Genomic DNA, 57,671 nt, shown 5'->3' on the forward strand with positions numbered 1-57,671 from the left:
TGCTCTGTTAATTCGGTTCCTGTAAGAATATCCATTAAGAATAATGTCCCAAGAAAGACCAAAGCAGCTGAATATATAGATTTTGTAGTATTCGATGGAGCTACTTTAACTTCTGTCACTCCGGTGCGTAATTCTCCCAATCCACCTACCGTAATTCCGGATACAGGTGGTACCGTTTACCGATTCCCTATGAAGGCTGGTATTCTTGTTAAGGATTCAATGGTGTTTATTGCTAACATGACCCTGAATCCATTGCTTGCTTGCGATGTATTTGAGGTTCCATTAGAAGTTTCGGTAAATCAAAATTTCAATGCAGTATGTATTGATAATGGTCAGGTTTGCCTAATAGCTAATATATTAGGCAGCGATGAAGATGCTATCTATATCAATCGCCCAATTATTGATCTGTTGGATATTACAGCTACCGCGCAGTCCAATGCCCCAACGGGTGAAAAGTTGCATGTAATTATCAATATGCAAAATACAGGAACATTGCCATTTTCAACATCTTCTCCTTTCAACATTAATTTCTATAACGATGCTGATTTATCAGGCTCAGTTACTTTAGGTGATGTTTTCTTCTCAACGGTTTCAGTGGCAGCAAATATTGGTGCTAATGGAGGATTATATACACTTGATACGATGTTAAATGTTCCGGCAGGTTTGGCTTGTCCATTACTTGCTGTAATAGAAGAAGCACCATGCCTTTGCTCACCTGCATTAGTTGGTACTTCTGATGTTCCACTATTGCCATCTATTCTTGATCCTACGGTAACCTGTCCTGGAGTTACCACAGTGCCGCTTGGCGAACCTGCTATTAATGGATATACCTACCAATGGACAGCAGTTACACCGGGAGCTCTTGCATTCTTAAGCGCTACCAATATTGCAAATCCAACATTCTTAAAAACTAATAACTCATCTGGTTCTGTCGAGACCTATGTTTATAACGTAGTAGTTACACGTTCACCAGGTGGTTGCACTGCAGAGCAAACTGTAACTGTAAATCTTAATCCAAATACCTTATGTCTACTTGGCTCTTTAGGAAATTACGTTTGGTATGATGACAATGCAAATGGCAATCAGGATGAACCTGCAGCTAACGGTATTAATGGAGTAACGGTTTATTTATACTCTTCTACCGACAATATTGTTGGTAATGGGGATGATGTATTAATCGACTCTACTGTTACTGCTAACAATGGTGCACAACCAGGATATTATTTATTCGATCAATTAACATCAGGAAACTATTTTGTTGTATTCCCAACAACTGTTCCTAATTCAACAGGCTTAACCGGAGTTGTTAATCAGGCACCACAAGTTGATGGAAATAATGATGCTAATGCTTCTGGTCAGAGTGGTATGGTTACTATCAATGTAAACAATCCAGGTCTTGATAAAGATAACCCAACCATCGATGCAGGCTATGTTCCTGTTGCAGATGTGTTTGATTTAGCTTTACGCAAAACAACATCGCAAACAAGTCCTGTTAATATTGGCGACAATGTACAGTTCCGTATTGCTGTGTTTAATCAAGGTAATGTAGAAGCATACAATGTGCAGATATCAGATTATATTCCTGCAGGATTTACATTTAATCAAGGTGCAAGCACCGGATGGACACCTGTTAATGCGAGTTTGGCAACCTTTAATATTTTAGGACCAATTTTGCCTGGCGATAGTCAAGTTGTTTTAATTACGTTAACAGTTAATGCAACTGCAGCTGCAGGTGGTAGTCTTACCAACCGTGCTGAAATTAGTGCTGCCGACAACGATTTGAATAATGGCAACACCCCTCCAACGGATGTTGACTCGCAGCCTGATCAAACCCCAGGTAACGATACCGAAGTGGATAATGAAATTAATAATGGCGGTGGTGATGAAGACGATGCAGATCCGGCCTCTGTTACATTCAACTTTGTTTATGATTTAGCACTTACTAAAGTTGTTAATGGTGGCCCTTTTGCTCCGGGAGAGAATGCAACGTTTACTATAACAGTTTACAATCAAGGTAATGTTACAGGTACCAATATTAATTTGGTTGACTACGTTCCAGCCGGTCTTACATTAAATGATCCCGATTGGAGTATGAGTGGCGCTAATGCTGTTCTTAATACACCAATAGCAAGCCTTGCAGGAGGTAGCAGTACTTCACGCGATATTACATTTACAATTGATTCAAATTATGCTACCCTTCAAATTGTAAATTATGCTGAAATTAGCTCTTCAACTAACTCAATGAGTTTGCCTGATATTGATTCTCCGGAAGATACTATTCAAGGCAATGATGCCGGTGGTTTACCTGACGGTGCTTCCGATAATTCAACTAATGGAGATGGTAGTGGCAATCCTTTAGATGACAATGCTGCTACTGACGAAGATAATCAAGACCCTGCAGTAATTGAGGTTGATCAAATATTTGACCTTGCATTAACTAAGAAATTAGTAGGTGGCCCACTGTTCAATGCAGGAAGCAACGTTACTTTTAATATCATGGTTTATAATCAAGGTATTGTAAATGCAACAAATATTCAGATAAGTGATTACATCCCTAATGGATTGACCTTAGATGATGCCAACTGGACCAATAATGGTGGCATTGCTACTTTAAATTCACCAATTGCTTCGTTACTAAAAGGTGATAGCACGCAAGTTTCAATTTCATTTAAAATAAACGTAAGTTATACCGGCACTCAAATAATAAACGTTGCCGAAATTTCTTCTAGCGATAATGCGCTTGGATTAGATGATATTGACTCGCCTGAAGATAATAATAACGCCAACGATGCAGGTGGTCAACCTAATTCACCAGCCGATAATGAAACTGGTGGTGACGGCACGGGTGCGCCTGGTGACGGAAATGCCGCAACTGACGAAGATAACAGCGACCCGGCACTTATTCTTGTTTTACCTTGTGACCTTTCCGCTAGCATTTCATCTTCAACCAACATAGCTTGCAATGGTGGAAGTGAAGGCTCAGCAACAGCAGTTCCAGCCAACGGTACTTCTCCATATTCATATGTTTGGAGCAATGGCAACACCACCGACATGATAACAGGTCTTGTAGCTGGTATTTATACCATTACCATTACCGATTTCTATGGCTGTACTGCAACGGCTACAGTTCAAATCACTCAGCCCGCTCCTGTGGTAGTTTCATGCGCAGGTAGCGATCCAACGGCTGTAAACGTAACTGATGGTTATGCAATGGTTAATGCAACGGGCGGCACTCCTCCATACACTTACTTATGGAGCAATGGGTCTACTGATACTATTGCAACCGGATTAGGAAGCGGAGTGTATACGGTTACAGTTACAGATGCAAACGGATGCTTTGATACTTGTCATGTAACATTAAACGAAGCACAGTCATTTGACCTGGCATTGAAAAAAGAAATTTCTAGTGCTGGACCATTCGGCCGTGGTAGCAATGTAACTTTTGCTATAACAGTTTACAATCAAGGAAATGTAGAAGGTACTAATATTCAAGTATCTGATTACATCCCTGCCGGCATGACGCTTAACGATGCCAACTGGACAGAGTCAGGTGGAATAGCAACGTTGAATTCAACAATTGCTTCTCTTATGCCTGCAACTTCAACAGTTGTAAATATCACGTTACAAATTGATGCCAATTTTAATGGATCACAACTGGTTAATTATGCCGAAATTAGTTCATCTGATAATATTTATTCATTGGATGATATTGATTCTCCGGAAGATCAGGATAATACGAATGATGCTGGTGGTCAGCCCGACTCAGGTGCTGATAACTATGTGGATGGTAATGGAACAGGAACTCCAGGTGATGGCGTTGACTCTACGGATGAAGATAATCATGATCCTGCATTAGTAAACGTAGATAACTTTGACTTGGCCTTAACTAAAGTTGTTTCTTCTTCCGCACCTTATATACCTGGTAGCGATGTAACGTTTACAATTACCGTTACAAATCAGGGTACACTTGAAGGAACCAATATTCAAATTACAGATTATATACCTACAGGCATGTCATTGAATGATGCTGATTGGACAGTGGCAGGAAGTATTGCTACCTTGAATACTCCAATTGCCTCACTTGCTTCAGGCTCAAGCACCACTGTAGATATTACCCTTGCAATTGATGCAAACTATACCGGTACTACACTGGTTAATTATGCAGAAATTTCAGGTAGCGATAATGTATTGAATCTTGACGATTTTGATTCTCCCGAAGATCAGGATAATACAAACGATGCCGGTGGCTCACCTGGAACTGCTGCTGATAACTATGTTGATGGAGATGGTTCTGGTACACCTGGCGATGGCGTGGATGCAACAGATGAAGACAATCATGACCCGGCCTTAATAAACATTACTCCGGCAGGTACTTTTGATCTTGCACTTACTAAAATTGTAAGTTCTCCTGCACCTTATTTCCCGGGTAATGCTGTAACGTTTACTATTACCGTATACAATCAGGGTACTGTTGATGCATCAAATGTTTATGTTACTGATTATTTCCCATCAGACATGTATGTAAATGATGCTAACTGGACAGATAACGGCAATAGCACAGCAACATTAGCAAGTCCAATTGCTTCTTTGCTTGCAGGCGATTCAGCCGTGCTTACAATTGATTTGGTTATTGATCCATTATTCTTTGGTACTTCACTTGTGAACTATGCTGAAATTAGTGCAGCTACAAGTGCTAATGGTCAACCTGATATCGATTCTGATCCTGATCAGGATAATACAAACGATGCTGGTGGTCAACCTAATTCGCCTGCTGATAACACAACAGGTGGTGATGGTACTGGTACCCCCGGTGATGGAAATGCCACAACAGACGAAGATGATCATGATCCAGCGTTGATACCTGTTTCCGAAAAGGTATTTGACTTGGCATTACGTAAAAAGCTCTCATCTGCTGGTCCGTTCTCTCCTGGTAGTGATGTAACTTTCACAATCCAGTTATTTAACCAGGGTAATATTGAAGGAACTAATATTCAGGTTACTGACTATATCCCAACAGGTATGTCGTTAAACGATGCTAACTGGACTGCTACATTTAATAAAGCAACCCTGAATACCACTGTTGCCTCTTTAATGCCAGGTGATTCTACAGAAGTTACTATCACCTTGCAGATAAACGCAAACTTTACAGGAACGCAACTCGTGAATTATGCTGAAATTAGTTCAGCCGATAATTCTGAAGGGTTAGATGATAATGACTCACCAATGGATCAAGATAATGCTGATGCTGGTGGAGCACCGGGAACCGAAGCTGATGACTTTATTGATGGAGATGGATTTGGTTTTGTAGGCGATTCAATAGCTGCAAACGATGAAGATAATCATGACCCTGCTTTTGTAACTGTTACTCAAATAGTATTAGGATCATTAGGAAACTACTTATGGTATGATGATAATCAGAATGGATTACAAGATGAGCCAGCAAGCAATGGTATCAATGGATTAACTGTTTATCTATACGATGGCTCAGGCAATCTGTTAGATAGCACGGTAACAGCAAACGATGTAAACGGTAACCCAGGTTACTACTTATTCGATAGCTTACAGTCAGGAACATACTATGTACAGTTCCCATTGAATGCACCAAATGCAATCGGCTTAACAGGCGTAGTTGACCAGGCTCCACAAGTAGATGGCAACAACGATGCAAATGCAATAGGTCAATCAGGAATCGTAACCATCAACACAGCATTAACCGGTTTGGATGTAAACAATCCAACGATAGATGCAGGTTATGTACCACAAATATTTGACCTTGCCTTACGCAAAACAACAGCACAGGTAACTCCGGTAAATATTGGCGATGATGTAGTATTCACTATCACCGTATTTAACCAAGGCAATGTAGCAGCATATGATGTAGATGTATTAGATGCCATACCAGCAGGCTTCACGTTCAATGCAGGCGCAAGCCCACTATGGACAGCAAGCGGAGCAGACGCAGTAGCAAATATAGCAGGCCCATTAGCGGCAGGCGATAGCATAGCGTTAGACATTACATTAACAGTAGCTGCCGGAGCAAGCTCAAGCAACATGACCAATATTGCTGAGATAACAAGTGCAGATAACGATACAGACAGCACCAACACACCTCCAACTGATGTTGACTCACAACCAGATACCGATCCGAACAACGATACAACGGTAGATGATGAAATCAACAACGGTGGTGGCGATGAAGATGACAATGACCCTGCAACAGTTCCATTAGCGAACGTATTAGGATCATTAGGAAACTACTTATGGTATGATGATAATCAGAATGGATTACAAGATGAGCCAGCAAGCAATGGTATCAATGGATTAACTGTTTATCTATATGATGGCTCAGGCAATCTGTTAGATAGCACCGTAACAGCAAACGATGTAAACGGTAACCCAGGTTACTACTTATTCGATAGCTTACAGTCAGGAACATACTATGTACAGTTCCCATTGAATGCACCAAATGCAATCGGCTTAACAGGCGTAGTTGACCAGGCTCCACAAGTAGATGGCAACAACGATGCAAATGCAATAGGTCAATCAGGAATCGTAACCATCAACACAGCATTAACCGGTTTGGATGTAAACAATCCAACGATAGATGCAGGTTATGTACCACAGATATTTGACCTTGCATTACGCAAAACAACAGCACAAGTAACACCAGTAAATATTGGCGATGATGTAGTATTCACCATCACCGTATTTAACCAAGGCAATGTAGCAGCATATGATGTAGATGTATTAGATGCCATACCAGCAGGCTTCACGTTCAATGCAGGCGCAAGCCCACTATGGACAGCAAGCGGAGCAGACGCAGTAGCAAATATAGCAGGCCCATTAGCGGCAGGCGATAGCATAGCGTTAGACATTACATTAACAGTAGCTGCCGGAGCAAGCTCAAGCAACATGACCAATATTGCTGAGATAACAAGTGCAGATAACGATACAGACAGTACCAACACACCTCCAACCGATGTTGACTCACAACCAGATACCGATCCGAACAACGATACAACGGTAGATGATGAAATCAACAATGGTGGTGGCGATGAAGATGACAATGACCCTGCAACAGTTCCATTAGCGAACGTATTAGGATCATTAGGAAACTACTTATGGTATGATGATAATCAGAATGGATTACAAGATGAGCCAGCAAGCAATGGTATCAATGGATTAACTGTTTATCTATACGATGGCTCAGGCAATCTGTTAGATAGCACCGTAACAGCAAACGATGTAAACGGTAACCCAGGTTACTACATTCGATAGCTTACAGTCAGGAACATACTATGTACAGTTCCCATTGAATGCACCAAATGCAATCGGCTTAACAGGCGTAGTTGACCAGGCTCCACAAGTAGATGGCAACAACGATGCAAATGCAATAGGTCAATCAGGAATCGTAACCATCAACACAGCATTAACCGGTTTGGATGTAAACAATCCAACGATAGATGCAGGTTATGTACCACAAATATTTGACCTTGCTTTACGCAAAACAACAGCACAGGTAACTCCGGTAAATATTGGCGATGATGTAGTATTCACTATCACCGTATTTAACCAAGGCAATGTAGCAGCATATGATGTAGATGTATTAGATGCCATACCAGCAGGCTTCACGTTCAATGCAGGCGCAAGCCCACTATGGACAGCAAGCGGAGCAGACGCAGTAGCAAATATAGCAGGCCCATTAGCGGCAGGCGATAGCATAGCGTTAGACATTACATTAACAGTAGCTGCCGGAGCAAGCTCAAGCAACATGACCAATATTGCTGAGATAACAAGTGCAGATAACGATACAGACAGTACCAACACACCTCCAACCGATGTTGACTCACAACCAGATACCGATCCGAACAACGATACAACGGTAGATGATGAAATCAACAACGGTGGTGGCGATGAAGATGACAATGACCCTGCAACAGTTCCATTAGCGAAACGTATTAGGATCATTAGAAACTACTTATGGTATGATGATAATCAGAATGGCTTACAAGATGAGCCAGCAAGCAATGGTATCAATGGATTAACTGTTTATCTATACGATGGCTCAGGCAATCTGTTAGATAGCACGGTAACAGCAAACGATGTAAACGGTAACCCAGGTTACTACTTATTCGATAGCTTACAGTCAGGAACATACTATGTACAGTTCCCATTGAATGCACCAAATGCAATCGGCTTAACAGGCGTAGTTGACCAGGCTCCACAAGTAGATGGCAACAACGATGCAAATGCAATAGGTCAATCAGGAATCGTAACCATCAACACAGCATTAACCGGTTTGGATGTAAACAATCCAACGATAGATGCAGGTTATGTACCACAAATATTTGACCTTGCATTACGCAAAACAACAGCACAGGTAACTCCGGTAAATATTGGCGATGATGTAGTATTCACCATCACCGTATTTAACCAAGGCAATGTAGCAGCATGATGTAGATGTATTAGATGCCATACCAGCAGGCTTCACGTTCAATGCAGGCGCAAGCCCACTATGGACAGCAAGCGGAGCAGACGCAGTAGCAAATATAGCAGGCCCATTAGCGGCAGGCGATAGCATAGCGTTAGACATTACATTAACAGTAGCTGCCGGAGCAAGCTCAAGCAACATGACCAATATTGCTGAGATAACAAGTGCAGATAACGATACAGACAGCACCAACACACCTCCAACTGATGTTGACTCACAACCAGATACCGATCCGAACAACGATACAACGGTAGATGATGAAATCAACAACGGTGGTGGCGATGAAGATGACAATGACCCTGCAACAGTTCCATTAAGCGAACGTATTAGGATCATTAGGAAACTACTTATGGTATGATGATAATCAGAATGGATTACAAGATGAGCCAGCAAGCAATGGTATCAATGGATTAACTGTTTATCTATACGATGGCTCAGGCAATCTGTTAGATAGCACGGTAACAGCAAACGATGTAAACGGTAACCCAGGTTACTACACATTCGATAGCTTACAGTCAGGAACATACTATGTACAGTTCCCATTGAATGCACCAAATGCAATCGGCTTAACAGGCGTAGTTGACCAGGCTCCACAAGTAGATGGCAACAACGATGCAAATGCAATAGGTCAATCAGGAATCGTAACCATCAACACAGCATTAACCGGTTTGGATGTAAACAATCCAACGATAGATGCAGGTTATGTACCACAAATATTTGACCTTGCTTTACGCAAAACAACAGCACAGGTAACTCCGGTAAATATTGGCGATGATGTAGTATTCACTATCACCGTATTCAACCAGGGTAACGTAGCGGCTTATGATGTAGATGTACAGGATGCAATACCTGCAGGCTTCACGTTCAATGCAGGCGCAAGCCCACTATGGACAGCAAGCGGAGCAGACGCAGTAGCAAATATAGCAGGCCCATTAGCGGCAGGCGATAGCATAGCGTTAGACATTACATTAACAGTAGCTGCCGGAGCAAGCTCAAGCAACATGACCAATATTGCTGAGATAACAAGTGCAGATAACGATACAGACAGCACCAACACACCTCCAACTGATGTTGACTCACAACCAGATACCGATCCGAACAACGATACAACGGTAGATGATGAAATCAACAACGGTGGTGGCGATGAAGATGACAATGACCCTGCAACAGTTCCATTAGCGAACGTATTAGGATCATTAGGAAACTACTTATGGTATGATGATAATCAGAATGGATTACAAGATGAGCCAGCAAGCAATGGTATCAATGGATTAACTGTTTACTTATACGATGGCTCAGGCAATCTGTTAGACAGCACCGTAACAGCTAATGATGTAAATGGTAACCCAGGTTACTACTTATTCGATAGCTTACAATCAGGAACATACTATGTACAGTTCCCATTGAATGCACCAAATGCAATCGGCTTAACAGGCGTAGTTGACCAGGCTCCACAAGTAGATGGCAACAACGATGCAAATGCAATAGGTCAATCAGGAATCGTAACCATCAACACAGCATTAACCGGTTTGGATGTAAACAATCCAACGATAGATGCAGGTTATGTACCACAAATATTTGACCTTGCTTTACGCAAAACAACAGCACAAGTTACACCGGTAAATATTGGCGATGATGTAGTATTCACCATCACCGTATTTAACCAAGGCAATGTAGCAGCATATGATGTAGATGTATTAGATGCCATACCAGCAGGCTTCACGTTCAATGCAGGCGCAAGCCCACTATGGACAGCAAGCGGAGCAGACGCAGTAGCAAATATAGACGGCCATTAGCGGCAGGCGATAGCATAGCGTTAGACATTACATTAACAGTAGCTGCCGGAGCAAGCTCAAGCAACATGACCAATATTGCTGAGATAACAAGTGCAGATAACGATACAGACAGTACCAACACACCTCCAACCGATGTTGACTCACAACCAGATACCGATCCGAACAACGATACAACGGTAGATGATGAAATCAACAATGGTGGTGGCGATGAAGATGACAATGACCCTGCAACAGTTCCATTAGCGAACGTATTAGGATCATTAGGAAACTACTTATGGTATGATGATAATCAGAATGGATTACAAGATGAGCCAGCAAGCAATGGTATCAATGGATTAACTGTTTATCTATACGATGGCTCAGGCAATCTGTTAGATAGCACTGTAACAGCAAACGATGTAAACGGTAACCCAGGTTACTACATTCGATAGCTTACAGTCAGGAACATACTATGTACAGTTCCCATTGAATGCACCAAATGCAATCGGCTTAACAGGCGTAGTTGACCAGGCTCCCACAAGTAGATGGCAACAACGATGCAAACAACTTAGGTCAATCAGGAATCGTAACTATCAATACAGCATTAACCGGTTTGGATGTAAACAATCCAACAATAGATGCGGGTTATGTACCACAAATATTTGACCTTGCTTTACGCAAAACAACAGCACAGGTAACTCCGGTAAATATTGGCGATGATGTAGTATTCACTATCACCGTATTTAACCAAGGCAATGTAGCAGCATATGATGTAGATGTATTAGATGCCATACCAGCAGGCTTCACGTTCAATGCAGGCGCAAGCCCACTATGGACAGCAAGCGGAGCAGACGCAGTAGCAAATATAGCAGCCCATTGGCGGCAGGCGATAGCATAGCGTTAGACATTACATTAACAGTAGCTGCCGGAGCAAGCTCAAGCAACATGACCAATATTGCTGAGATAACAAGTGCAGATAACGATACAGACAGTACCAACACACCTCCAACCGATGTTGACTCACAACCAGATACCGATCCGAACAACGATACAACGGTAGATGATGAAATCAACAACGGTGGTGGCGATGAAGATGACAATGACCCTGCAACAGTTCCATTAGCGAACGTATTAGGATCATTAGGAAACTACTTATGGTATGATGATAATCAGAATGGCTTACAAGATGAGCCAGCAGCAAATGGTATCAATGGATTAACTGTTTACTTATACGATGGCTCAGGCAATCTGTTAGACAGCACGGTAACAGCAAACGATGTAAACGGTAACCCAGGTTACTACACATTCGATAGCTTACAGTCAGGAAACATACTATGTACAGTTCCCATTGAATTCCAAGTGCAATCGGCTTAACAGGCGTAGTTGACCAGGCTCCACAAGTAGATGGCAACAACGATGCAAATGCAATAGGTCAATCAGGAATCGTAACCATCAACACAGCATTAACCGGTTTGGATGTAAACAATCCAACGATAGATGCAGGTTATGTACCAATTCCAAATTGTAATGTAGTAGCAACTTGCACTCCAACAAATGTAAATTGTAATGGCGGTAGTGATGGTTCTATATCTGTATCTTTAACCGGCTCAACAGCGCCAGTGGCATACTTATGGAGCAATGGTACAACAGATGCTATTGCAACAGGCTTGGTAGCTGGTTCATACACAGTTATTGTAACAGATGCAAATGGTTGCACAGCTGAATGCACTTCAACTATAACAGAGCCAACAGCATTAACAGCAACATGCAGTGCAACCGATGCATCATGTGGCGCAGCAACAGGCACGGCTATGGTAACAGCAGCAGATGGCACAGCACCATATTCATATTCATGGAGCAACGGTTCAACGGATGCAAGTATCACCGGCTTAGCAGCAGGTGTTTACACAGCCACAGTAACCGATGCAAATGGATGTATAGCAACCTGCGAAAGCACAGTAAACAACTTGAATGGACCTTTAGCAACATGCTCAGGAACAGACGTTCTATGTAACGGAGGTTCAGACGGTTCGGCAAGTGTAACAGCAACAGACGGCACAGCACCATATACATACTTATGGAGCAATGGTTCTACTGATGCAAGTATCACAGGCTTAACAGCAGGTTCGTATACGGTAACAGTAACAGATGCAACGGGATGTATATCATCATGCACACACATAGTAGGTGAGCCAACAGCATTAACAGCAACATGCAGTGCAACCGATGCATCATGTGGCGCAGCAACAGGCACGGCTATGGTAGTAGCAGCAGATGGCACAGCACCATATTCATATTCATGGAGCAACGGTTCAACGGATGCAAGTATCACCGGCTTAGCTGCAGGTGTATACACAGCCACAGTAACCGATGCAAATGGATGTATAGCAACCTGCGAAAGCACAGTAAACAACTTGAACGGACCTTTAGCAACATGCTCAGGAACAGATGTTCTATGTAACGGAGGTTCAGACGGTTCGGCAAGTGTAACAGCAACAGACGGCACAGCACCATATACATACTTATGGAGCAATGGTTCTACTGATGCAAGTATCACAGGCTTAACAGCAGGTTCGTATACAGTAACGGTAACTGATGTAAATGGATGTACTTCTGAATGTTCGGCTACTATAAATGAACCTTCTGTATTATCAGCATCCTGCAATGCAACTGGTACTACTTGCGGAGCTAGCAATGGAACTGCGGATGTAACAGTATCAGGTGGAACAATGCCAGTTAGCTATCTATGGAGCAATGGTGAAACTATGGCTTCGATTTCAGGATTAGCTGGTGGTACATACACTGTAACAGTAACAGATGCCAATGGTTGCACAGTAACTTGTTCATCGTTGGTGGATGTTCCTGGTAACTTGATTGCCAACTGCAGTGGCTCTAACGTTAATTGTTTTGGTGGATCAAATGGCTCAGCAAGCGTAACAGTTTCTGGCGGTTCATCACCATTCAGTTATTTATGGAGCAACGGTTCAACTGATGCAAGCATCAGTGGACTAGTAGCAGGCACTTATACGGTAACAGTATCTGATGCAAATGGATGTTCTTCACTATGTACTTATGATGTTACTCAGCCTAATCCGCTTGAAGCTTTATGCAGTGCGATTGATGAAACTTGCAGTTTACAAAACGGTAGCGTAAGTGTAGCAGCCTCAGGCGGCACGGCACCATACACGTATGTATGGAGCAACGGCTCAACCGATGCCAGCGTAAACGGCTTGTCTGCAGGTATCTATACAGCAACGGTAACCGATGCTAATGGATGCACCGCAACATGCGAGAGCACAGTAAATAACAGTAATGGTCCTGCAGCAACCTGCAGCGCAACCGATGCAACATGCTATGGAGCAGCAGACGGAACAGCCAGTGTAACTGCTACAGGCGGGAGCAGGAAGCTTAACCTACCTGTGGAGTAATGGTTCAACAGATGCAAGCATCAGTGGCTTAACAGCTGGAACCTATACAGTAACGGTAACGGATGCCAATGGATGTTCATCTATGTGCAGCGCAACAGTAAGTGAGCCGAGTCAGTTGGCAGCAACCTGCAGTGCAGGCGATGCCACTTGTGGAGCATCAAACGGTAGCGTAAGCGTAGCAGCCTCAGGCGGCACGGCACCATACACGTATGTATGGAGCAACGGCTCAACCGATGCCAGCGTAAACGGCTTGTCTGCAGGTATCTATACAGCAACGGTAACCGATGCTAATGGATGCACCGCAACATGCGAGAGCACAGTAAATAACAGTAATGGTCCTGCAGCAACCTGCAGCGCAACCGATGCAACATGCTATGGAGCAGCAGACGGAACAGCCAGTGTAACTGCTACAGGCGGAGCAGGAAACTTAACCTACCTGTGGAGTAATGGTTCAACAGATGCAAGCATCAGTGGCTTAACAGCTGGAACCTATACAGTAACGGTAACGGATGCCAATGGATGTTCATCTATGTGCAGCGCAACAGTAAGTGAGCCGAGTCAGTTGGCAGCAACCTGCAGTGCAGGCGATGCCACTTGTGGAGCATCAAACGGTAGCGTAAGCGTAGCAGCCTCAGGCGGGCACGGCACCATACACGTATGTATGGAGCAACGGCTCAACCGATGCCAGCGTAAACGGCTTGGGAGCAGGTATCTATACAGCAACGGTAACCGATGCTAATGGATGCACCGCAACATGCGAGAGCACAGTAAATAACAGTAATGGTCCTGCAGCAACCTGCAGCGCAACCGATGCAACATGCTATGGAGCAGCAGACGGAACAGCCAGTGTAACCGCTACAGGCGGAGCAGGAAGCTTAACCTACCTGTGGAGTAATGGTTCAACAGATGCAAGCATCAGTGGCTTAACAGCTGGAACCTATACAGTAACGGTAACGGATGCCAATGGATGTTCATCTATGTGCAGCGCAACAGTAAGTGAGCCGAGTCAGTTGGCAGCAACCTGCAGTGCAGGCGATGCCACTTGTGGAGCATCAAACGGTAGCGTAAGCGTAGCAGCCTCAGGCGGCACGGCACCATACACGTATGTATGGAGCAACGGCTCAACCGATGCCAGTGTAAGCGGCTTGGGAGCAGGTATCTATACAGCAACGGTAACCGATGCTAATGGATGCACCGCAACATGCGAGAGCACAGTAAATAACAGTAATGGTCCTGCAGCAACCTGCAGCGCAACCGATGCAACATGCTATGGAGCAGCAGACGGAACAGCCAGTGTAACCGCTACAGGCGGAGCAGGAGCTTAACCTACCTGTGGAGTAATGGTTCAACAGATGGAAGCATCAGTGGCTTAACAGCTGGAACCTATACAGTAACGGTAACGGATGCCAATGGATGTTCATCTATGTGCAGCGCAACAGTAAGTGAGCCGAGTCAGTTGGCAGCAACCTGCAGTGCAGGCGATGCCACTTGTGGAGCATCAAACGGTAGCGTAAGCGTAGCAGCCTCAGGCGGCACGGCACCATACACGTATGTATGGAGCAACGGCTCAACCGATGCCAGCGTAAGCGGCTTGGGAGCAGGTATCTATACAGCAACGGTAACCGATGCTAATGGATGCACCGCAACATGCGAGAGCACAGTAAATAACAGTAATGGTCCTGCAGCAACATGCAGCGCAACCGATGCAACATGCTATGGAGCAGCAGACGGAACAGCCAGTGTAACCGCTACCAGGCGGAGCAGGAAGCTTAACCTACCTGTGGAGTAATGGTTCAACAGATGCAAGCATCAGTGGCTTAACAGCTGGAACCTATACAGTAACGGTAACGGATGCCAATGGATGTTCATCTATGTGCAGCGCAACAGTAAGTGAGCCGAGTCAGTTGGCAGCAACCTGCAGTGCAGGCGATGCCACTTGTGGAGCATCAAACGGTAGCGTAAGCGTAGCAGCCTCAGGCGGCACGGCACCATACACGTATGTATGGAGCAACGGCTCAACCGATGCCAGCGTAAGCGGCGGGAGCAGGTATCTATACAGCAACGGTAACCGATGCTAATGGATGCACCGCAACATGCGAGAGCACAGTAAATAACAGTAATGGTCCTGCAGCAACATGCAGCGCAACCGATGCAACATGCTATGGAGCAGCAGACGGAACAGCCAGTGTAACCGCTACAGGCGGAGCAGGAAGCTTAACCTACCTGTGGAGTAATGGTTCAACAGATGCAAGCATCAGTGGCTTAACAGCTGGAACCTATACAGTAACGGTAACGGATGCCAATGGATGTTCATCTATGTGCAGCGCAACAGTAAGTGAGCCTGTTCAAATGAGTGCAACCTGTAGCTCTACCGATGTGAATTGCTTTGGAGCTTTAGACGGCACGGCAAGTGTAATTGCTTCCGGAGGTACAGCGCCATATAGTTATCAGTGGAGCAATGGAGCAACAACTTCTAGCATTACAGGAATGGCAACTGGCATTTATACGGCAACAGTAACAGACGCAAACGGATGTACTTCAGAGTGTAGCGCAACTGTCAACCAACCGGCATCTGCAGTAATTGCAGCAGTATCATCTACTGATGCTACTTGCGGATTAGCCAATGGTACCGCTTCAGTATCTGTTACAGGTGGCACTGCACCTTATACCTACCTATGGAGCAACGGTTCAACCGATGCAAGCATAAGTGGATTAGCTGCAGGTAGTTATACAGTAACCGTAACTGATGCACATGGATGTACTACTGAAAATACTGTTGTGGTAAATTCAGGTCCATCATCTGTTTCATGCTCAGTTTCTTCAACACCGGCATTATGTGGTAAGTGCAATGGCACCGCTACTGTAACTGCAATAAATGGCACAGCACCATACACCTATGTTTGGAGCAACGGCAGCACTGATGCAACAGCCACAGGATTATGTGCTGGAACATATACGGTAGTAGTTACTGATGCAAACGGATGTTCTTCAAGTTCATGTTCTGTAGTTGTGGGCTCACAAAATCAGCAGCTATCATGCTCTATTACCAAGACTAACGTAAGTTGTTATGGAGGTAATGATGGAAGCGCTACCGTAAATGTAAATGGAAACGGTGCGCCATATACTTATGTATGGAGCAATGGTGCTACAACGCAAACAATTACCAATCTTACATTTGGCTTCTATACCGTAACTGTAACAAGCAGCGGTGGTTGTACCACGAAATGTATTATTTGTATTTTCGAACCTACTTCGTTATCATGTAACACATCATCAACAGATGCTACATGCGGCAGCTGCGATGGTACAGCTAGTGTAACAGCAACCGGTGGAAAGCCAGGCTATACCTATCTGTGGAGCAACGGACAAGTAGGAGCAAATGCTACTAACTTGTGTGCAGGATTGTATACGGTAACTGTAACAGACAAGAATGGATGTACTACCGAATGCAATGCAGTAGTAAGCGGAAGCAGTCAGAATCTGTCATGCACCATAAGCAAAACACATGTAAGTTGTTTTGGAGGCAATAATGGAAGCGCTGCAGTTAGCGTAACAGGTGGAAATGCGCCTTACACTTATCTATGGAGCAATGGAAGCACAACAGCAACAGTTAACGGTTTAGCAGCAGGTATTTATACGGTAACGGTTACTAGCGGAGCAGGATGTACAACATCATGTTCTGTGAAGATTAATCAGCCGTCTACCTCAGTAGCATGTTCTGTTGTTTCAACGGATGCTACCTGCGGAGCTTGTGATGGTACAGCAACAGCAATAGGTTCAGGTGGAATAGCTCCATACACATATGTGTGGAGTAATGGTCAAACGACCATGACTGCAACAGGATTGTGTGCTGGCAACTACGATGTAACTGTAACTGACTCAAAAGGATGTTCAAGCAACTGTACAGTGAAAGTAGATGATATCAGCCAGGCATTAACATGCAGTGTGACTAAGACCAACGTAAGTTGTCAGGGTGGCAATGATGGAAGTGCAACTGTAGTTGTTATAGGAGGCACCGCCCCATACACGTATGCATGGAGCAATGGAGCAACAACAGCAACTATAGGCGGCTTATCAGCAGGAACCTATACCGTAACCGTATGGAGTGCAGCAGGATGCAGCACCGAGTGTAGCATTAAGATAGGTCAGCCTAAGTCAGTAGTAACCTGCAATGCAACAGCAACCAATGCAACATGCGGAGGATGTAACGGCACAGCAACAGCAACAGCAACAGGTGGCAAGGCACCCTATACTTACCTGTGGAGTAATGGTCAAACGACCATGACTGCAACAGGATTGTGTGCCGGCAACTACGATGTAACAGTAACTGACTCAAAAGGATGCTCTAGCAACTGTACTGTGAAAGTAGATGATATCAGCCAGGCATTAACATGCAGTGTGACTAAGACCAACGTAAGTTGTCAGGGTGGCAATGATGGAAGTGCAACTGTAGTTGTAATAGGAGGCACCGCCCCATACACATATGCATGGAGCAATGGAGCAACAACAGCAACAATAGGCGGCTTATCAGCAGGAACCTATACCGTAAGCGTATGGAGTGCAGCAGGATGCAGCACCGAGTGCAGCATTAAGATAGGTCAGCCTAAGTCAGTAGTAACCTGCAATGCAACAGTAACCAATGCAACTTGCGGAGGATGTAACGGCACAGCAACAGCAACAGCAACAGGTGGCAAGGCACCCTATACCTACCTGTGGAGTAATGGTCAAACGACCATGACTGCAACAGGATTGTGTGCCGGTAACTACGATGTAACAGTAACTGACTCAAAAGGATGCTCTAGCAACTGTACTGTGAAAGTAGATGATATCAGCCAGGCATTAACATGCAGTGTGACTAAGACCAACGTAAGTTGTCAGGGTGGCAATGATGGAAGTGCAACTGTAGTTGTAATAGGAGGCACCGCCCCATACACGTATGCATGGAGCAATGGAGCAACGACAGCAACTATAGGCGGCTTATCAGCAGGAACCTATACCGTAACCGTATGGAGTGCAGCAGGATGCAGCACCGAGTGCAGCATTAAGATAGGTCAGCCTAAGTCAGTAGTAACCTGCAATGCAACAGCAACCAATGCAACATGCGGAGGATGTAACGGCACAGCAACAGCAACAGCAACAGGTGGCAAGGCACCCTATACTTACCTGTGGAGTAATGGTCAAACGACCATGACTGCAACAGGATTGTGTGCCGGCAACTACGATGTAACTGTAACCGACTCAAAAGGATGCTCTAGCAACTGTACAGTGAAAGTAGATGATATCAGCCAGGCATTAACATGCAGTGTGACCAAGACCAACGTAAGTTGTCAGGGTGGCAATGATGGAAGTGCAACTGTAGTTGTTATAGGAGGAACCGCCCCATACACGTATGCATGGAGCAATGGAGCAACAACAGCAACTATTGGAGGCTTATCAGCTGGAACATATACCGTAACCGTATGGAGTGCAGCAGGATGCAGCACCGAGTGCAGCATTAAGATAGGTCAGCCTAAGTCAGTAGTATCATGCAATGCAACAGCAACCAACGCAACCTGCGGAGGATGTAACGGCACTGCAACAGCAACAGCAACGGGTGGTAAAGCACCATATACTTACCTGTGGAGTAATGGTCAAACGACTATGACTGCAACAGGATTATGTGCAGGCAACTACGATGTAACTGTAACTGATTCAAAAGGATGTTCAAGCAACTGTATAGTGAAGGTAGATGATGCAGGTAGCACCATGAGTGCTTCTGCTACATCAACTAACGCATTATGTGGAGCATGCAATGGCACAGCAACTGTTAGCGTAAGTGGAGGCACCATGCCATACAGCTATGCATGGAATAACGGCCAAACGGGAGCAACAGCAACCGGATTGTGTGGTGGCAACTACAGTGTAGTGGTAACCGATGCAAATGGTTGTACAGCTGCAGCTACTGTAAAGGTTGATGATAAGAATGCCACAATTGTGATGTTCTATCGTAAGCACCATCCAACTTGTAATGGCGGTAATGATGGTGGAGCAACCATAAAGCCTAGCGGAGGCACAGCACCATATACTTACCTGTGGAGCAATGGAAGCACAACAAAGCATCAGCCAACCTTATCAGCAGGTATCTATACGGTTACCGTAACAGATGCAAATGGATGCAGCGCAAGCACGACCATAAAGATAGGCCAGCCGGCAGCTTTAGTAGCTGTAGGTAAGGGCAAAGATGCAACCTGCAAAGGTTGTGATGGAAAGGCAAAAGTATTAGTTGATGGAGGACGCGAGCCATATACCTACCTGTGGAGCAATGGAGCTACAACAGATGTAGTAGCTAACGTATGTGCAGGAACCTATGTGGTAACCGTAACCGATGCGGGTGGATGTCAGACCATGGCAACCGTAGTAATAAACGGAGGCCAGGCGAGCATTAGTGCGAGCATTAGTAAAACTCACAGCATATCATGCCGTGGTGGCAACGATGGTGAATTGACAGCAACAGCAACCGGAGGCTCAGCACCATACACTTATGCATGGAGCAATGGTCAGTCGGGAGCAATAGCAACAAATTTAACAGCCGGTATCTACACGGTAACTGCAACTGATGCAAATGGTTGCACGGGCACTGCTTCGTTCAGCTTAACTCAACCACAAAAGTTGGTTGCTATCATTGGCAACAGTACCAACGCTGCTTGCGGAATATGTAATGGAACAGCATCTGTATCAGCTTCTGGTGGAACAGCCCCATATAGTTACTTATGGAGCAATGGTAGTACCAGTGACCAGATAAGCTCATTATGTGCTGGAACCTATACGGTAACAGTTACAGATGGTAAGGGTTGCGATGTAAACACCATGGTAAGTATTACGGATGTACAGGATGAAGTGAAGGCCATTATACAAGTGGTAGCACCTGTTAGTTGCCATGGAGCAGAAGATGGATCATTGAAGGCTAAACCTACTAGCGGCACAGGTCCATTCACCTTCTTGTGGAGCAATGGAGCAACCACGCAGGTAATAGGCAATTTGAAGGCTGGTAAGTATACAGTAACCGTAACAAGTGCTTATGGATGTACTGCGCAGGTAATGTATACCTTAGTGAATCCAAAAGATCCATGTGATAAGATTAAAACTGCCATGGAAGGCGAGGCCTTGTTGTCAAAGTTCAATGTTTATCCAAATCCAACATTAGGAAGATTTGTGGTGTCATTTAACGCTAAGCAATCAGCATACTATAGCATTGATATCAAAGACATCAATGGTAAGGTAGTAGAGAACTTCGGTAAGGTATCTGACGAAGGCTTGAATGAAGTAAACTTTGATTTAAGTGCTTACCCACCAGCAGTATATACAGTTCGCTTTACTATGAACGATAATGTTCAGGTAGTGCGTGTGGTGAAGCAGTATTAAGATTTGTAATAAGTAATTTACCGAAGCCCCTGTCAAGAAATTGGCAGGGGCTTTTTGGTTATTATATAGCTTGGTAGTGAGTTATGATTTTCTTTTTGATTAACATAGATTTTCGGTTTTTATAGCATCTGATTGGTGAATAGGTTATTGATTTATTTTAATCCTGGCTGGTCATTTTAGATTCTGGCTTAAAATTATATTTGTTATTCATCAAATTTAAATTGATGAAAATGAAAATCACATTCACCAAAAAGGCTTGACAATCGAATTTGATTTTATTTGGCTATTTAAATTAATCAAGGCACTTTTGTGGCACTAAGGATATACTTTGATTAGTTTTAATCATACTTTAGTACCATGCTTTTTTTCGTTTGCTAATCACACTTGAGGATTAATTTTTTTAAGTATTTTTTTGGGATTATTTTTCAAAAATAAGAGACTGTGTTTTTTTCAATAACAATGGAATAATTGAATTTCTTTTATTTTTCCTTTTTAATTAATCAAATGGAGTGATCAAATGAAAAACTTTTTAATTGATTCTTTTTTTTGCTTTTTAATACTAATTTTTAATTTTTTTTCAGATGTTTAAATTTTTGACATTATTGTACAGGGCTGATTTTTCTAGCCCTCATCAAAACACTATTCTGCGTGAAAGATGGAATGTGTTTTCAAAAAGTATTTTGATACTTTTTATAGGAACTGGAATCAGCTATGTTAGCCATGGTCAAGCCCCATGTTGCACCACGGGCAATCAAATGCCCAACGGCAGTTTCGAAACAGAAACACCGGGAGCAACATGGAACACTACCTTTAGTGGTGCAGAAGCGATGTGGATGCCCAAGAATATAATAAATCAGCTCCAGAATCCAGCAAATGGCTGGTTTGTTGGCACCGATGTTACGGTAAACGAAGCCAATAAAATAGGCGGGTTTTATATCCGCAACAATAATGGCAATGGCGACCCGGCCGATGGTACTCACTATGTATGGGTTCGTGGTTATGATAGCACCATAAAAAATTCAGTATGTATGCAAATATACTTGAACAACATTGGCATAGCAGCACCCTGTAAGCGTTATGAATTGTGCTTTAAGGCAGCAGCTTGGAATCCTGATGGGGCGCAAGGCAATGCAGAGATAGCGGTAGAGTGGTTTTACCAAACCCCAGGTGGCGCATTTCCGATAAAGACAAATTTATTATTGGCACCGGCCAATACATCGGATAGCTTCAATGACTTAAATTGGAATACTTATACAGTGAACTTTGAAATACCTAGTAATTATAGTAATTGGTTTGGAGTAGCCATCAGCTCACATGAGAATATTGACGGTGTATGTATAGATGATGTATGCATAAAAGAAGTAGGCGTTGCACAATTGGCCTGTTTGCCACCATCACCTTTTGTATCAGCACAAAGTGCAGTAACCTGCAATGGTGGCAACAATGGTTGTGCAACTATAGATAATTTAAATGGTGGCTTTCCATGGGCATTCCTCTGGAATGATGGTAATACAAATGGCAGTCGTTGCGGATTATCGGCCGGTACTTATACAGTAACAGTTACAGATAATACCGGAGCCACAGGTACAGTAAATGTAACAATAACACAGCCGTCAGCTTTGGTTACCACCTGCAGCCATACAGATGTAACAACCAATGGAGGTAGCGATGGTACAGCAAGTGTTGTGGCAAGTGGGGGAACAGGAGCACTGACATATTTATGGAGCAATGGAAATTCAAACGCAACTATGAGTGGGCTTTCTGTCGGCACGTATACAGTAACAGTTACCGATGCTAATGGTTGTACTCAGAGTTGCTCTGCACTTGTTGTTCAACCTGCAGTTGTTCCCTGTTGTGTAACGGGCAATCAAATGCCCAATGGCAGTTTCGAAACAGAAACACCGGGAGCCCTATGGAACACCACTTTTAGTGGAGCAGAGGCGATGTGGATGCCCAAGAATGTAATAAGCCAGGCACAAAATCCAAATAATGGCTGGTTTGTAGGTACGGATGTAACCGTAAATGAAGCAGCTAAAATTGGCGGATTTTATATTCGCAATAATAATGGAAATGGCGACCCTGCTGATGGAACACATTTTACATGGGTACGTGGCCGTAATGAATCAATTAATAATAATGTGTGCATGCAGATTTATTTAAATAATATTGGCATAGCTGCAAGTTGTAAGCGCTACGAATTATGTTTTAAAGCAGCAGCATGGAATCCTGATGGCCCACAGGGCAATGCGGAAATAGGTATAGAGTGGTTTTACCAAACTCCTGGAGGAGCATTTCCGGTATTAACGCAGCTCTTGCTTGCTCCAGCCAATACCTCAGGCAGTTTTAATGATTTAAATTGGAACACATACACAACAGTATTTGAAATACCTTCAAATTATGGAAACTTTTTTGGAGTGGCTATAAGCTCACATGAGAATATTGACGGTGTATGTATAGATGATGTATGCATAAAAGAAGTAGGCCCAGCACAAACCGCGTGTTTGCCACCTTCGCCATTTGTTAGTAGTCAGAGCAATGTAACATGCAGTGGCGGCAACAATGGCTGTGCCACTATCGACAACTTAAATGGTGGTTTTCCATTCACCTACCTTTGGAGCGATGGAAATACAAACGCTAGCCGTTGTGGATTAGCAGCAGGTACGTATACAGCAACAGTAACAGATAATACAGGAGCCACAGGAACTGTAAACGTAACAATAGCCCAACCCACTTCAATCACAGCTACTTGCAGCGGAACAGATGTCACCACCCCAGGCGGAAGCAATGGTACTGCAAGTGTTACTGCAAGTGGAGGCACCGGAGCATTATCTTATTTATGGAGCAATGCAAATACAAATGCATCTATGAGCGGGCTTTCCGCAGGTACGTATACAGTAACAGTAACAGATGCCAATGGTTGCACCCAAACTTGTTCTACAACCATACTCGAACCAACTTGTAACATAACAATTGGAGCGTTGGTAAAAGATGTTATATGTAACGGTGGTGCCGATGCTACCATCGATGTAACCGTTGCAGGTGCAAATGGTGCTATATCTTATTTATGGAACGATGGCAATACCAACGAAGATAGAGCAGGGCTATCAATAGGTACTTTCACAGTCACTGTTACCGATGCCGCAAATTGTACAAATACAGCATCGTTTGCTATCAGTGAACCGATTATTCTGGGAATGAGCGCCATACCCACCAATGTTAGTACAAATGGCGGTAGCGATGGTTCAGTTAATGTAACAACCTCAGGAGGTACTTCACCTTACTCTTTCCTTTGGAACGATGGTGATACTAACGAAGACAGAACGAACTTAGCGGCCGGTACATACACAGCAACGGTAACAGACGACAATGGCTGCACAGCTATATTGTCTGTTACACTTTACGAACCGCTTTCGGTAACTTGCGCAGGAGTTGATCCTTCTTCCGTAGGAGCTAATGATGGAAGCGTTACTACAGTTGTCGTTGGGGGATTGGCAGGATACACCTATATTTGGAGTAATGGCGATACTTCCAATGACCTTGGAGCAGTTGCAGCGGGAACATACACAGTAACCGTTACTGATATTTTGGGTAATACCTCCACATGTCAAACCACTTTGGTTGACCCTTTTGGAATTCTATGTGCAGGTGTTGATGTTACAACAAACGGTGGTTCAGATGGAAGTGCAAATGTTACGGCAACAGGAGGTGTTTCGCCATTTACTTATCTATGGAGCAATGGTAGCACTGGTACAGTAATTTCAGGAATAGGAGCAGGTGTTTACACAATAACCGTTACAGATAATTCTAATTCAACACTATCATGCATTGTCACAATAAACGAACCCACCTGCAATGAAGTTGTAAGTGGCCTAGTAATAGATGTATTGTGCAATGGCGGAACTGATGCATCGATAGATGTAACGGTAACGGGAGCCAATGGCACAGTAACTTACTTATGGAACGATGGCAATACCAACGAAGACCGCACAGGTTTAGCAGCAGGTACATACACCGTAACGGCCACGGATGCAGCAGGTTGTATAGAAACAGCCACATTCACAGTAACCGAGCCGGCATTATTAGGCATGAGTGGTACCCCAACGGACGTAACAACTAACGGAGGCAACAATGGCTCTATAGATGTAACTGCAACTGGCGGTACACCGGCATACACATATTTATGGAACGATGGTGATACCAACGAAGACCGTTCAGGATTAACAGCCGGAACGTATACAGTAACAGTAACAGACGCAAACGGTTGTACAGAAGAAGCTACATTCACAATAAATGAACCCGGCTGCAACGAAGTTGTAAGTGGCGTAGTAATAGATGTATTGTGCAATGGCGGAACCGATGCATCGATAGATGTAACGGTAACGGGAGCCAATGGCACAGTAACTTACTTATGGAACGATGGCGATACCAACGAAGACCGCACAGGTTTATCAGCAGGCACATATACTGTAACAGCAACAGATGCAGCAAGCTGTACCGAAGCAGCCACATTCACAGTAACCGAGCCGGCATTATTAGGCATGAGCGGTACACCGACTGACGTAACAACTAACGGAGGCAACAATGGCTCTATAGATGTAACTGCAACTGGCGGTACACCGGCATATACATATGTATGGAACGATGGAGACACCAACGAAGACCGTACGAATTTATCAGCAGGAACGTATACAGTAACAGTAACAGACGCTAACGGTTGTACCGAAGAAGCCACATTCACAATAAACGAACCCGGCTGCAACGAAGTTGTAAGTGGCGTAGTAATAGATGTATTGTGCAATGGCGGAACCGATGCATCGATAGATGTAACGGTAACGGGAGCCAATGGCACAGTAACCTATTTGTGGAACGATGGAAATACCAACGAAGACCGTACAGGTTTAGCAGCAGGTACATACACCGTAACAGCAACAGATGCAGCAGGTTGTATAGAGACAGGCACATTCACAGTAACAGAGCCGGCCGTATTAAGCATGAACGGTACACCGACTGACGTAACAACTAACGGAGGCAACAATGGCTCTATAGATGTAACTGCAACTGGCGGTACACCGGCATATACATATTTATGGAACGATGGAGACACCAATGAAGACCGTTCAGGATTAACAGCCGGAACGTATACAGTAACAGTAACAGACGCTAACGGTTGTACAGAAGAAGCCACATTCACAATAAACGAACCCGGCTGCAACGAAGTTGTAACAGGTGTAGTAATAGATGTATTATGCAATGGCGGAACCGATGCATCGATAGATGTAACGGTAACGGGAGCCAATGGCACAGTAACCTACTTATGGAACGATGGCGATACCAACGAAGACCGCACAGGTTTATCAGCAGGTACATACACCGTAACGGCCACTGATGCAGCAGGTTGTATAGAAACAGCCACATTCACAGTAACCGAGCCGGCATTATTAGGCATGAACGGTACACCAACTGATGTTACAACTAACGGAGGCAGCGATGGCTCAATAGATGTAACTGCAACAGGCGGCACACCGGCATATACATATGTATGGAACGATGGTGACACCAATGAAGACCGTTCAGGATTAACAGCCGGAACGTATACAGTAACAGTAACAGACGCTAACGGTTGTACAGAAGAAGCCACATTCACAATAAACGAACCGGGCTGCAACGAAGTTGTAAGTGGCGTAGTAATAGATGTATTGTGCAATGGCGGAACTGATGCATCGATAGATGTAACAGTAACGGGAGCCAATGGCACAGTGACCTATTTATGGAACGATGGCGATACCAACGAAGACCGCACAGGTTTATCAGCAGGTACATACACCGTAACGGCCACTGATGCAGCAGGTTGTATAGAAACAGCCACATTCACAGTAACCGAGCCGGCATTATTGGGTATGAACGGTACACCAACTGATGTTACAACTAACGGGGGCAGCGATGGCTCAATAGATGTAACTGCAACAGGCGGCACACCGGCATACACATATTTATGGAACGATGGTGACACCAATGAAGACCGTTCAGGATTAACAGCCGGAACGTATACAGTAACAGTAACAGACGCTAACGGTTGTACAGAAGAAGCCACATTCACAATAAACGAACCGGGCTGCAACGAAGTTGTAAGTGGCTTAGTAATAGATGTATTGTGCAATGGCGGAACTGATGCATCAATAGATGTAACAGTAACAGGCAACAACGGAGCTGTAACCTACTTATGGAACGATGGCGATACCAACGAAGACCGCACAGGTTTATCAGCAGGCACATACACTGTAACAGCAACAGATGCAGCAGGTTGTATAGAAACAGCAACATTCACAGTAACCGAGCCGGCATTATTAGGCATGAGCGGTACACCAACAGATGTTACAACTAACGGAGGCAGCGATGGCTCAATAGATGTAACTGCAACAGGCGGCACACCAAACTACACATATTTATGGAGCAATGGTAGTACTGATGAAGACCAAAGCAATCTTCCAGCTGGAACGTATACAGTAACAGTAACAGACGCAAACGGTTGTACAGAAGAAGCCACATTCACAATAAACGAACCCGGCTGCAACGAAGTTGTAAGTGGCTTAGTAATAGATGTATTGTGCAATGGCGGAACTGATGCATCAATAGATGTAACAGTAACAGGCAACAACGGAGCTGTAACCTACTTATGGAACGATGGCGATACCAACGAAGACCGCACAGGTTTAGCAGCAGGTACATATACCGTAACGGCCACTGATGCAGCAGGTTGTATAGAGACAGCCACATTCACAGTAACCGAGCCGGCATTATTAGGCATGAACGGTACACCAACAGATGTAACAACTAACGGAGGCAGCGATGGCTCAATAGATGTAACTGCAACAGGCGGCACACCAAACTACACATATTTATGGAGCAATGGTAGTACTGATGAAGACCAAAGCAATCTTCCAGCTGGTACGTATACAGTAACAGTAACGGATGCTAACGGCTGTACCGAAGAAGCCACATTCACAATAAACGAACCCGGCTGCAACGAAGTTGTAAGTGGCGTAGTAATAGATGTATTGTGCAATGGCGGAACTGATGCATCGATAGATGTAACAGTAACTGGCAACAATGGCGCGTAACCTACTTATGGAACGATGGCGATACCAACGAAGACCGCACAGGTTTAGCAGCAGGTACATACACTGTAACAGCAACAGATGCAGCAGGTTGTATAGAGACAGCCACATTCACAGTAACCGAGCCGGCATTATTAGGCATGAACGGTACACCAACAGACGTAACAACTAACGGAGGCAGCGATGGCTCAATAGATGTAACTGCAACCGGAGGTACCACACCATACTCATATTTATGGAACGATGGAGATACGAACGAAGACCGCACTAACTTAACATCAGGAACGTATACAGTAACGGTAACAGACGCTAACGGTTGTACAGAAGAAGCCACATTCACAATAAACGAACCCGGCTGCAACGAAGTTGTAACAGGAGTAGTAATAGATGTGTTGTGTAATGGCGGAACCGATGCATCAATAGATGTAACTGTAACAGGTAACAATGGCACAGTAACCTACTTATGGAACGATGGAGATACCAACGAAGACCGCACAGGTTTGGCAGCAGGTACATACACCGTAACAGCAACAGATGCAGCAGGTTGTATAGAAACAGCCACATTCACAGTAACCGAGCCGGCATTATTAGGCATGAGCGGTACCCCAACGGACGTAACAACTAACGGAGGCAGCGATGGCTCTATAGATGTAACTGCAACAGGCGGTACCACACCATACACATACTTATGGAATGATGGTGATACGAACGAAGACCGCACTAACTTAACATCAGGAACGTATACAGTAATGGTAACAGACGCTAACGGTTGTACAGAAGAAGCCACATTCACAATAAACGAACCCGGCTGCAACGAAGTTGTAAGTGGAGTAGTAATAGATGTGTTGTGCAATGGCGGAACCGATGCATCAATAGATGTAACAGTAACAGGCAACAATGGCACAGTAACCTACTTATGGAACGATGGCGATACCAACGAAGACCGCACAGGTTTATCAGCAGGCACATACACTGTAACAGCAACAGATGCAGCAGGTTGTATAGAAACAGCAACATTCACAGTAACCGAGCCGGCCGTATTAGGCTTGAGTGGCACACCAACAGATGTAACAACTAACGGAGGCAGCGATGGCTCAATAGATGTAACTGCAACTGGCGGTACACCGGCATATACATATGTATGGAACGATGGAGACACCAACGAAGACCGTACAAATTTATCAGCAGGAACGTATACAGTAACAGTAACAGACGCTAACGGTTGTACAGAAGAAGCCACATTCACAATAAACGAACCTGGTTGCAACGAAGTTGTAAGTGGAGTAGTAATTGATGTATTGTGCAATGGCGGAACCGATGCATCGATTGATGTAACAGTAACAGGCAACAATGGCACAGTAACTTATTTATGGAACGATGGCGATACCAACGAAGACCGCACAGGTTTATCAGCAGGTACATACACCATAACAGTAACAGATGCAGTAGGTTGTATAGAAACAGCAACATTCACAGTAACTGAGCCGGCCGTATTAGGCATGAATGGTACACCAACAGATGTAACCACTAACGGAGGCAACAATGGCTCAATAGATGTAACTGCAACCGGAGGTACCACACCATATACATATTTATGGAATGATGGCGACACAAACGAAGACCGCACCAACCTAACATCAGGCTCGTATACAGTAACAGTAACAGACGCTAACGGTTGTACGGACGAAGCCACATTCACAGTAACAGAGCCGGTCTTATTAGGCTTGAGTGGCACACCAACAGATGTAACCACTAACGGAGGCAGCGATGGTACAATAGATGTAACAGCAACAGGAGGCACACCGGCATACACATATGTATGGAACGATGGCGATACCAACGAAGACCGCATAGGATTAAAATCAGGTACGTATACAGTAACAGTAACAGATGCTAACGGTGCTACAAAAGAAGCCACATTCACAATAAACGAACCCGGTTGCAACGAAGTTGTAAGTGGCGTAGCAATAGATGTATTGTGCAGTGGTGGAACCGATGCATCGATAGATGTAACAGTAACAGGCAACAATGGCACAGTAACTTACTTATGGAACGATGGCGATACCAACGAAGACCGCACAGGTTTAGCAGCAGGTACAACACCATAACAGTAACAGATGCAGTAGGTTGTATAGAAACAGCAACATTCACAGTAACTGAGCCGGCCGTATTAGGCATGAATGGTACACCAACAGATGTAACCACTAACGGAGGCAGCGATGGCTCTATAGATGTAACTGCAACTGGAGGCACCACACCATACACATATTTATGGAACGATGGTGACACCAACGAAGACCGCAGCAACTTAACATCAGGTACGTATACAGTAACAGTAACAGATGCTAACGGTTGTACAGAAGAAGCCATATTCACCATAAACGAACCAGGCTGCAACGAAGTTGTAAGTGGCGTAGTAATAGATGTATTGTGCAATGTTGGAACCGATGCATCGATAGATGTAACAGTTACAGGCAACAATGGCACAGTAACCTACTTATGGAACGATGGCGATACCAACGAAGACCGCACAGGTTTATCAGCAGGTACATACACTGTAACTGCAACGGATGCAGCAGGTTGTATAGAAACAGCCACATTCACAGTAACCGAGCCAGCATTATTAGGCATGAACGGTACACCAACAGATGTAACCACTAACGGAGGCAGCGATGGCTCTATAGATGTAACTGCAACCGGTGGCACACCGGCATACACTTATTTATGGAACGATGGTGACACCAACGAAGACCGCACTAACTTAACATCAGGAACGTATACAGTAACAGTAACAGACGCAAACGGTTGTACAGAAGAAGCCACATTCACAGTAAACGAACCCGGTTGCAACGAAGTTGTAAGTGGAGTAGTAATAGATGTATTGTGCAATGGCGGAACCGATGCATCGATAGATGTAACAGTAACAGGCAACAACGGAGCTGTAACCTACTTATGGAACGATGGTGATACCAACGAAGACCGCACAGGTTTAGCAGCAGGCACATACACTGTAACAGCAACTGATGCAGCAGGTTGTATAGAAACAGCCACATTCACAGTAACCGAGCCAGCATTATTAGGCATGAACGGTACACCAACAGATGTAACAACTAACGGAGGCAGCGATGGCTCAATAGATGTAACTGCAACCGGTGGCACACCGGCATACACTTATTTATGGAACGATGGTGACACCAACGAAGACCGCACTAACTTAACATCAGGAACGTATACAGTAACAGTAACAGACGCAAACGGTTGTACAGAAGAAGCCACATTCACAGTAAACGAACCCGGTTGCAACGAAGTTGTAAGTGGAGTAGTAATAGATGTGTTGTGTAATGGCGGAACCGATGCATCAATAGATGTAACTGTAACAGGCAACAATGGAGCTGTAACCTACTTATGGAACGATGGTGATACCAACGAAGACCGCACAGGTTTAGCAGCAGGCACATACACTGTAACAGCAACAGATGCAGTAGGTTGTATAGAAACAGCAACATTCACAGTAACTGAGCCAGCATTATTGGGTATGAACGGTACACCAACTGATGTTACAACTAACGGAGGCAGCGATGGCTCAATAGATGTAACTGCAACAGGCGGCACACCGGCATACGCTTATGTATGGAACGATGGCGATACGAATGAAGACCGTACAAACCTAACATCAGGAACGTATATAGTAACAGTAACAGACGCAAACGGCTGTACTGCAGAAGTAACGTTTACCATCAACGAGCCAGGCTGTAGCATGAACTTAAGTGGCTTCACAGTAGATGTAGTATGTAATGGTGGAGCCGATGCAAGCATCGACTTAACCGTGACAGGCGCTAATGGAGCAACCACGTATTTATGGAGCGATGGCGATACCAACGAAGACCGCACAGGTATAGCAGCAGGCACATACACCGTAACTGCAACAGATGCAACAGGTTGTATAGAAACAGCCACATTCACAGTAACTGAGCCTGCTATATTAGGCATGACTGGTACACCAACAGATGTAACCACTAACGGTGGCAGCGATGGCTCTATCGATGTAACGGCAACAGGAGGCACTCCATTTTATACCTACTTATGGAATGATAGTGATACGAACGAAGATCGCAGTAACCTCATTGCCGGAACATATACGGTAACGGTAACAGATGCAAACGGTTGTACTGAAGAAGTAACATTTAGCATCAACGAACCAGTCTGTAGCATGAGCTTAAGCGGTATCACAGTTGATATAGTATGTAATGGCGGAGCCAATGCAAGCATCGACCTAACCGTAACAGGCGCTAGTGGAGCAACCACTTATTTATGGAGCGATGGCGATACCAACGAAGACCGCACAGGATTAATGGCCGGTACCTATACCGTAACTGTATCTGATGCAGCAAATTGTGTAGAGACCACAACCTTCACGATAACCGAGCCTACAGTATTAGGCATGAACGGTACACCAACAGATGTAACTACTAATGGTGGCAGCGATGGCTCTATCGATGTAACGGCAACAGGAGGCACACCATTTTATACCTACTTATGGAATGATAGTGATACGAACGAAGATCGCAGTAACCTCATTGCCGGAACATATACGGTAACAGTAACAGATGCAAACGGTTGTACTGAAGAAGCAACATTTAGCATCAACGAACCCGGCTGTAGCATGAGCTTAAGCGGTATCACAGTTGATATAGTATGTAATGGCGGAGCCTATGCAAGCATCGACCTAACCGTAACAGGCGCTAGTGGAGCAACCACTTATTTGTGGAGCGATGGCGATACCAACGAAGACCGCACAGGATTAATGGCCGGTACTTATACCGTAACTGTAACTGATGCAGCAAATTGTGTAGAGACCACAACCTTCACGATAACCGAGCCTACAGTATTAGGCATGAATGGCACCCCAACAGACGTAACTACTAATGGTGGCAGCGATGGCTCTATCGATGTAACGGCAACAGGAGGCACACCATTTTATACCTACTTATGGAATGATAGTGATACGAACGAAGATCGCAGTAACCTCATTGCCGGAACATATACGGTAACGGTAACAGATGCAAACGGTTGTACTGAAGAAGTAACATTTAGCATCAACGAACCAGGCTGTAGCATGAGCTTAAGCGGTATCACAGTTGATATAGTATGTAATGGCGGAGCCAATGCAAGCATCGACCTAACCGTAACAGGCGCTAGTGGAGCAACCACTTATTTATGGAGCGATGGCGATACCAACGAAGACCGCACAGGATTAATGGCCGGTACCTATACCGTAACTGTAACTGATGCAGCAAATTGTGTAGAGACCACAACCTTCACGATAACCGAGCCTACAGTATTAGGCATGAACGGTACACCAACAGATGTAACAACAAACGGTGGCAGCGATGGCTCTATCGATGTAACGGCAACAGGTGGCACACCAGTTTATACCTACTTATGGAACGATGGTGATACGAACGAAGATCGCAGTAACCTCATTGCCGGAACATATACGGTAACGGTAACAGATGCAAACGGTTGTAATGCAGAGATTGTGATAGTTGTTAACCAACCTGGTTGCAAGTTAATGTCAAGCATTAGCAAAACCAATGTTTCTTGCTATGGCGCAAGCAATGGAACTGCAACTGTTTCTGCTTCCGGTGGACTTATTCCTTATACGTATGCATGGAGCAATGGAGCAACAACTTCTTCAATAAGTGGTTTAACGCCAGGTTTTTATAATGTAATAGTAACGGATGCTGCTGGATGCACCTCTAAGAGTGTAATTTGCATATTTGATGGCGCGAAAATTACTATTAATATAGCATCAAGTGCCTCAATCTGTGGGGCTTGCAATGGAACAGCCATTGCGAATGTATCAGGAGGAAAGTCGCCTTATGCGTACTTATGGAGCAATGGTTCAACAAGTTTGAGCACAGGTTCATTATGCAGTGGCACATATACCCTTACAATTACGGACTCAAAAGGATGTACCAATGTAAGTTCAGTTAAGATTGATGACGAAGGAGAACTGATTGACTGCACTATTTCGAAGACCAATGTAAATTGCTATGGTGGAAGCAATGGTTCTGCTGCAGTGAATGTAACTGGAGGCACGGGCCCTTACACTTACTTATGGAATAATGGAGCTACCACTGCAACAATTACAAGTTTGAGTGCAGGTAATTATACCGTAACTGTATGGAGCACTAAAGGCTGTAGCACTGAGTGTTCTGTTAAAGTTGGTCAACCGAAGTCAGCCGTAACATCCAGTGCCCTTGCAACTAATTCAACTTGTGGCGCATGTAATGGAACTGCTGTAGTAAATGCAGCTGGTGGTAATTCACCGTATACTTACCTGTGGAGTAATGGTCAAACGACTATGACTGCAACAGGATTATGTGCCGGTTACTATGATGTAACTGTAACAGATGCAAGGGGATGTACAAGCATGAGTACAGTGAAAGTAGATGATATCAGCCAGGCATTAACATGCAGTGTGACCAAGACCAACGTAAGTTGTCAGGGTGGCAATGATGGAAGTGCAACTGTAGTTGTAATAGGAGGCACCGCCCCATACACGTATGCATGGAGCAATGGAGCAACAACAGCAACTATTGGAGGCTTATCAGCTGGAACCTATACCGTAACCGTATGGAGTGCAGCAGGATGCAGCACCGAGTGCAGCATTAAGATAGGTCAGCCTAAGTCAGTAGTAACCTGCAATGCAACAGCAACCAACGCAACCTGCGGAGGATGTAACGGCACTGCAACAGCAACAGCAACGGGTGGCAAGGCACCCTATACCTACCTGTGGAGTAATGGTCAAACGACCATGACTGCAACAGGATTATGTGCCGGCAACTACGATGTAACTGTAACCGACTCAAAAGGATGCTCTAGCAACTGTACAGTGAAGGTAGATGATGCAGGTAGCACCATGAGTGCTTCTGCTACATCAACTAACGCATTATGTGGAGCATGCAATGGCACAGCAACTGTTAGCGTAAGTGGAGGCACCATGCCATACAGCTATGCATGGAATAACGGCCAAACGGGAGCAACAGCAACCGGATTGTGTGGTGGCAACTACAGTGTAGTGGTAACCGATGCAAATGGTTGTACAGCTGCAGCTACTGTAAAGGTTGATGATAAGAATGCCACAATTGTGATGTTCTATCGTAAGCACTATCCAACTTGTAATGGCGGTAATGATGGTGGCGCAACCATAAAGCCTAGCGGAGGCACAGCACCATATACTTACCTGTGGAGCAATGGAAGCACAACAAAGCATCAGCCAACCTTATCAGCAGGTATCTATACGGTTACCGTAACAGATGCAAATGGATGCAGCGCAAGCACGACCATAAAGATAGGCCAGCCGGCAGCTTTAGTAGCTGTAGGTAAGGGCAAAGATGCAACCTGCAAAGGTTGTGATGGAAAGGCAAAAGTATTAGTTGATGGAGGACGCGAGCCATATACCTACCTGTGGAGCAATGGAGCTACAACAGATGTAGTAGCTAACGTATGTGCAGGAACCTATGTGGTAACCGTAACCGATGCGGGTGGATGTCAGACCATGGCAACCGTAGTAATAAACGGAGGCCAGGCGAGCATTAGTGCGAGCATTAGTAAAACTCACAGCATATCATGCCGTGGTGGCAACGATGGTGAATTGACAGCAACAGCAACCGGAGGCTCAGCACCATACACTTATGCATGGAGCAATGGTCAGTCGGGAGCAATAGCAACAAATTTAACAGCCGGTATCTACACGGTAACTGCAACTGATGCAAATGGTTGCACGGGCACTGCTTCGTTCAGCTTAACTCAACCACAAAAGTTGGTTGCTATCATTGGCAACAGTACCAACGCTGCTTGCGGATTGTGTAATGGAACAGCATCTGTCTCAGCTTCTGGTGGAACAGCCCCATATAGTTACTTATGGAGCAATGGTAGTACCAGTGACCAGATAAGCTCATTATGTGCTGGAACCTATACGGTAACAGTTACAGATGGTAAGGGTTGCGATGTAAACACCATGGTAACCATTACGGATGTACAGGATGAAGTGAAGGCCATTATACAAGTGGTAGCCCCTGTAAGTTGCCATGGAGCAGAAGATGGATCATTGAAGGCTAAACCTACTAGCGGCACAGGTCCATTCACCTTCTTGTGGAGCAATGGAGCAACCACGCAGGTAATAGGCAATTTGAAGGCTGGTAAGTATACAGTAACCGTAACAAGTGCTTATGGATGTACTGCGCAGGTAATGTATACCTTAGTGAATCCAAAAGATCCATGTGATAAGATTAAAACTGCCATGGAAGGCGAGGCCTTGTTGTCAAAGTTCAATGTTTATCCAAATCCAACATTAGGAAGATTTGTGGTGTCATTTAACGCTAAGCAATCAACATACTATAGCATTGATATCAAAAGACATCAATGGTAAGGTAGTAGAGAACTTCGGTAAGGTATCTGACGAAGGCTTGAATGAAGTAAACTTTGATTTAAGTGCTTACCCACCAGCAGTATATACAGTTCGCTTTACTATGAACGATAATGTTCAGGTAGTGCGTGTGGTGAAGCAGTATTAAGATTTGTAATAAGTAATTTACCGAAGCCCCTGTCAAGAAATTGGCAGGGGCTTTTTGGTTATATGTTAAAACGAAAGAATAGGCAATTGAACACGATGGATTAATAAACGCTATTAAATGATAAGATTGCCTTGGCAATTGATGGTGTTGATGGCAGTGTTATTTATATAGAAAGTTTTTAGAGACGGGTATTCGAAACGGAACATTTGTTGATTTATGATATATGAAGAGAAACAGCAAGAAATGTATCATAGCAAGTTGCGTGAAGGATGGCAGCGAATACCCCGCAGCTTGAAGGATGTGGGTAGGGCGAGGAGTAGCAGCGGACAGCCTGACCTGAAAAAAACATTAATACAACACACCTTTTTTTCGGGGCACGCCCAAACCTGTTTTTAAGTTCAAAAAGCGAGAGGCTAGGGGTAAAGGGCAATAATGATTGTATTGGAGAATAAAATATATTTGCACGGATATTTCCAAAATCTATGTTGTCATTTGAGAATTTAGAAAATGCATTTGCGCATAAATCGGATAATGATTTGCGCAGGGCCTCCATGTTGTTTAGCACAATCAACTACGCTTGGTTGGTACGTATATTAGAACCGTTGACAAAGATGGCCATGGCTATTGGGTTGCCGGTAAAGCCTATCGTAAAAGCTACCATATTCAAGCAGTTTGTTGGTGGCGAAACGATTGAAGAATGTAACGCGACTATTGATTTGCTGCATAATAATAAGGTTGGTAGCATACTTGATTATTCGGTAGAAGGGCAGGAAGGAGAGGATTCATTTGAGAATACAGCTAGTGAGATTATGCAAACGATTGATAAGGCGCGTGGGAATGAGAAAATTTCGTTTTGTGTATTTAAAGTTACCGGGATAGCACGATTTGGATTGCTGGAAAAGTATAGTGCTAAGGAGCCATTAACAGATGCTGAAAAGGAAGAATGGAAGCGAATAGCAAACAGAGTGCATAGAATATGTAGGCATGCGGCTGAAAATGAGGTGCGAATTTTTATTGATGCTGAAGAAAGCTGGATACAACAAGCAATTGATGATTTGGCGGATGCATGCATGGCCCTTCATAACAAAAAGGTAGCTTGGGTATATAATACCATACAATTATACAGGATTGACCGGGTTGAATTTTTAAAGACATCCCATAAGAAGGCGCAGGAAGGTGCTTACTTGCTTGGTGTAAAATTGGTGCGTGGCGCTTACATGGAAAAAGAAAGAGCGCGTGCCGAGGAACGAAATTACCCATCGCCTATACAAGCATCAAAATCAGATAGCGATACCGATTATGATAAGGCTGTACGCTACTGCATTGATCATATAAGTAATATAGCCTTGTGTGCAGGTACCCATAACGAAGCAAGTAGCATGTTGCTTGCAATACTTATGGATGAAAAGGGGATAGAGCACTCTAATGCACATGTTTGGTTTTCGCAATTGCTTGGCATGAGTGACCATATAAGTTTTAATTTGGCTTGTGCCGGATATAATGTTTGTAAGTATGTGCCATACGGGCCTGTGTCGGCAGTTATGCCTTACCTGTTCAGAAGAGCACGCGAAAATACTTCGATAAAGGGCCAAACCAGCCGAGAACTTAGCCTTATAAAAAGGGAATTACAACGAAGGAAGAAGGGCAAGTAGCTATGCGTTTGTCTAGTACATTAAGTTTGAAGTTTCTTGTGCTACTATGCTTGCCTGCTGCTGCAATATTTGCTCAGGAAGCACGCATAAGCCTGAATGGGACATGGAAATTTAAACCTACTGATTCATTGAACTATTATCAAGCAACTGTACCGGGGAGTGTATACGTTGATTGGCAAGCAAACGGATTTATTGACAATTTATTTTCGCCCGCTGCAGAGCAAGAACTTGCATGGATGGAAAATACAAACTGGGAGTATGAGCGTGAATTTGATGCTAGTGCAGCTTTTAACGAAGGGAAATTTGTACAATTGATTTGCGAAGGGATTGATACGTATGCTGAACTCTACCTAAATGATGCACGTATTGGTGAAACCAAGAGTATGTTCTTGAAATATGAGTTTGATTGTAAGTCATATTTGAAGGAGGGAAAAAACAAGCTTAAAGTATTAATAAAATCACCAGTAGCAGCCGTAGTTAACGATTCGCGTAACAAATTTATTTATCCTGCAGATAATGACAAGCATCCTCACAAAACCAGTGCTTATACCCGAAAGGCCGGCTATCAATATGGATGGGATTTTGCTCCACGCTTTGCAGCAGGTGGAGTATGGAAGGATATTTATTTGCTTAGTACGTCAGGTACAAGTATTGAAAGCGTGACTGTTAGGCCGGTTTTAAAAGATAGCACCCTAGGTGATTTTTATTTTACGATTAACTTGAGAGAACCGATTGCTGATGCTATTGAAATTGATGTTACTGAGACTAATGGCTTTTGTGGAAGGATTCATAAAGCGATGGTGGTGGAATCGCCTCAGTCTGTGTATAGATTAGCAGTTCCTGTAAAGGATCCTCGGGTATGGAATAGTTGGGAGCGTGGAGTTCCTTTTAGATATCGTTTTAACGTAGTTGTAAAAAGCAATAAGGATAGTGCAACCTATTCGGTGACTGCCGGCTTTAATGCTGTTAGTTTTGAGAGCCACAAGGATAACATTGGTAGTTCATTCCGTTTTGTTCATGATGGTGAGCCAATTTTTATTAGAGGTGCCAATTGGGTTCCGCTAAGTATGTTTCCGGGGGTTGTAACGGATAGTGTATATGATGCCTATTTCCGCACAGCCAGGGTATTAAATATAAATATGCTGCGGGTGTGGGGTGGTGGAATTTATGAACGCGATTATTTTTATGAATGTGCCGATAAATATGGCATATTGATATGGCAGGATTTCATGTTTGGTGGAACGTTGTACCCGAGCGATAAAGGTTTTGTTGATCGAGTTACACAAGAAGTCAAATATCAGGTGCAGCGACTTGCACATCATCCATGCATAGCATTATGGTGCGGAAATAATGAGATTGATGTGGCTATCAAAAATTGGGGTTGGCAACAATCCTATTCCTATGATAGTATAACCTGGTTGCAATTGCGAAAGGATTATAAGGATTTATTTGAAAAAAGAATTGATTCGATATTGAAGCGGAATGCATCGGGTGCCAGTTATGTGCATACTTCGCCATTAAGCAATTGGGGAAAGCAGGAGGATTTTTTACACTTTGATAATCATTATTGGGGAGTGTGGCATGGCGAGTTGCCGTTTAGCAGCTTCTATGAAAAAGTGCCTCGATTTTGCAGTGAGTATGGTATGCAGAGTTTTCCTGATGCAACGTTGATACCCGAATTTTTAAACAGTGCCAGCAATTGGCAGAGCGAAAACATTGAAACCCTTGCAACGAAGTTACAAGGGCAACAGGCTGTTGAATAAATACATTGAGGATTACTATCCGAAGGCTGCAACCATGACCGATTGGGTATATTTGAGTCAGTTGGTGCAGGCAGATGCATATTACCATGCCGTGGCAGCTCATAGAACCAACAAACCATTTTGCATGGGAACTTTGTTTTGGCAGTTTAATGATTGCTACCCTTCGGCCTCTTGGTCTGTATTAAATTATAACCACAGCAGTAAAGCAGCGGCATACACGATACAAAAGGTATTTAAGCCCGTACAGGCATTTGCAAGGATAAGGGGTGATTCGCTTTCAATAACGGTAGTAAGCGATCTGCTTAAGCCTGTTACCAACGAATTGATAATAAAAATTATTACGATAGATGGTAACGTATTGTTTCAGAAAACAATTGCAGCTGAACTCGGAGCCAATAGTGTACAAGTTATTTTTAACGAACCATTGAACAGGCTATGCGGTAGCAATAATAGGGATAATCTATATGTTCAATATAGCTTTGGTAAGACCAAAACCGACTTACCCTTTGTGTTGCTATTGGGCGATATAAAAAAGGCAACCTTGCCCCGCCCTACATTTGAAGCCAAGTTAACACAATAGCTAACAGGGAGGTAGTAACCATAAAGAGCAATTTTTTCTAAGTCAGTTCATATTTGGGTCGAGGGAGATGCCGAAGCCACCTTTAGCAACAATTATTTTGATTTGAGCTATCAGAACAATTTGCATGACCTAATTGTTAATTCAAAGTACAAAGGTCTGGAATTGAAGCAACGCATCCGCATAAAAAGCCTGTATGAGGCCACGATAGGAGGTAAATGACATTATTTTGCTTTAAAAAAATATTTCCATACCAGAGTCGTTTTACTTGTTGTTCCGATTTGAAAACTAAGTTTTTATATCCGGAAGCCAACCACTAAATTTGCTCTATCAAATCTAAACAATTAATGAAAATAATAAAAACCGTTAAGTATGTTCTTTCTATCATAATGATGTATCCTTTGATTTCAATATCACAGGATATGAAGCGTACCATAACCTGGTATGAGCCGGTAGAGGAACAGATTAAAGATGCAAAGCAAAAATTTATCATATTTGATAATTCTATACATGACTTTGAAAGCGGGTTTCCATATTATGTTGAGCGATTTGAAAACCTGGGTGCGGGAGTTGAATTTGAATTAGCTGATTATACGTTTGCACCGTTTGAACATAGCTCCCTGCTACCAGCCAATGCGGTAATACCTGCCAGCATTAATGCTCAAACTATTGTATCATACAACCGCAAACAACCTGTATTGCGAGTAAAATTTTTGCCTTTTCGCAAAAATCAAAATGGACAAATTGAAAAATTGATTTCGTTTACGTTGAAACAAAAAACTGCTAACCGTGCCATACAGCCAATTGCTGCAGGGAATCAGAAGTTTGCAGACCATTCGGTGCTAGCCAATGGCACATGGTATAAGGTTACGGTTAACAAGGAAGGTGTTTATAGAATGGATTATGATTTTATAAAGCGTAAATTTAAAACGGAGCCCGAGAGTATTGATCCAAGCCTGATAAAAATCTATAACAATGGTGGAGGAATGCTGCCTTTTTCCAATTCGGTGGCAAGAGCAGACGACCTGCAGGAGATAGCCATTGAAACAGTTGGTATGGCTGATGGCAAGTTTGATAAGGAAGATTATATTTTGTTTTACTCCCAAGATCCAGTTAGATGGAAATTATCAAATACCGATAATCGCTACCATCATCAATTACATTTATACAGTGACAGCGTAGCGTATTTTGTAATGTTTGAAGGAAATGCAGGTAAGAGAATAGCTACCATTGCAAACAGTGGCCAATTGCCAAACACAACCATCACGACCTACGATGATTATCAGTATTTTGAAGAGGAGAAAACAAATTTCATTAAGTCGGGCCGCGATTGGTATGGAAGGCAGTTTGATGTTGATCCAGAACAAACTGTCATGTTCGATTTTTCGAACCTTAATACAAGCGAGCCCGCGTACCTGAGAACAGAGTTTGCCGCACGCACTTTTAATACGGATGTTTTCTTTGATGTAAGCTATAATAACACTCCGATCAATAAGCTAAAGGTTAATTTACTTTTTAGCAATTACCTCAGTAATTTTTGTAAACCTACTTCCGATGAGTTTGGCAATGTCATTGATAAAACATTTAATGTGCAGCAAGGGCCCATTCCTATTAAGATGAAATTTACACGCATCAATGGGAATGCAAATGGTTGGCTTGATTACCTTGAAATTAATGTGAGCCGCAATCTGATATTTTCGCAATCATATATGCCTTTCAGAAGCAAGCAGAGCGCAGGTTTAGGAAAGGTATCGGCATTTAAGATTGCCAATGTGCAAGGCACCACTCCACGCTTGTGGGATGTAACACGTCATAATGAAGTGCAACAGCAGCAGTATTCTAATACAGGAGGTATAGCAGAATTTGTTGCCGCTACTGATACCTTGAGACAATATATATTATTTATAGAAAACGCCATTCTTGAACCAACGTATTCTCAAGTTGTGGCCAATCAGGATATACACGGGCAACCCATACCTAAGATGGTTATAGTTGCACATCCAGAATTTGTAGATGAGGCCAATCGTCTTGCCGAATTTCATCTGAGCCATGATGGCATAACAACTTTGGTTGTAAGCACAACAGAAGTGTATAATGAGTTTTCGAGCGGGGTTACTGATGTGTCTGCAATAAGGGATATGTTGCGTATGTTTTATAAGCGAGCAACTCAGCCATCCGAAATACCAAAGTATCTATTGTTGTTTGGCGATGGTAGTTATGACAATAAGAATAATGAATACAAGTCAGGAAACTTTTTGCCCACCTTTCAAAGTAAAGATGGCTGCTCATTTGTTTCTTCATTTGTTACGGATGATTTTTTTGGTTTGCTTGATGATGACGAGGGAGAAGTAGATGGAACCGAAGAAGTTGATATTGGTATTGGAAGGTTTCCGGTTATTAATGACCAACAAGCGGCTACTTGTGTTGATAAGGTAATAAATTATTCGTCCAAACCGAGTGCTATCATTGAAGAAGCAGCATGCAATAATAATGCGACTACACCGCTGGGCGATTGGCGCAATACCTTATGTTTTATTGGAGACGATGAAGATGGTGTTACCCATGTGAAGCATGCCGATAAAATGGCATTAATAGCTGCTCAAAAGGCTCCTGCTTATTTACAAGACAAAATTTATTTTGATTCATTCGAACAAATAAGTACACCTGGTGGCGAGCGATATCCAGCTGTTAAAGATGCCATTACCAAGCGTGTAGAGCGAGGAGCATTGCTTATGAATTATGCCGGGCATGGTGGCGAAACAGGATGGAGCGAAGAGCGCGTGCTTGAAGTTTCGGATATACGTAGTTGGAAAAACGTAAACCGTCTTCCAATATTTGTTACAGCCACTTGTGAATTTAGCCGCCATGATGATCCTGGACGTATAAGTGCCGGAGAGTTGGTATTAATAAACGGAGAAGGTGGTGGAATTGGTTTGTTTACTACCAGTCGCGTTGCTTTTACTACATCCAACGAAACATTAAATACCTACCTGATTCAAAGCTTCTTTAATTTTTCGAATGGCAAACCAACCCTGGGCGAAGTAATGCGCTATACCAAAGCACTTGCATCGGACAATGCTAACAGAAATTTTACCTTGCTGGGCGACCCGGCTGTAGTGCCGGCATATCCACAGTATAATATGTCCATTACCGAGATTAATGGAAAACCTGTTCAAGCTTTTAATGATACATTAAAAGCGATGAGCCTTGTAACTATGAAAGGGAAGGTAACCGACTTACAAGGCCAGTTACTTAGCAATTATAAGGGAGTTGCATACCCTACTATTTATGATAAGTCGCAAATAATAAATAACCTGATTAATGACCCCAGAACATCAAGTGCTTTTTCTTTTTCGTTGCGAAAAAATTCGCTTTACAAAGGGAAGGCTGAAATTAAAAACGGTGAATTTCAGTTTTCGTTTTATATACCAAAGGATATTGATTATAATGTGGGATTGGGAAGAGTAAACCTTTATGCACAAGATGGATCTACCGATGCACAGGGATATTATGACAGCATTTTGGTAGGAGCTATTAATAAGAATCCTCCTGCTGATAACAAGGGCCCGGATATTAAATTGTATATGAATAACGAGCAATTCAATTCGGGTGGCACAACCAACGAAAATCCCAGCATATATGCAGTACTAAGCGATGAGTATGGCATTAATACCGTTGGAACAGGGGTGGGTCATGACCTGAGCGCCATATTAGATAATGATAATCAAACTACTTATACATTGAATGATTACTATCAGGCAGATTTAAATAAATATAATGAAGGCAAGGTAATCTATCCATTATATAAACTATCAACCGGTTCGCACAATTTAAAATTGCGCGCTTGGGATATTTTTAATAATTCGTCAGAAGCAAAAATTGATTTTGTAGTTGCCGAGAATGCTTCGCTTGCGTTAAATCATGTATTTAATTATCCCAATCCATTTACTACCCGCACAAAGTTTATGTTTGATCATAATCAGGCATGTAATACGATTACGGTAGAAGTAAAAATATTTACTGTAAGCGGTAAGGTTGTAAAAGAATTTAATCAGATAGTGAACTGTGAGGGCTACAATCAGGGAATTGAATGGGATGGACGTGATGAGTTTGGCGATCAGTTAGCTCGTGGTGTTTACTTATACAAACTCAAAGTATCGAACCTGGATGGTAAGACCGCTGAGAAAATTGAAAAACTAGTGTTGCTGAAATAGAATCACGATTATATTTCTCATAAAAAAAACCGGCTGAGCCGGTTTTTTTATGAGCTGAAATTGTAGAGTAAAATTATTGCTTAATCAATTTCTTTCTAATAATGCTGTTAGCGTTAGAAAGTTCAACTAGGTAAGCTCCTTTTGCAAATTTATCAGTGGCAATGGAATACACATTTTGATTTTCGGCAATAATAGTTTCAGATATAACCTTACCGGCTACATCCATTATCTTAATAGTTCCTTGCTTGTAACCACTTAGGTGTAATTGCGTAAAATCTCTACATGGGTTAGGAAAAACATTAAAAGAAGAGTTTGCTTGTGGCGTGTTAGAAGTTCCTAATGCTACCGAAGCATCCAATACAAACAGTCCATTTTGCATATCAGAAGAAACAATAATACCGCTGGGCAATTCCACATAAGCGCCCCAGGCACCTGAGTAACTTGGATTTGGAAGCCCTGCACCATCAGTAGGGTTGGTATCGAAGAAACCTGTGCGCACAGGTGCAGCAACGTTACTTACATCAAAAATCTGCACGCCATCCTGATAATAAGCTACCACACAATGATTGCCGTTGATCATAAATGGATTATGCGGAGTGGCTGTAGAATTTGGAGTACTTCTATATACAGCCGGAATTGTGATATTCGAAAAATTAGTAACGTCAAAATTTTTGATAGCCAAACCCGTAGGCACTTCATCTACCACAACAAGTGTTTTGCTATCGTCAGTTAATGCTGTACTGTGGTTATAGCCAGCATCGGGATAGGTGGTAACCGAAGCAAGTTTGGTAAACTGATTTGCCACGCCATCATACGTATAGATATGCAAACCATCAAAACCTGCCGAAACATAAACAGTATCATTCACTGCCAACATATCGTGGGCACCGCCTACGTTAGGGTCGTCCTGATTTAATTCGCGTTTCAACACAGGAGAAGCAGGATTGGTAATATCATACACAGCCATTGTTGCAGAATTGCCAACAGCACCACCGCGTGGCGAAGCTCCGTACAAATAATTTCCTTCAACAAAAATGGTGTGAACTGTTTCAATAATCGCATCATCTTGATGGACGATGTGCACCGAATCAGGCAAAAAACTTAAATCGGCAACCTGAAGACAGTTTGGTGGTGAATCATCACTTACCATGAACAAATAGTTTTGATAGGTTTTAAGTTCACGCCAAATGCAATCGACACGGCAACCGGGCACAAAGTCTGCTACTACAGGTACGGCAGGATTAGTAACGTTAATAATATACGTTCCGGTAGTTGCGCCTATTATCGCATATTCATATCCATTGGCAGCATATCCCCAGATGCCATTATAACGTATACCGTAAAAGCTTTCGGCAGGTACGGTGGTATCGTCCCAATTGCTCAACATGGTAATGTTTTGGGAGGAGAATTGAGCATATACTCCCATGGTTAACAAGCTGAGAATGGTGCTCATTAGAATAATCAAGTAACTTTTTTTCATTGTTTTTATTTATTAAAATTTTATTTTGAAAGTAAATTATTATTATGGTGTTAAACGATAGCGCACATGTTAAGACAACATTTCAGCAACAATGGCGCTCATTTTAACTTCTGCTTCGTTGGCCACTTTTAATACTTCTTCGTGACTAACGGTTTGTACATCGGGAAAGCCGCCTAAATCTGTTACTATGCTCATAGCAAAGCAATTCATACCCATGTGTCGGGCGGCAATTACTTCGGGTACGGTTGACATACCAACTACATCTGCACCTATGGTGCGCAGATATTTATACTCTGCTCTTGTTTCGAAGCAAGGGCCCGAAACGGCTGCATATACTCCTATATGGCAGCGAATATTTTTTGCATCAGCTATGGCTTTGGCTTGTTTTATTAAGTCGGCATCATAAGGTGCGCTCATATCCGGAAAGCGTGGACCAAGTGTATCATAATTCTTACCTATCAACGGATTGGTAGGCATTAAGTTGATATGATCATCAATAATCATTAAGTCGCCCACCTGAAAATTTATATTCATGCCACCTGCCGCATTGCTTAATATCAGCTTGTTTATACCCATGTACTTCATAACTCTGATAGGGAAAACTACTTGCTCCATGGTCCAACCTTCGTAAAAGTGAAACCGCCCCGCCATTACAGCAACGTTGGTTTTACCCAACTTACCAAATATAAATTTACCGGCATGACCGTGTACCGTACTTTCGGGAAATCCCGGAATACTGCTGTAACTTAATTCCGATAATTTTTCAATTTTGTTTACTAAACCTCCTAAGCCACTGCCAAGTACGATTCCATACTCTGCATCGAAATTGGTTTTTTCTTTAATAAAATCAGCTGTTCTTTGAATTTGATCTAACATAATCTGCAATTAATTTTTCGAATTTATTTTTTTCGTTTCTAATAATTTCCATTCCCACAGGTTGAATAAAGAATGCTTCACGCTGAAACGGAATAGGCATATCCTTTATCCTCATATAGTCTTTCATGGTGGTTATTATCATTTTCTGTGCCGAAGCAATAGTATCAAATTTATTTTGAATGGCCAATAAATCGGCTGTTTTATAAGGGTGATGATCACGGTAAGCCATTAATGTAACGGTAACCCCCAGCGATTTAAGGTAGTTGCATAAATATTCAGGATGGGCAATGCCACAAAAAAGCAAACATGCTGTACCCGGGCTGATTGATGTTTCTGTATGACTATAGGGAGTATAAAGTGGAAGAAATACCTCTTGTGAGAAGAACAGATGTTGATGGGGGAGGGGATTTATTTTTTTGGAAACGATTTCAAAATCTGACAAAGCAATAGTTGCCGGACATTTGGTAACCACCAGTATATCAGCCCGCTTGGCCCCGCTTGCAGGTTCTCGCAGATTGCCTATGGGTAAAATAAAATCGTCAGTGAAGAGCGAACTATAACGGGTACATACTATGCCCATGCCGGGTTTAAGCTTGCGATGTTGAAAGGCATCATCGCAAATAGCCAGGTTGATTTTATTTTCCTGATTAAGTTTTTCGAGTGCAAATACGCGGTCTTCGCATACAGCTACCGTTACAGCGCTAAGTGTAGTTGCGTATTCCAACGGTTCATCGCCACAGTCGCTTGCTTTGTCTGTTGCTTGTACAATCTTGTAACCTTTGGTATTGCGACCATACCCGCGGCTAACAATGGCACTGGTTTGTTCATTAAGTAATTGTGCCAGATACTTTACTAGGGGCGTTTTACCTGTTCCACCAACTTGCAGATTGCCCACTACGATTACCGGAAAGGAAAAAAGTTTGCTTTTGATAATGGAATAGTTGTAACAGAAATTTTTGATGTGTGAAAATACCCACCATGCAATTGCTACCGGGAATAATAGATACCGTATGATGCGAAACAGTTTCATTAAGAAATAAGCTCTTGGTTTTCTTTTATCAATTGATCGTTGTAAATAGTGAAATACAACGCATTATTGTTAAGCAAATCCTCATGGGTGCCCTGTGCCATAAGGTTGCCATTTTCAAGCAACAAAATTTTATCAGCAAATTTAATAGTGGATATACGATGCGATATAACAATGGACTTATGAGCGGTTGACAGTCGTTTAATATTTGAAACTATTTGCTCTTCGGTTTGCGTATCTACTGCACTCAGGCAGTCATCCAACAAGAGTAAGCCGGGTTCTTTCACCAACGCACGAGCAATGGAAATGCGCTGTTTTTGTCCTCCCGAAAGATTAATTCCTCTTTCGCCCAAGAGGGTTTCGTAGCCATTTTCAAATTGAGTTATGCTTGCATCTATGGCAGCATCCGATGCCGATGAAATTATTTTTTGTTGTAAATCTTTTGCCGATAAAGATTCGGCATCAAGACCAAATGCAATGTTGCGGCTTATGGTATCACTAAAAAGAAAAATTTCCTGGGGCACATAGCCAACAAACTTGCGCCATGCGTCTAAATTAATTTCCTTAATATTTTTTCCATCAATTAATATTTCGCCACTATCGCAATCATACAACCTCAACAGTAATACTGCAATGGTAGATTTTCCACTTCCTGTTTTTCCGGTAATGGCAACCGTTTCATTTTCATGGATTATAAACGAACAATTTTTTATAGCCTCTATTCCTGAATTTTTATAGGTAAACGACACATTCCTAAATTCGATATTACCTTTAAATTGTGAGGGTTCAACATTTGTGTTTTCTATTTCGGTTGTTTGATTTAAAAACTGATTAATTCGTTGTTGTGATGCCGCTGCACGTTGCACCAACGTAATAATCCAGCCCAGCGATGCTACCGGCCATGTTAGCATATTTACATACATAATAAATTCTGCAATGCTGCCTATGTCAAATGAACCATCTATTACCGCCATACCTCCAAAGTAAATTGTAAGTATGGTACTTAAACCTATAAGCAGCGTAACTGCTGGATAGAAAAGTGCATTTATTCTGGCTAGTGACAGCGATTTTTTTTTGTAATCTCCATTTGCATTTGCAAATGAAGCCTCAAAACTTTTTTCGCGTGCAAATGATTGTATAATGCGAATTCCCGAAAATGATTCCTGCACAAAAGTCGAAAGATTACTTAGTTGCTCCTGCACCTCATCGCTTCTTTTGTTTATAATATCGTGCACTTTATAAATAATAAATACCAGCACCGGTAGTGGCGTAAGCACAATCAACGTAAGTTTCCAGTTAATGGTTGACATGACATATACCGTGAGCACAATAGTAACCGTCAGGTTAATTACATACATAACCACAGGGCCTACATACATGCGCACGCGGGCTACATCTTCGCTAATGCGGTTCATCAAATCACCGGTCGAGTTTACACTGTAAAAAGAAGCATTCAATTGTTGGTACTTTGAAAAAATTTCGTTTTTCATATCATACTCTATCCAGCGCGAAATAACAATGATGGTTTGACGCATAAAAAACATAAACATACCACGCAATAGTGCCAACCCAATTATGAGCAAGGTATAGCGTATTACACTTTGGTAAATTTCACTTTTATCCATGGTTTGATTAGGTATATCAAAATAACGGCTAACCTCATTAATGGCATCGCGCATAATCTGTGCAGGAAAAATCTGACACAAGCAGGCACAATTTACAAATACGATTCCTACTGCCAACCTGCCTCGGTATTTGTAAAAATATTTATTTAAATATTGAAGTTCTTTCACGCAAAAAAGAAAAGGTTTGCAAAGATGGTAAATTTATCGGTCTCCTTTTGTTATAACCGTTAACATTACTCCCTTCTGCGGGTAACTTACGAATCACGCGAGGCCTTTATTTTTTCGATTGGCCGCATTATGCTATTTAGTTTGTTTTTATTTGTGCCATCTATGATTTCGTTGCTACATACACTAAGCCGCGCTTACAGTGGTCTATCGCGCGAGGTATGGTGGCTATCGTTAGGTACGCTCATCAACCGCGTAGGTACTTTGGTTATTATTTTCATGGCCTTATACCTCGAAAAGGAATTACATTTTTCCGTTCAGCAAATTGGAGTGGTCATGGCCATGTTTGGCACGGGTTCATTTGTGGGTGTGTTGCTTTCGGGATATCTCATCGACCGCTTTGGTTTTTTCCCTGTCATTGTTTTATCCTTAATTATCAGCAGCATCATGCTGCTCATTGCATCGTTTATCACTTCTTATTTCCTACTATGTTTAGTTACTTTCTTTATATCTTTCAGTGGCGATGCTTTTAGACCTGCTGCCAACACTGGCATTGCGCAATTGGCTACACCCGGAACATATACACGTTCCGTTGCATTGTATCGGTTGGCCATCAACCTTGGCTTTAGCATTGGCCCTGTTGCAGGGGGCATGGTAGCCTTGTTCAATTACAAGCTTATTTTTTATGCCGATTCGCTTACCTGTTTTCTGGCCGCTATCATTATTCTCATTGCGGTGAAGCCCTCCAAAATAGAAAGAGCAAACAACATCTCCATCAAACAATCATTTACCGGTGGGCCCTATAGCGATAAAATATTTTTGTGGTTTAGTTTATTCAATATCATTTATGCCATGTCATTTTTTCAAATGATTACAACCATATCCTTATACTACAACCATGTACATCACCTAAGCAGTCGCACCATTGGATTACTTTTTGGCCTCAACGGTTTTCTTGTTGTGTTAATCGAAATGATATTGATTTCTAAAATTGATGGTAAGCGTCACCCTTATTATTTTATTGTTGTAGGATGTGTATTGTTGTTGCTCAATTACCTCGCGCTTATTTTCAGCGTAAATATTTATTGGCTCGTTGCCGGTGTTATGCTTATAAGCTTTAGCGAAATGTTTGCCATGCCATTCATGATGAAAGCCATGATGCAACGTTGCAACGATAGCAATCGTGGTCAGTATACAGCTATGTATAGTCTTTGTTGGAGCATTGCACAAGTGCTATGCCCTCTTATGGTTACCAATTTAATTCACGCCTATAATTTTAATGCAGTTTGGGTTTTGTTTATTATTCTTATGGCCATTAGTGCAGGGGGATATTATTGGTTAGGCAAACGCGAAAAAAACATGACCGTATCCTAATACAATTTCATGTTGTAAAAGAAAAGCAATCGTTTACGATTACTTCCAAAAAAAAATATTCTGATAATAAAAACAAGTAGAAGAGAAGCTATTGCAATTACCTACGCACAAATCTTAAAACAAAGCATCCTCATCTGGCAAATCATCCATACGCGAAAACTTGCTAATTCTTGGTTGTGGGCCACCAAAAGCAGCAGGCGATGTTTCGTCCACAAGGCTGTAATTGGCATAGTCGGCAAACTTGGTGAGGTGATTAATAAACTGCAGATTCACCGTTTTCAGCGACCCGTTGCGATTTTTAGCCACAATAATTTCGGCAAGACCTGCCGTGCTGTTGTTGGCCTCATCTTCGGTAACACCGTAATATTCCGGACGATAAATAAAAATTACCATATCCGCATCCTGCTCTATCGCTCCTGATTCGCGCAAGTCGCTAAGTTGTGGCCGCTTAATGCCACCGCGCGTTTCCACACTACGGCTCAACTGCGATAAAGTTATTATAGGCACTTCAAGTTCTTTAGCAATACTTTTTAGCGAGCGCGATATGGTGCTTATCTCCTGTTCACGATTACCACGCTGCATTTCGCCACCGGCTTGCATCAACTGAAGGTAATCAACTATTATCAGTTCCACCTTGCGTTCGGCTACAAGCCTCCTGCACTTTGCCCGTAGTTCAAAAATCGATATTGCAGGAGTGTCATCAATATAAATGGGGGCTTCTTCCAACTGTTGAATTTTTTTGTTCAACTGCTGCCATTCCATTTCATTCAGGTTACCTTTACGTAATTTTTCACCACTAATTTCGGTTTCGCTACTTATCAAGCGGTTTACCAACTGCACACTACTCATCTCTAGCGAAAATACCGCTACCGCTTTCTTAAACTGCACCGCAGCATTGCGCGCCAGCGATAGTACAAAGGCAGTTTTTCCCATTCCCGGCCTTGCAGCTATAATTATTAAATCACTTTTTTGCCAGCCCGATGTTATGGCATCCAAATCGCTAAAGCCACTTGGTGTGCCTATCACCCCGTCTGGTTGGGCTGCTGCGCGTTCATATTCTTTTATGGCTTTGCTTATCAGCGTTTGCATATTATCATATTGCTTACGCAAATTTCCTTCGGCTATGGCAAACAAATTTTTCTCAGCCTTATCAAGCAATACGAGCACATCGGTTGTATCTTCAAAAGCATCTTTAATCGTTTCAGTACTTATGCGTATTAACTCACGCTGAATATATTTCTGAATAATAATTCGCGCATGAAACTCAATATTGGCAGCACTTGCCACACGGTTAGTCAACGTGCTTATATAATAGGGGCCACCAACTATACTCAGTTCGCCACGACTTTTAAGTTCATTCGTTACCGTTATCAAATCAATCGGCTGTGCTGTATGAAACAAATGTTGTATAGCAGCAAAAATTTTTCCGTTAGCCTCATCATAAAATGCCTCCGGCTTAAGCACATCAATAACGCTATTAAGAGCGTTTCGTTCAAGCAATATAGCACCCAACACAATTTGTTCCACATCACGAGCCTGCGGGGGCACCTTACCATGTTCATTGTACATCACCAAATTTGCAGCTACCTTAGCTGCACGCTTCTTTATACTTCTATCTGCTCCGGGCTCCATCTTTTATTGCTTTACTAGTTATCGTTTAAAGATAACTGATTGTGGGTTATTTTAATTGGGGACGCAAAAATACTTTTCAACCCAGCGCCTCAAAGGGAAATAATTTTGAATAGTTGTAAACAAGAATATAGTTGAAAAATTTTCTCCCTAAATTGTATCTATATTCCAACAAAAAGATTAAGGTAAAAAACAATCCGAAACCGCGGTCATCAACCTTACTAATTACAATAAGTTCCTGCTGTCCGTTATATCTTTTTTTTAAATGTGTTTGTATTAAAAACGCAAAAAAAAGGATGCCACTCCCATCAGGGTTAGTGATATTACGAAAGTCCCTTGGTTAATTAGTAATTCCATACCAATGCCGTTCTGTTCAGATGAATTACGATTATAATTGGAATATTCGTTTTATTAGGACAATTAGGTAAATCTTAAACAGACTCTTAACCAAGCCCTAAATCTGAAAATGATTTTCTATTATCTTCCTATTTCATTGCGAGCCACTTCCACTTAGCAACATCAACCCTACTAATATTTTATAACCTTGCATGCTAATTTTTCTTTGTTAGATTTTAGTTCAACTAAATAGAGCCCTGCAGGCCAGTTGGCAGCATTTATACTTTGGGTAAAGTAGCCACCCACCACCTTCAATCTTTCAACTTCCATCTTCAAACTGCCTTTGCCATCGTATACACTCATAGTTATGTCATCGGCTTTCATGCCACTTGCATTAATAAAAAACTTTTCCCAAGCCTCATGTAAGAAGAATTGAGTTTCTGTAAGAAAAACGTCAAATTTATAAAGTCTTTTACTAGTTGAGGTGGGTTATTGTGTTTAAAAAATTTGAATGATTACTACTGTTTGAAAGTAACAACTTCGCAGTGCCTCTAAAATTTTTGTATTGGCATTGCGCAACAGTTAGTTGCTTCAAGTATGGCTATAAAAACGCATTAGCTCTTCGTTTTTTTATTTACAAACGAAAGGTATTTTCGAAAGCTGATAAATTCGCCACCAAGTTTTTCGAGGTGAGGCGATTTTAATTGGCAGTCTATCAAACTAAACATGTTGCTTTGGCATAGGTAAAGCAAAGCCAGTTTACTGGTGTCGGGTTTCAGGTGAAACATGCTCTCGCCACAGAACACACTGCCTATTATAGTTCCATATAATCCTCCAACCAACTCATTGTTTTCAAAAACTTCCACGCTTTGCACCATACCTTCGTTATGTAATTGCAGGTAGCGGTCAAAAAATTCGTCTTCAATCCAGGTTGAATTTTCGTGATTACGTTTTACCGTAGCACAATGTTCCATTACCTCTTCAAAGCAGGTATTCATTTTTATCTCATACCTGCCACTATTCAATCGGTTTACAAGGTTGTTACTTACTTGTAGTTTGTCGGGGAATATTACAAACCTAGGTGATGGCGCATACCAGAAAAATAAGTCATCATGCTTGTGCCATGGGAATATGCCTAAGGAATAGGCACGCTTTATTCGCGCGATGGTAAAATCGGCTGTAATGGCTACCAAATCAGATACATCCCGCTTAAGCGGAATTACAAAATCGTCAGTTGGAAGCAAGAATAAATCTTCAAAACTTATTTTGTTGGACATACCCCATTATAATGGTGCAAGTTTACGTGCCTGTGCCGAATAATGTGAATGTGAATTTGAAATTTTTGTCAACAATTGGTTATAAGCTGTTATGTTACCCAACTGCCTATAACAGAGCAAGAGGTGGTACTCTGCCTCTTGCGAGAAAGCATTGATGTTGCCTGATAAAATAGATTGATAGCCTGCAATTGCTTTGGTATAATCCTGCATGAGCTCATAACATAATGCGGAATAAAAAATGCAGTTCTTATCGTCAGGATTGACTTTGCTCAGGCGCTCAAGCATATAAATAGCATCGGCATACTGCTGTTGGTGGATATGCTCAACTATCCCCGCAAATTGGAGGTGATAGTCTGCATGTATGTTTTCGGCATCGGCAAGCTGTTCATTTTTATCTTTATATTTAGCCTGTATGCCAAGGGCATCAGGCTCAATCATAGGTTTTGTTAGAGGTTTTATCAACTTATAATTCTCTATGTAAATAACATTGTCAAAGCTGAGCGAATACAATGACTTTGCTGCCTCTAGCGAGGTGTCGGTAATTTTTACGTTACGGGTTGCTAGTTTGGGCATGTCCATCCATTGCTCTATATGTGCTTCAATCTTTCCGCTTGTGGTATTCACTTTCTGATAAGCAATGAGAGTATCACCGGCAGCATGGTTTATTAATAGGGGTGCGATAAAGTTTTCGCTTTCGAGGGTTGGCTCTTTGGTTTGTTTTTGTTCCGTTTTTACAGGTTCACTTTTTTTATTGTTAAAAATGATGGTAACATATACACCTATAGTAACACACAATACTGCAACTACCAATAATACATGCCATAAATTAAATGTGGACGATAGTGGTTTGTGCTTTATCGATTTGCTCCTGGTGGCCGACCAGGTGTAGGGAAGCTGATAGAGTATTTTCTTGTCGGGAATTTGTACGGCACCATCGAGCGCTTCGCGGCATAAGTCGCACTGAGCAAGATGATGCTTTACCAGCTCCTGCTTTACTATATCCATAGTGCCGGTGCTGTATAGTTCAAGCTCGCGCGCTGTAAGATGTGTATGTGTACCCGCCTTATGCATTCCGTTTTTGCTCCAGGTATATTTTTAAATTTCGCTTCCCGTTTTGAATATGGCTCTTTACCTCTTTCAAACTATATCCGGTAAAGTTACTTATTTCGACATACGATTTTTTTTCGAGGTAAAATAACCGCACACATTCCTGCTGTGGTTTTTTTATGGTGTGCAAGGCTTCGTGCAAATGCGGCATGTATTGATCGAGTATGGCTGCATCATCCTGGATGGCCAGCTCCGTGTGGCTTGTTGTTTGTTCATTGAGCGGCACTTTGAGCGATTCTTTCTTTTGCACGGCCAGGCAATAGTTGCGTGTTACCGAGTGCAGCCACGAACCAAAGTTATTGATCTCGTATTTCTTAAGGTCAGTAAATAGTTTTTCGAAAATGGCAAGCACACCATCTTTGCACTCATCTTCGTTTTGAAGATACTTGTAACATATACTGTATACTAAGTGAGCATAGCGTTCGTATAAGATGCCAATACATTGGTTATCGTCACATTCCTTATAACGGCCTATTAGCTCGGTATCGCTATAGTCTGATATATGTTTTTTATTCCTGAACCACATGGTGGTTTTGTTTTTACAAAAGCAAAGTGTCCTGTTTGCTGCCATAAATGTAAACGTGCAAGTAGCATATTTGATATGCGTGCCGGCATTGTTGCACAAAAATGACAATACCCGCTTTATGGTTTTATGGAAAAGGGTAGGTGATTTATCTACTAAGCAATAAACAAGATGTTGAACAAAATAAAACCAATTAAAAAATGAAAAAGCAAAGTTATTTTATGATGTTGCTACTAGCAATTTGCAGCCTGTATGTGCAAGCACAAACTACCGATGGTGTCTTAAAAGGATTGATTGCAGATAGCACGAGCAAGAAGCCCATCGAAATGGCAACCGTTTTAGTATTGAGCCAAGGTGTAGAGGTTGCCAATACCTTTACGCTTGATGATGGACAGTATAGCATTAGTGCCTTAAAGCCTGGTAAATATACAGTTAAAGTATTTAAGGGCGGCTACGGAACTAAGGTGATGGAACAAGTAATGGTGAGTACCTCACGCATTACATTTCAAGATTTTTATTTGCCACAAGGCATCGATTTGCCTACAATTTCTGTAACGTATTTGCCTCCGGTAATTGAGAAAGACGATATCATGACCGCACGTAGAATAGATGCTACCGAAATACGCAAAAGTGTATTGCGCGATGTAAAAGATTTTGCACGCCTCTCAACCGGGGCAGTACAAAAACGGGAAGGTGGCGAAATTAATTTTCGCGGCTCACGCGGCAATGGCACACACTATATAGTTGATGGCATACGTATGGACGAAGGATTTAGCATGCCACGCAGTGCCATTGCCGAACTTGTTGTAATTACTGGAGGTGTACCGGCTATGTATGGCGATGCTACCGGTGGTATTATTGTTATTACTACCAAAGGTTTTTTTGGAAGCGGGGCGCAGTAATTAATTCTGACAAATGCGCTTGCACAGTTTGCATTACCAACCCATGCTGGCGCGAGCTATAAGCTCGCGCCAGCATTCGGGCGTGCAACATAAATTTCAACTGCTTTTTTGTTTTGCTAGGTTAATTTTACTATACAGAGATATTGTTAGCTTATCCATAGTGCAGTTTGAAAAAGCCAAACGCGTGTACGCTTGCAACAAATAACTATGGTTATTAATTTTGCAAGTACCTATATGTGAGTATGCCAATACATAATCACAAAATATATTGCGGCTTTTTTACAACGTGTTTATTAGACTGTTTGCAAAATCACTTTGTTGTCTGACTCAGTGGCAGGTCAACATTTATGTT

The 57,671-nt window shown here is 42.7% G+C and carries 34 protein-coding genes and 1 pseudogene (1 of these 35 only partly in view); 25 read left to right on the plus strand and 10 right to left on the minus strand.

Annotated elements, in window-relative coordinates; translation table 11 throughout:
* The 15 genes and pseudogenes from IPO27_13745 to IPO27_13815 form a co-directional block, all read left to right on the plus strand.
* A protein-coding gene (locus tag IPO27_13745; GenBank protein MBK8847536.1) for a DUF11 domain-containing protein crosses the window boundary here: on the plus strand, nt 1-7,278 show its 3' portion. The gene continues 3,972 nt to the left of window position 1, outside the view; only the last 7,278 of its 11,250 coding nucleotides appear in the window; its start codon lies beyond the left edge, outside the window; its stop codon occupies nt 7,276-7,278.
* A gap of 34 nt (nt 7,279-7,312) precedes the next feature.
* Nucleotides 7,313-8,455 (plus strand): DUF11 domain-containing protein, encoded by a 1,143-nt coding sequence (locus IPO27_13750; GenBank protein ID MBK8847537.1) that lies wholly within the window; start codon nt 7,313-7,315, stop codon nt 8,453-8,455.
* Between the two features lie 175 nt (nt 8,456-8,630).
* Entirely contained in the window at nt 8,631-8,849 is a 219-nt protein-coding gene (locus tag IPO27_13755; protein ID MBK8847538.1) for a hypothetical protein, read from the plus strand.
* Nucleotides 8,850-9,033: 184 nt separating this feature from the next.
* Nucleotides 9,034-10,287, plus strand: a complete 1,254-nt coding sequence (locus IPO27_13760) for a DUF11 domain-containing protein (protein MBK8847539.1) — start codon at nt 9,034-9,036, stop codon at nt 10,285-10,287.
* Entirely contained in the window at nt 10,239-10,718 is a 480-nt protein-coding gene (locus tag IPO27_13765; GenBank protein MBK8847540.1) for a hypothetical protein, read from the plus strand. The genes IPO27_13760 and IPO27_13765 overlap by 49 nt, the downstream gene beginning before the upstream one ends.
* 71 nt (nt 10,719-10,789) lie before the next feature.
* Nucleotides 10,790-11,164 carry a DUF11 domain-containing protein gene (locus IPO27_13770; GenBank protein ID MBK8847541.1) on the plus strand — a complete coding sequence of 125 codons (375 nt, stop codon included), beginning with the start codon at nt 10,790-10,792 and terminating at the stop codon, nt 11,162-11,164.
* Nucleotides 11,098-11,640, plus strand: coding sequence for a hypothetical protein (locus IPO27_13775; protein MBK8847542.1), 543 nt, complete (start codon nt 11,098-11,100; stop codon nt 11,638-11,640). Before IPO27_13770 ends, IPO27_13775 begins: the two co-directional genes overlap by 67 nt.
* Nucleotides 11,641-11,738: 98 nt before the next feature.
* The gene (locus tag IPO27_13780; GenBank protein MBK8847543.1) at nt 11,739-13,694 is read left to right on the plus strand and encodes a SprB repeat-containing protein; all 1,956 of its coding nucleotides are present in this window, start codon (nt 11,739-11,741) and stop codon (nt 13,692-13,694) included.
* 82 nt (nt 13,695-13,776) lie between these two features.
* Nucleotides 13,777-14,433: a SprB repeat-containing protein gene (locus IPO27_13785; GenBank protein MBK8847544.1), complete on the plus strand. Its 657-nt coding sequence runs from the start codon at nt 13,777-13,779 to the stop codon at nt 14,431-14,433.
* Nucleotides 14,393-15,019 carry a SprB repeat-containing protein gene (locus IPO27_13790; protein MBK8847545.1) on the plus strand — a complete coding sequence of 209 codons (627 nt, stop codon included), beginning with the start codon at nt 14,393-14,395 and terminating at the stop codon, nt 15,017-15,019. The genes IPO27_13785 and IPO27_13790 overlap by 41 nt, the downstream gene beginning before the upstream one ends.
* Entirely contained in the window at nt 14,959-15,483 is a 525-nt protein-coding gene (locus IPO27_13795) for a SprB repeat-containing protein (GenBank protein MBK8847546.1), read from the plus strand. Before IPO27_13790 ends, IPO27_13795 begins: the two co-directional genes overlap by 61 nt.
* Before the next feature lie 82 nt (nt 15,484-15,565).
* Nucleotides 15,566-15,772, plus strand: coding sequence for a SprB repeat-containing protein (locus tag IPO27_13800; protein MBK8847547.1), 207 nt, complete (start codon nt 15,566-15,568; stop codon nt 15,770-15,772).
* Nucleotides 15,744-15,938: pseudogene (locus IPO27_13805) on the plus strand (SprB repeat-containing protein). Before IPO27_13800 ends, IPO27_13805 begins: the two are co-directional and overlap by 29 nt.
* Before the next feature lie 72 nt (nt 15,939-16,010).
* Nucleotides 16,011-21,095, plus strand: a complete 5,085-nt coding sequence (locus IPO27_13810; protein ID MBK8847548.1) for a T9SS type A sorting domain-containing protein — start codon at nt 16,011-16,013, stop codon at nt 21,093-21,095.
* Nucleotides 21,096-21,676: 581 nt separating this feature from the next.
* Nucleotides 21,677-28,213, plus strand: a complete 6,537-nt coding sequence (locus tag IPO27_13815; protein ID MBK8847549.1) for a hypothetical protein — start codon at nt 21,677-21,679, stop codon at nt 28,211-28,213.
* A 1-nt stretch (nt 28,214) separates the two neighbouring features.
* Here the strand turns inward: IPO27_13815 and IPO27_13820 are convergent, their stop codons facing one another.
* Nucleotides 28,215-28,352 carry a hypothetical protein gene (locus IPO27_13820; GenBank protein ID MBK8847550.1) on the minus strand — a complete coding sequence of 46 codons (138 nt, stop codon included), beginning with the start codon at nt 28,350-28,352 and terminating at the stop codon, nt 28,215-28,217.
* Between IPO27_13820 and IPO27_13825 the strand changes: the two genes are divergently transcribed.
* The 8 genes from IPO27_13825 to porU all read left to right on the plus strand — a co-directional run bounded on the left by IPO27_13825 (nt 28,351) and on the right by porU (nt 44,998).
* Entirely contained in the window at nt 28,351-30,318 is a 1,968-nt protein-coding gene (locus tag IPO27_13825; GenBank protein ID MBK8847551.1) for a SprB repeat-containing protein, read from the plus strand. The two genes, IPO27_13820 and IPO27_13825, sit on opposite strands and share 2 nt — an antisense overlap.
* Nucleotides 30,258-36,647, plus strand: coding sequence for a SprB repeat-containing protein (locus IPO27_13830; protein ID MBK8847552.1), 6,390 nt, complete (start codon nt 30,258-30,260; stop codon nt 36,645-36,647). Before IPO27_13825 ends, IPO27_13830 begins: the two co-directional genes overlap by 61 nt.
* Nucleotides 36,622-36,792, plus strand: coding sequence for a T9SS type A sorting domain-containing protein (locus IPO27_13835; protein MBK8847553.1), 171 nt, complete (start codon nt 36,622-36,624; stop codon nt 36,790-36,792). The genes IPO27_13830 and IPO27_13835 overlap by 26 nt, the downstream gene beginning before the upstream one ends.
* A 482-nt stretch (nt 36,793-37,274) precedes the next feature.
* A complete protein-coding gene (locus IPO27_13840; protein ID MBK8847554.1) occupies nt 37,275-38,444 on the plus strand; it encodes a proline dehydrogenase family protein in 1,170 nt (389 codons plus the stop codon).
* A 2-nt stretch (nt 38,445-38,446) separates the two neighbouring features.
* Nucleotides 38,447-40,207 (plus strand): hypothetical protein, encoded by a 1,761-nt coding sequence (locus IPO27_13845; protein MBK8847555.1) that lies wholly within the window; start codon nt 38,447-38,449, stop codon nt 40,205-40,207.
* A complete protein-coding gene (locus tag IPO27_13850; GenBank protein MBK8847556.1) occupies nt 40,200-40,787 on the plus strand; it encodes a hypothetical protein in 588 nt (195 codons plus the stop codon). Before IPO27_13845 ends, IPO27_13850 begins: the two co-directional genes overlap by 8 nt.
* 30 nt (nt 40,788-40,817) lie before the next feature.
* Complete coding sequence (locus IPO27_13855) at nt 40,818-41,006, plus strand: hypothetical protein (protein MBK8847557.1); 189 nt, start codon at nt 40,818-40,820, stop codon at nt 41,004-41,006.
* 125 nt (nt 41,007-41,131) lie between these two features.
* A complete protein-coding gene (gene porU / locus IPO27_13860; GenBank protein ID MBK8847558.1) occupies nt 41,132-44,998 on the plus strand; it encodes a type IX secretion system sortase PorU in 3,867 nt (1,288 codons plus the stop codon).
* Nucleotides 44,999-45,071: 73 nt separating this feature from the next.
* Here the strand turns inward: porU and IPO27_13865 are convergent, their stop codons facing one another.
* The 4 genes from IPO27_13865 to IPO27_13880 all read right to left on the minus strand — a co-directional run bounded on the left by IPO27_13865 (nt 45,072) and on the right by IPO27_13880 (nt 50,174).
* A complete protein-coding gene (locus IPO27_13865; GenBank protein MBK8847559.1) occupies nt 45,072-46,478 on the minus strand; it encodes a choice-of-anchor B family protein in 1,407 nt (468 codons plus the stop codon).
* A gap of 69 nt (nt 46,479-46,547) precedes the next feature.
* Nucleotides 46,548-47,354, minus strand: a complete 807-nt coding sequence (locus IPO27_13870; protein ID MBK8847560.1) for a purine-nucleoside phosphorylase — start codon at nt 47,352-47,354, stop codon at nt 46,548-46,550.
* Complete coding sequence (gene lpxK / locus IPO27_13875) at nt 47,326-48,384, minus strand: tetraacyldisaccharide 4'-kinase (protein ID MBK8847561.1); 1,059 nt, start codon at nt 48,382-48,384, stop codon at nt 47,326-47,328. The genes IPO27_13870 and lpxK overlap by 29 nt, the downstream gene beginning before the upstream one ends.
* Nucleotides 48,384-50,174: an ABC transporter ATP-binding protein gene (locus IPO27_13880; GenBank protein ID MBK8847562.1), complete on the minus strand. Its 1,791-nt coding sequence runs from the start codon at nt 50,172-50,174 to the stop codon at nt 48,384-48,386. The genes lpxK and IPO27_13880 overlap by 1 nt, the downstream gene beginning before the upstream one ends.
* A gap of 162 nt (nt 50,175-50,336) precedes the next feature.
* Between IPO27_13880 and IPO27_13885 the strand changes: the two genes are divergently transcribed.
* Entirely contained in the window at nt 50,337-51,545 is a 1,209-nt protein-coding gene (locus tag IPO27_13885; GenBank protein MBK8847563.1) for an MFS transporter, read from the plus strand.
* A 114-nt stretch (nt 51,546-51,659) separates the two neighbouring features.
* Here the strand turns inward: IPO27_13885 and dnaB are convergent, their stop codons facing one another.
* The 5 genes from dnaB to IPO27_13910 all read right to left on the minus strand — a co-directional run bounded on the left by dnaB (nt 51,660) and on the right by IPO27_13910 (nt 56,420).
* Complete coding sequence (gene dnaB, locus IPO27_13890; protein ID MBK8847564.1) at nt 51,660-53,177, minus strand: replicative DNA helicase; 1,518 nt, start codon at nt 53,175-53,177, stop codon at nt 51,660-51,662.
* 525 nt (nt 53,178-53,702) lie between these two features.
* Nucleotides 53,703-53,894, minus strand: coding sequence for a T9SS type A sorting domain-containing protein (locus tag IPO27_13895; protein ID MBK8847565.1), 192 nt, complete (start codon nt 53,892-53,894; stop codon nt 53,703-53,705).
* A 230-nt stretch (nt 53,895-54,124) separates the two neighbouring features.
* Entirely contained in the window at nt 54,125-54,787 is a 663-nt protein-coding gene (locus tag IPO27_13900; protein ID MBK8847566.1) for a leucyl/phenylalanyl-tRNA--protein transferase, read from the minus strand.
* Nucleotides 54,788-54,793: 6 nt separating this feature from the next.
* On the minus strand, nt 54,794-55,858 hold the full coding sequence (locus IPO27_13905) for a CDC27 family protein (protein ID MBK8847567.1): 1,065 nt from the start codon (nt 55,856-55,858) through the stop codon (nt 54,794-54,796).
* The gene (locus tag IPO27_13910) at nt 55,851-56,420 is read right to left on the minus strand and encodes a sigma-70 family RNA polymerase sigma factor (GenBank protein ID MBK8847568.1); all 570 of its coding nucleotides are present in this window, start codon (nt 56,418-56,420) and stop codon (nt 55,851-55,853) included. Before IPO27_13910 ends, IPO27_13905 begins: the two co-directional genes overlap by 8 nt.
* 197 nt (nt 56,421-56,617) lie before the next feature.
* On the opposite strand from IPO27_13910, the gene IPO27_13915 reads away from it, so the two are divergent.
* On the plus strand, nt 56,618-57,319 hold the full coding sequence (locus IPO27_13915; protein MBK8847569.1) for a carboxypeptidase regulatory-like domain-containing protein: 702 nt from the start codon (nt 56,618-56,620) through the stop codon (nt 57,317-57,319).
* Nucleotides 57,320-57,671: the final 352 nt, after the last annotated feature.

The organism is Bacteroidota bacterium, from assembly GCA_016714535.1.
Lineage (GTDB): Bacteria > Bacteroidota > Bacteroidia > AKYH767-A > OLB10 > JADKFV01.

Coding starts and splice junctions, on each gene's coding strand:
- porU (MBK8847558.1), top strand. CDS start 41,132: ATGAAAATAATAAAAACCGTTAAGTATGTTCTTTCTATCATAATGATG.
- IPO27_13865 (MBK8847559.1), bottom strand. CDS start 46,478: ATGAAAAAAAGTTACTTGATTATTCTAATGAGCACCATTCTCAGCTTG.
- IPO27_13845 (MBK8847555.1), top strand. CDS start 38,447: ATGCGTTTGTCTAGTACATTAAGTTTGAAGTTTCTTGTGCTACTATGC.
- IPO27_13795 (MBK8847546.1), top strand. CDS start 14,959: ATGCTATGGAGCAGCAGACGGAACAGCCAGTGTAACCGCTACAGGCGG.
- IPO27_13810 (MBK8847548.1), top strand. CDS start 16,011: ATGTGCAGCGCAACAGTAAGTGAGCCTGTTCAAATGAGTGCAACCTGT.
- IPO27_13820 (MBK8847550.1), bottom strand. CDS start 28,352: ATGCCTAATAATGCCGGCTCGGTTACTGTGAATGTGGCTGTCTCTATA.
- IPO27_13800 (MBK8847547.1), top strand. CDS start 15,566: ATGTGCAGCGCAACAGTAAGTGAGCCGAGTCAGTTGGCAGCAACCTGC.
- IPO27_13895 (MBK8847565.1), bottom strand. CDS start 53,894: ATGAAAGCCGATGACATAACTATGAGTGTATACGATGGCAAAGGCAGT.
- IPO27_13905 (MBK8847567.1), bottom strand. CDS start 55,858: ATGCATAAGGCGGGTACACATACACATCTTACAGCGCGCGAGCTTGAA.
- IPO27_13825 (MBK8847551.1), top strand. CDS start 28,351: ATGAACGGTACACCAACAGACGTAACAACTAACGGAGGCAGCGATGGC.
- IPO27_13910 (MBK8847568.1), bottom strand. CDS start 56,420: ATGTGGTTCAGGAATAAAAAACATATATCAGACTATAGCGATACCGAG.
- IPO27_13885 (MBK8847563.1), top strand. CDS start 50,337: ATGATTTCGTTGCTACATACACTAAGCCGCGCTTACAGTGGTCTATCG.
- IPO27_13815 (MBK8847549.1), top strand. CDS start 21,677: ATGTTTAAATTTTTGACATTATTGTACAGGGCTGATTTTTCTAGCCCT.
- IPO27_13870 (MBK8847560.1), bottom strand. CDS start 47,354: ATGTTAGATCAAATTCAAAGAACAGCTGATTTTATTAAAGAAAAAACC.
- IPO27_13915 (MBK8847569.1), top strand. CDS start 56,618: ATGAAAAAGCAAAGTTATTTTATGATGTTGCTACTAGCAATTTGCAGC.
- IPO27_13830 (MBK8847552.1), top strand. CDS start 30,258: ATGGAACGATGGCGATACCAACGAAGACCGCACAGGTTTAGCAGCAGG.
- IPO27_13765 (MBK8847540.1), top strand. CDS start 10,239: ATGGACAGCAAGCGGAGCAGACGCAGTAGCAAATATAGACGGCCATTA.
- IPO27_13840 (MBK8847554.1), top strand. CDS start 37,275: ATGTTGTCATTTGAGAATTTAGAAAATGCATTTGCGCATAAATCGGAT.
- IPO27_13755 (MBK8847538.1), top strand. CDS start 8,631: ATGACCAATATTGCTGAGATAACAAGTGCAGATAACGATACAGACAGC.
- lpxK (MBK8847561.1), bottom strand. CDS start 48,384: ATGAAACTGTTTCGCATCATACGGTATCTATTATTCCCGGTAGCAATT.
- IPO27_13900 (MBK8847566.1), bottom strand. CDS start 54,787: ATGTCCAACAAAATAAGTTTTGAAGATTTATTCTTGCTTCCAACTGAC.
- IPO27_13785 (MBK8847544.1), top strand. CDS start 13,777: ATGTGCAGCGCAACAGTAAGTGAGCCGAGTCAGTTGGCAGCAACCTGC.
- dnaB (MBK8847564.1), bottom strand. CDS start 53,177: ATGGAGCCCGGAGCAGATAGAAGTATAAAGAAGCGTGCAGCTAAGGTA.
- IPO27_13775 (MBK8847542.1), top strand. CDS start 11,098: ATGGACAGCAAGCGGAGCAGACGCAGTAGCAAATATAGCAGCCCATTG.